This is a genomic window from Asticcacaulis benevestitus DSM 16100 = ATCC BAA-896, assembly GCF_000376105.1.
GTDB classification, from domain to species: Bacteria; Pseudomonadota; Alphaproteobacteria; order Caulobacterales; family Caulobacteraceae; genus Asticcacaulis; species Asticcacaulis benevestitus.
The window spans coordinates 1-44,531 of sequence record NZ_AQWM01000031.1; the positions used below are offsets into that span (position 1 = coordinate 1).

The window sequence follows — 44,531 nt, forward strand, 5'->3', positions numbered from 1 at the left end:
CTCGCTTTTTGCAGCCTTCTTGTCGCCCTCAAATAGGGCAGCCATGCCGTCCTGGGCTGCCTTCTTCCAGGTATTGATCTGGCTCGGGTGGACGCCGTACTTACTGGCCAGTTCAGACACCGTGCCTTCCTCACGAAGGGCAGCCATCGCCACCTTCGCCTTAAACTCAGGACTGTGTTTCTTGCGGATATTCTTCATTTAAACCCCTTGGCCGGTGGCCACTATAGGGGCAAGATTATATCTAAGCCAGCTGTCCAGTTTTCGGGGACCACCTCAATATGCCTATGCGTGTCCGTCATCACCTACCTTACATGTGCTGGGCTATTCATCAGGGCCGTAGGAAATTACCTCACATTATATATAAGATTGTTCAATTTATGCAAATAAAACGCACGTGCGAAAGGCTTGATAAAAGATAAATTTCTAGTTGATGATGATCATCCCAAACGCCATTGTGGCCGGGCGAGTGACGACGCCCGCCCCCTCACAAGTGACCAGCGTCGAGGAACATCGCGGCGAGTATGGCAATTTTGCCGCAGGTTTGACGGAATGGCGAATTTTTATGCCACCGGTGTCATTTTCGCGTGGCTGTGCTCTTGCCAGTCCAAAATTTCTATGTCTAGCTGTATAGTATCGACGTCTGCAGGGTCTTGTCACCCTGAATGACACCGGTGTCACAACAAGCCGAACCGGAGCTTGCTCCATTCATATAAGCGGCCGAACGTACATACGAGCGGACCGCCGGCAAAAACGGGGAGTAGAAACCTATGCTGAAAACGACCGGCGCCCGAGTTGCGTCCAGATTTAACCGAGCCCTCGCCCTGAGTGGCTCTGTGGCGGCGATCGCGCTTGCCTTGGGTGCATTCTACAGCGCGCCTGCCGTCGCCCAGGAAACAACGCCAGACGCAGCCCCCGTGGCGGCACCGGAAGACGACTCGACACTCGTTATCGTGACCGGCTTTCGCGGATCACTGCAGACCGCCATCAGCGAGAAGAAACGTTCCAATGACATGGTCGATGTGATCAAGTCGGAAGATATCGGCCAGTTTCCTGACCTCAACCTGGCGGAAAGCCTGCAACGCGTTCCGGGCGTCTCGATCGATCGCGATGGTGGTGAGGGCAAGCAGATCACCGTGCGTGGCCTTAATTCGGAGTTTTCCCGCACGCGCCTGAACGGTCTCGAAGCGCTCGCCACGACAGGTTCCAAGGATTCCTCCGGCGGCACCAACCGCGGGCGCGGTTTCGACTTCAACGTTTTCGCCGCGGATCTCTTCAACTCCCTGACCGTGCGCAAGTCGCTGTCGGCCGAAATCGAAGAAGGCTCGCTGGGCGCGACCGTCGATCTGCAGACCGCCCGTCCCTTCGATTACAAGGGCTTCACCCTGGCCGGCTCTCTGCAGGCGGGCTATAATGATGCGTCTGAAAAGGCCGAGCCACGCGGCACCTTCATGGTGTCAAACCGCTGGGCCGACGGCCGCCTGGGCGCCCTGCTCTCCGTTGCTTACGGCACCCGCACGGTTATCGAGGATTCAACCAATACGACGCGTTGGGAAAACGCTTATGCAGCGTCTAATGTGGGCCGTTTCCAGAGCTACAGCACCAATGGCGGCACGACTTTCATCCCCATTGCGCCCTGCACACCCGCCGCGGCGGGCGTCTGCAACGTTGATGAAGGCCATGTCAGCGGCGCGGAGCCGCTTAATCCGGCCCTGACGGGCGAAGCGCAAAAAATCAGCCGCGCCGAACATCCGCGCATTCCGCGCTACAATCACTTCGAGACGGAACAGAAGCGTCTGGGCGTCACCGCCGCCTTCCAGATGCGGCCGAACCCCGCCACCCTGTTCACCCTGGAGGGCATGTATGCCACGTTTGGTTCGAACCGCGACGAATGGGAAATCGAGGCTATTTCGTTCAGCCGCTCCGGACAGGGCCTGCCGAAGACAGATGTCTATGATTACACCATCGACGACGAAGGCACGTTGGTAAAAGGTTCCTTCAACGATGTCGATATCCGCTCAGAGCATCGTTACGACGAACTGAAGACCACCTTCCAGCAGCTTAACCTGACCTGGGATCAGAACTGGGGTGATCGTCTGACTTCCAAACTGTTGCTGGGCGCCTCCAATTCGCTGCAGGACAATCCGGAGCAGACCACTTTCACGTTCGAATCGTATGATGTCGATGGCTATAGCTACGACTATACCAACATGACCAGCCCGACCTTTACCTATGGCACGTCATCGACCGGCTGCAACCCTGATCAGGCGTGTTACTGGACCTATTCCAGCAGCACCGGCAAAGGTGACGCCTCCCTCATTCGCCTGCGGCCGCAAAGCGTGGAAAACGGTTTCGCCACCGCCAAGCTTGACCTCAAGTATGAGCTTAACGACCATTTCGACCTCAAAGGCGGCGTGTCCAGCAAGAAGTACGAGTTCACCTCGACCGAATTTGGCCGGTACACGACCCTCCCCCCTGCCCCTGCCCTTGCCCGCAACGAAAACGCCACCGGCGCCATCGTCGCGGCTATCAATGGCGATATTGCCGGCTATTCCGAGACCGTTACCGTCAATGGCAACAGTTACCTGATACCGAATCTCGACAAGATCCGCGGTAAGTTCGATTATAACTGCAACTGCACGAACAGCTACGGCACCTTCACGGTCAACAACACCAACTCTTCGTCGCGAACCGGCAACCGTAACGCCCAGGAAATCGATACAGCCTATTACCTCCAGGCCGACTTCAACGGGCAACTGGGCTCCATGCCTTTCCGCGGCAATATCGGTACGCGTGAGGTGCGCACCCAAGTCTCGGTGAGCGGCTATGTCGGCACCGCTTCGTCCTCGGTCCTGACCACGATCGAACGCAACTACAAAGACTCCCTGCCCGCGTTCAACGTGATGATCGAGCCGCTCGAAAACCTGTATCTGCGCTTTGCCGCCGCCAAGACGATGGCGCGCCCGACCCTGTTGTCCATGACGCCTGGCGGTGGCTCGATCAGCACCACGAACAAGACCATCACCACGGGCAATCCCTACCTCGAACCCACGCGCGCCAACACGATGGACGTCTCCATCGAGTGGTATCCGGACCGTGATACGCTCGTGACGCTTGGCATCTTCCAGAAGGAACTGAAGAGCTATATTCAGTCGCGCGTGCAAAGTTTAAAGCTGAGCGAACTGGGCTACAACTACGCTGATCTGGGTGAAACCAGTGACGTGGCCTATCTCGTCACCACACCTGTCAACACACCGGGCGGTGATCTGAAGGGCTATGAGCTCAACCTGCAGAAGCCGTTTACCTTCCTGCCGGGCTTCCTCGGTCGCACCGGCGGCATCCTGAACTTCACCCACGTTGAATCCAGGATCCAGTACTATACCTCGCCGACCGCCACGACGACGACCGAAGCCGATCTTCTCGGCCTCTCACCCAATGCCTGGAACGCGACGCTCTACTATGAGGGGGAAGCCTTCTCGGGCCGGGTCGCCGCCTCCTATCGGGATGGCTACCTGTCTCTGCTCGCGCCGGGTTCCTCGGCTGATTTCTGGGGTAAGCACGAGACCCTCAATATCGACGCCCAGCTCACCTGGAAGATCAACAGCCATCTGACGGCCGTGCTCGAAGGCATCAACCTGACCAACGAGCCCGACGATCGCTACATCGCTTACAACACGGCTCAGGGCAATACGGCCCAGAACCTTCTGTATGACTACGGCACCTCAGGCCGCCAGTATTACTTCGGCCTGCGCTACAAGTACTAGACGACTGAACGCCCATACATCTGGGGCGCCGGATCCGTCCGGCGCCCCTTTTTATGAGCAAGGCGTTCTGCCATGAGAAGAGGATTGCACATGTCCTATAACCGTCGCTGGCGCTCATATATGAAAACCTGGCTCGCGGCTTTGGCTTTTGCAGTCCTAACGACGGGGGCCTGTGCCCAGACGCCACCCCTGACCGATGTTGACGCCCGCGCACAGACCAGGAAGATCACGGCGGTCAGGATCATTCTGGTCGGCGATTCGACCACGGCGGTGCAAAGCGGCTGGGGCGGCGCCTTTTGCGCCGACCACGTGACGTCTTTTGCCGCCTGCCTCAATCTGGCGCGCGGCGGACGCTCCAGCTATAGCTACCGCGCCGAAGGGTCGTGGGACATCGCGCTGGCCGAAATGCGTTCCGGCAGCTATGCCAAAACCTGGGTGCTGATCCAGTTCGGTCATAACGACCAGCCGGGAAAGGCAGGGCGCTCGACTAACCTGCAAACCGAATTTCCCGCCTTTCTCCGCCAGTATGTCAGCGATGTGCGCTCTGCCGGTGCCATACCGGTCCTCGTCACCCCCCTGACCCGCCGCGGCTTTAAGGACGGTCAGCTCCAGGACGACCTTGCCCCGTGGGCCGCCGCCACGCGCCAGATCGCCGCCGACATGCAGGTGCCGCTGATTGATCTCTACGCCCGCAGCCGGCAGGTGGTGCAGGCGCTCGGTCCGGTTCAGGCCATGACTCTGGCCCAGGCATCGCCACCGCCCGAACGGGTGGCGGCCGCTGAAACGGGCACGACGATATCGGCGCCGGTTTCAACGCCAGCGAAGGCCCCGACGCCGTTCGACCAAATGGCCTTCGCCAAACCATCTTTTGATGACACCCATCTTGGCAAGACCGGCGCTGCGGCCATTTCCGGTCTTGTCAGTGAAGAGCTATCGAAAGCCGTGCCCGAACTACGTCCCTATATCATCCCCTGAAGCATCCCCTGAAGCATCCCCCGAAGCATCCCCTGAGTGTCCGGAGTTTGGACCATGATCTTGCGAGCCTTTGCGCTTTGCAGCCTCACGGCAGCCCTTGTGGCAGCGCCTGCCTTCGCGACCGTCGTCGGCGTCAATCGTCCACCCCAGGCGATTACGCTTCAGCGCATCGCCGACCTTGCGCCGGAACAGCAACCGGCCTGGCGCGCCTATCTCGACCGCTCCGTGGCGCAGATGAAGGCGGACCGTTCCGCACTCGCGGCCGAGGGACCGCCTTCGCACATTCCGGCCATGATGCTGCGGGGTGACAGCGAAAAGACCATGCCGCTTGATGAGGCGCCAGCTTGGTACTTTACGCCGCAAGCCCGGCATATCGCTGATGTCATCGTCAGTTTTCAGACCCCTGCCGGCGGATGGAGCAAGAACCAGCCGCGTGATGGCGCCCTACGTGTGCCCGGCCAGCCCTACGCCGGCGCTGAAGGCACGCATGACGTGGCGTCGAAAGGAGCCGAAGCGGCGCAGGACACAAGCTGGCATTATGTCGGCACGCTGGATAATGACGCCACCATCACCGAGCTGCGGTTTCTCGCCCGCATCATAACCGCCCTCCCCGCCGATGACCGGACCGCTTACCGTGTGGCCTTTGAAAAAGGCGTGGGCTATCTGTTGAACGCCCAATTCCCCAATGGCGGATGGCCACAGATCTGGCCGCTCGAAGGCGGCTACCATGACGCCATCACCTATAATGATGATGCTATGGTCCATGCCAGCGAACTGATGTCGGCGATTGCCAGCGGCGCCGGTGATTACGCTTTTGTCCCCGAAGGATTGCGCCGAAGGGCGGCAGATGCCCGCGATCAGGCCATTGCCTGCATCCTGGCCACGCAGGTGAGCGTGGCGGGCCGTCGCACCGTTTGGGGCCAGCAACACGACGCGCTCACCGAACGGCCGGTAGCTGCCCGCAATTTCGAGCCCGACGCACTCTCTAGTTCTGAAAGCGCCAGCCTGCTCCTCTATATGATGACCCTGCCCGAACCCTCGCCCGCAATGACGGCGGCGGTGCATGAGGGGGTGGCGTGGCTGCACGAAGTCGCCCTTCACGACGTGGCGTGGACCGATGGCGGCGACAAGACGGCCGGCCGCCGGTTGATCGTCAGCCCCGGCGCGCCGGATCTGTGGGCGCGCTATTATGTGGCCGCCTCCGGAAAGCCTATATTCGGCGACCGCGACAAAAGCCTGCACGACGATGTCAACGAGATCAGTCTGGAACGCCGCAACGGGTATAGCTGGTTTAACACCGCGCCCCTGAAGGTCTTCAAGGCCTACGCCAGATGGCGCCTCGCCCATCCGGATACCAGACCATGACACCCAACCGCGCCCGGTCATGGTCTATGTTCGAAAAGGTGCCCTTCATCCAAGAGGGCACCTGAAGCGGCCTCAGTGCTTGGGCGCGGAGTGCGCGAACAAGGAGGCCCAGCCAGCTTTCGGACTCATATCGTCGAGATTCCAGTCGGCTTGAACGAAGGCTTGCTGCGTCGGTTTGTATTGGGGATAGCCGTAGTAGTTCTGTGCTTCGGAATCGATGATTTCGCCACGTCCTTCGGCCACATCCGACAACAGCTTGAAATCGACATCGTCGCGATCCCACGGGCGGGCGCCCGCCGCACCATAGATTTCGTCTTCCAGGCGCGCCGCGGGCATGATGCGGATATCGCCCGGCAGATAGGGCGTCTGTGCTTTGATAATTTTCGCCGAGCCGGTCGTATACCGCCCCGTCTGGGGCACCGCCTGACCGTTCGGATCGACGGCGATATTGTCGCGCATATACAGCGAGACGTCGCCCTCCCCCCCCAGCGAGAACAGAGGCGTCCCCGCCACGGTATCCGGTCCCTGACGATAGACGTTGCCGATCAGCGTGATCACCCCGGTTTCGAACGGATAGGTTTCCCATTCATGGCCGATGAGGTTGTAATGGATGGCCTTGCGCTTGGGATTGTAGATCATCGAATTGACCTCGGCGGCATGGACGCCGCCTTTGAACAAGGCGTTGCGCTCCTCGTTGGAGGCGTAAAGATTGGCGTAAAGCAAGATGCCGGTAGCGTTGTCGTGGATCAGCCCACCCTTGGAGTGTTCGCCCTTGTTATGCGTGGATTTCGCCAGGCCTTCATAGACCAGATTGTTGCTGTAGGTGATGTCGTGCGAGGTATTTTGCCGCCACTCGGTGATGTTGGCGCCTTTGAATCGCGGACCGGAAGCCGACAGGTTCTCGTCGGTCGCCCAGGAAAAGCTGCAGTGGTCGACGATGACATTGTAGGCGCCGTTGGTCGACAGGCCATCGGCGTTCCAGCCGCTTTTCTTCGCATGTCCCGCCTCGCCGGTGCGGATCATGACGTGCTGCATGATGACGTCATGCGTAGCGATATTGAACTCGCCGCGTATAAAGGTAATACCCGGCGAAGGCGCGGTTTGGCCAGCAATGGTGAGGTAGGGATTTTTGACGCGAACCGAGTCGTTGCCGAGATCTACGACCCCGCCGACCTCAAAAACGACGATGCGTGGTCCCTCGGCTTCCACCGCCGCGCGGAACGACCCAGGCCCTTCGGCGTTCAGCGTGGTGACGCGAAGAATCCGCCCGCCCTTGCCGCCTTTGGTCGCCTTGGCCCACCCCAGAACGTCATAGGTGGCACGGTTGAGATGAACCTCTGGCGCCTTGGCTGAATCCCGGGCCTTGGATGGGGTTGCGGCCATAGGTATGGCCGGCAAGGCCAGAGCCACAAAACTGCACAGCAAAAGCATTTTTCGGAACGACATGCGCTTCCCTTTCATTGACCCTGTAATGACTTTATCGTCTTTTTCGGAGCGCCGTTGCAATCGAGGCGTGACGTCCGCAGATTATTATGGTAACCGGTGTCATAAGCGTAAAACAAGGCTTTTGCAAGAAGCAGAATTCGGGAGCGCTCTTTAAACCGAGCCCAATGGATAAGATGACGGACACGATCGAAGCCTTTCTAAGCCTGCGCAGGAAAGCCACCATCAATGATGTGGCGCGGCTGGCCGGTGTGTCGAAAAAAACGGTTTCGCGTGTCATCAACAATTCACCGAGCGTGCACGCTCGAACGCGTGATGCGATCAGCGAGGTGATCGCCCGCATCAGCTTTCAGCCCGATCCGCAGGCGCGTGGCCTGGCTTTTCGCCGGTCATTTCTGATCGGCCTGATCTACGATAATCCCAACGCGCAATATATCGTCAACATGCAGATGGGTGTCCTGGACCGCTTGCGCGGCACAGGCAACGAACTGGTGGTTCACCCCTGCGACTGGCGCAGCGACGACTTCATACCCGAATTGCGTCAGTTTCTGGAACACCAGCGGCTGGCGGGCGTCATCATCCTGCCGCCGATTGCCGAAGACCGCCGCCTGCTCGATCTGCTCGATGAGATGGAGGTGCCGCGCGTCAGGGTCACGGCGCGCGCTGGCGCCAGCAACCAGCCCACCATTTCTGGCCAGGAAATTGTTTCGCATGACCACATCGGCTGCGCCGAAGCCAGCGCCCATATAGCCCTTCTCGGTCATCGCCGCATCGGCTATATCGGCGGCAATCTCGACTACCCTTCGGCGCACGAACGCCGACGTGGCTTTGACGCAGGCCTGGCCCAACACGGCTGCGCCATCGCGCCCGATCTCGACGAAGGCGGCAATTACAGCTTCGCTTCCGGTTATGAAGCGGGCCAGCGTCTGCTGACGCGGCCCGATCGCCCGACCGCCATTATCTGCGCCAATGATGAAATGGCTGCTGGCGCCTACAAGGCGGCCTATGAAAGCGGCTTGCGTATACCGCAAGACCTGACGGTGGTCGGTTTTGACGATGCGCCGATTGCCGATCGCCTGTCGCCGCCCCTGACCACGGTGCGCCTGCCGACGCGCGACATGGCCCGCATGGCCGCCAACCTCCTGATTTCACCAGAACCATCCACCATTTCGCACCTGCAAGTCGATTCCAAACTTGTGGTGCGTGGCTCCTCGGCTAAAGCGCCCAATCCTTAGGGCGCTTTGCATAAAATCTTGTTGTCAAAAGAAATGACACCGGTTACCAAAACTGATAAACACATCGCATCGGGCGTAAGAAACGACCCCAAAACGCTTTTTAGACAGGGACAGGCCTATGTGCACCAAGCACTTCACCAAGACACTTTACGCCACACATCCAGACATGATGAAGGGCGCTGATAACGCCGATCTGCGTGACAAATACCTGATGACAGGTCTGTTCGCGCCCGAAGCGATCTCCCTGCACTATACCCATTTTGAACGGTTCATTATTGGCGGGGCCGCCCCCGTCAACAGCGCCGTCAAGCTGCCGGACCAGACCGAGCCCGCTTCGGCCGCCGGCCATCCTTTCCTGGAGCGTCGTGAACTGGGCGTTATCAATGTCGGCAGCGGCTCTGGTAAGGTCAAGGTGGATGGTGTTGACTTTGACTTAAGCCCCAAGGATGGCCTCTACATCCCCATGGGCACAGCCGAGGTGTTGTTCTCATCGGATGAAGCGGCCAATCCGGCCCTCTTCTATCTGACATCGACCCCGGCCCATGCGCGCTATGAAACCGTCAAGATCTCAATCGACAAGGCCGTACCGCTCGAGCGCGGTTCGCTGGAGCAATCCAACCAGCGTGTGATCTACCAGTATATCGTGCCGACGACGGCCAGGTCCTGCCAGCTCCTGCTTGGCCTGACCATTCTGGCGCCTGGATCGGTCTGGAACACCATGCCTCCGCACCTTCATGATCGTCGTTCCGAGGTCTATTTCTATTTCGGCCTGGGTGACAATGACCGTGTCTTCCACTTCATGGGAGAGCCGGATAATGCCCGCCATATCGTCATGGCCAATAACGAGGCGGTTGTGTCGCCGCCCTGGTCCATCCATATGGGCGCCGGCACGTCCAACTACAGCTTCATCTGGGCCATGGGCGGGGAGAACCTCGACTACACCGACATGAAGGTGCTCGATATTTGTCAACTTGCTTAAAATTATAAAAAATTCAACGGGAAACCAGATACATGTCAACAGCACTGTTTGACCTGACCGGCAAGGTCGCGCTTGTCACCGGCGCCAATACCGGACTGGGGCAAGGCGTCGCCCTGGCACTTGCCGAAGCGGGCGCCGATATTGCCGCCGCCGGCATCGTGCCCGCCACCGAAACCGGCGAAAAAGTCGAGGCCCTCGGCCGCCGGTTTTTCAATATCGAGGCCAATCTGATGTCGATTGAGCCTGTCGAACGTATCGTGGCCGACACCCTGTCCCATCTTGGCGGGCTCGACATTCTCGTCAACAATGCCGGCCTGATCCGCCGTCAGGACGCCGTCGATTTTTCGGAAAAAGACTGGGACGACGTCATGAACGTCAATATCAAGGGGGCCTTCTTTATGGCGCAGGCCGCCGGCCGCCACATGATCGCGCAAGGCTCGGGGAAAATCATCAACATTGCCTCCATGCTGTCCTTCCAGGGCGGCATCCGGGTGCCGTCCTACACGGCCTCCAAGTCCGGGATCGCCGGCATTACGCGCCTGCTCGCAAACGAGTGGGCGTCGAAGGGGCTCAATATCAACGCAATAGCCCCTGGCTATATGGCCACGGACAATACCGCTCAGATTCGCGCTGACCCCACGCGAGAACAGGCGATCCTTGATCGCATCCCCGCTAATCGCTGGGGTTTGCCATCCGATCTGGGGGGGGCGGTCATCTTCCTCGCGTCCTCAGCGTCTGACTATGTCAACGGCGCCATCATCCCGGTAGATGGTGGTTGGCTGGCGCGCTGACGGGGCATCTCTCGGAGTAGAATATATCCGTCGTCAAACTTTTTGCGACAATCACAATCGCTAAATAGCGGTGTGCCTGCCCCAGTTTGGGTTGCAGGTGTGCCGCTGTTTTCGTGTGTTGCGTGCGGTGGCGCTCCAGAGGGTTCATTGATCTTTTGCGCCAGCCATCACCCGCGGGCCGCATAGCCTATGTGGAGCAAGCTTGATGCAACATCGAACCGCGCCGCCCCCCACAGGCCTATTTAATCGCTTTTCTGGGGATTTTTACGGCGAAATTACACTTTGGCCTTGCTTTTGACGTTTTGGTCAATAACAATCGAGCTCTAGTTTGTATCGGAGTAAGACGATGTCGGCAACCACATATAGCGAAAGCGATTTTAACGCACGCGTCAATAACGGGGCGGCTGTAGCAGATCAAGAAGCAGCCATCCTCCCTGTACCGGTGTCTTCCATCAAGGATAGACCGCGATCAAACGCTTCCTACCCTATTGCGTTCGGACTTATTGGCATGAGCGTCTTTTCTGTCGCTGTCTGGGTTGGCGCCGTCTGGGTCGTTCTGCATTAGCCGCAACGCCTCGAGTACCACAACCGTGGTATGGGCGACCCGAGCATCACGCGTTGACGTCTTCGATGACCAGCCCCTTGGATTGCGGTGACCTGGAGAGCCGTCAGTTGAGCCTTGAGCATCTCGACGAAGGACGGGCCATTTTCGTGCAATAGGAGCGCTTGGCGAGATGGGGACGTCATATACGCAGATGTTGGAACAATGGCCGTGTCGACAGCGGAGGAATAGTCGGCCAGATGCGCCTGCGTAGCAGCGCTTTTTTTGGTCGTTCAAACGGTCAGTCCAGTAGGTCGTGCATCACTTTTGCGCCAGCCGACGGCCGTCGCGGTTCATGTCCCGCATGCTGACCTGGTGGGTTATCCCATCCAGCAAGACAACAATGCGCCTCTCCAATCCGAAGCTTTCGGTCCATGCGTCGAAGGGCAAATCCTCGTTGTCAGGGGGACGGGCGCGCGTCGCGCTGGCAGACCAACTCGAACAGTTATTCCGCCCCGACAATCAGCCATCCAAAAACCACGCGACGACTTTGCGACCAGAACCCCGGACCTAAGGCTTCCAAACGAAGCTGGCCGCGGCACCCGCCGGCAAGGTGTAAGAAAATGTCTTGCCGCCCGCGCTGACGGAAAAGAGGCCTGGCTGTGCGTGCGTGTTGAGCACGATCAACACCAACGATCCATCCCGATTGCGAAAAGCCACATTGGAAAGGCCGTCCACGTCGTCAGAAGCGATACGCATCGCCCCGACCTTTACGAACTTCGAGGCATGACCGAAGGCGTAATATTCGATGTTTTTCTTAACCTCGCCTGTCTTTGAGTTGATCGTCACAATACCCCGGCAATCGCTGCACCCGCCCTTGTGCGGGCCGAAGTTTTCATCGAGCGCCAGGTTCCACATGAGCACGCCCTTGGACCAGTGACGTGTCGAGCCGATGATCAGGTTCTTGACCGTCCAAGCGAAGTTCTTGTCGAACTCCGGCGCCCATTCGCCACCAGAGCATTCGGTGAAATAAGTATCCTTGTCCGGATAGGCGTCGTGAACGGCGCCTTGCGCCGCCACATCACCTGCGTAGCAATGCCAGGCCACACCGGCGATAAACGGATTAGCCCGGGCGTCGGCCAGAACCGTCAACGGCGAAGAGGGCGTATCCCAATTGTGGTCATAGTCGAGAATTTGGGTCCTAAGCCCCTCGGCCTTGAATTTTGGGCCCAGATATCCGCCGATAAAGGCGGCGCGCGACGAAGGCTCCACGCGCATGCCCGGATAGGTATCCGGCTCAAAACCAGGTTCATTTTGCAGGGTCAGTAAGGAAATGGGGATGCCTTCCGCCCGCATGGCCTTGATATAGCGCGACAGATAATCGGCAAAATAAGGATAGGCTTCGGGCTTGAGCGAGCCCAGGATCAGGCTGTCGGTTGTCTTCATCCAGCCCGGTGCCGACCATGGCGAGGCCATGACAGTCAGTTTCGGATTGATCGCCAGGGCCTGCTTCACGGCCGGTATGACGTCGCGCCTGGCGGCGTCTATCGAGAAACGCGTCATGTTCGGATCGGTTTGCGCCGCCGGCATATCGTCATAGGAATAATGGTTGCCCGAAAAATCCGAGGCCCCGATGGTCAGACGTGTAAAGCTGAAATCCAGCCCCTTCTTTCCGAACAGATCATCCATAAGCCCGTCGCGCTGGCTGGCCGTCATATGGTTGCGGATCAGTTCGGCCGAGGCGTCGGTCATGGCGGCACCAAAGCCCACCATCGTCTGAAACCTTTGTTTTGGGTCGACAGTGATCACCGTGCCTGCGGCCTTTTTGCTAAAAGCAATGTCCGGCTGCTGCGCCAGCAATTGCGACTGGTCCGCATTGGTTTGCCACACCTTGACCGGCCCGGCCTGAGCCATCATCGGCAGGGCCAGAATAGCCATTGTAGCCAGCAACCTTATCGAAACGCACATGGTTTTCTCCCTGGATGTCAGGCCTTGCAGCCGGCCTCTATATAGTCGGCGTGGCTCGGCATGGCGGCCACGCATTTGTCAATCACCCGACTGATATCGTTGAGATATTTGATGATCTCATCCTCCGATCGCAGATTCACAAACGGATCATAGCTTTCCGGTATCAACCCCTGTCCAATGAGCACCTGTATCCAGCTCTCGTCGGCAAAAAGCTCCTCGCCCTTCTTGAAGAACCGCCCGGCGGCCTGCCACAGCGCCAGACGTTCGCGTAACGGCTCAGGAATATCCATATCACGGCACTGGCGCCACATCGGCGTGTCGTCGCGCTGGGTGATTTTATAGTGCGTGATCAGGAAGTCGCGGATATCGCGGTATTCCTCATCGACCAGAGCGTTGAAACTGTCGCGCTGCGCGGGCGCAAACCCGGCATCCGGAAAGAAAGCGATCAGCCGCATAACCACGCTCTGCACCAACTGGATTGACGTGGATTCCAGCGGCTCCATAAAGCCCGACGATAGTCCCACGGCCACGACGTTCTTGTCCCACACCTTGCGGCGCTTACCCGTGCGAAAGCGGATGATGCGCGGATCGGCCAGGGCCTCACCGTCGAGATGATCCATCAGGATCGCCGTCGCCTCGTCATCACTCATGAACCGTGAGGCAAAGACGTGACCGTTACCAATGCGGTGCTGCAAGGGGATGCGCCATTGCCATCCGGCCTGCCGTGCGATCGAGCGCGTATAGGGCGTCAAAAGCGCCGATTTTCCGGTGAACGGCTCGCCGGCCTCGGGCGTGCGTAAAGCAGGCCCCAGCCGCGGCGAGGTCGCCTGCGCGGCGTCCGAGCGCTCAAAAGAACAAGGCACCGCCACCGCGCGATCACACGGCAACCAGTGCGACCAGTCCTCAAAGCCGGCACCCAGTGTCTGCTCGATCAACAGGGCGCGCATACCGGAGCAGTCGATAAACAAGTCGCCGTCAACAACCGCGCCGCTTTCCAGCACCACGCCTTCGATAAAGCCATCCGTGGCACGTTGATTGACCCTGACGATCCGGCCTTCGGTGCGTTTGACACCAAGCTTTTCAGCATAGCGGCGCAGATATTGCGCATAGAGGCCGGCGTCGAAATGGTAGGCGTAGGCGATATCGTTGAGGGGAGACGCCTTCATGTCAGGCCGCGCGCGCAGGAACCTGTTGGCGTAGGCAGCCGCGGTATTGATCGAATAGTCGGCGAAGACGTCGGACACCTTGCCGGTGCCGCGCAGCTTCAGCCAATACTGGTGCAGTCTCAGCCAGCCGAGATTCTGACCGATCTTGCCAAAGCCATGCACATAGCTGCTGCCGACACGCCCCCAGTCGGTGAACTCGATGCCGAGCTTGAAGGTCGCCTGCGTGTTTCGGATGAAGTCGGTCTCATCCAGTTCGAGCAAATGGTTGAATTTTTTGATCGCCGGGATGGTGGCCTCACCCACCCCGATCGTTCCGATCTCCTCGGATTCCACCAGTTCGATGGCGAGGCTGGTCTTCGACAGCTTGGCAAGCATTGCGGCGGACATCCAGCCCGCCGTTCCGCCGCCCACAATGACGATTTTTTTTATGGCGCTCATTGGCACTCAACCGGGACAGATACAGGCAGTTCACCCACGCTTCCCGATTTAGCATAGCTCAGGCCATAGCCCAAGGCGAAGAGCGGCTGTGCCTTGGATGGGCATGCCGCCGATGGCCAGTCGAACGACAGCCGGCCCTTGAAGTCCTTATGCCCAAAGAGCACGTCCGACACGCCCTTGCCTTCTGTCCCCGGCAGCCAGGCCGCCACGAAGGCGTCCGAAAGATTGATCAGGTCGTTGGCATAGGCTGTGCGGCCGGATTCAAACACGGTGATGACCGGCCTATCCTTGCCAGCGACCGCCTGCAGAACCTTCACATCTTCCGGATAGCGCGTCGTATGCGACAGATTGCTGATATCGCCCGCCGTTTCGGCATAGGGCGTCTCGCCGATCACAGCGATCACCACATCGAATTGCGAAACGTCCACGCCCTCGCCCGTCGCCGCATAGGTGACATTGGCCGCGCCGGCTTCCGCCTTGATGCCACTAAGGAGGCTGTCGGCATGGGGGAAATCGGCATTGGCGTTGTCGGTGCCTTGCCAGGTGATCGTCCAGCCTCCGGTCTGGTTGCCGAGATTGTCGGCGCTCTTGCCGACCACGAGGATCTTCGCGCCTTTCTTCAGAGGCAAAACGCCCTTGTTTTTCAGCAAGACCAGCGATTCCGATACCGCCCGGCGCGCCAGATCACGCGCCTGAATGGCCGACATCTTGCCGGCATAAGGATTGGCGGAAGGCCGCTGACCCCAGATGCCTGCGCGCATTTTCACGCGCAGGATGCGTGTCACCGCATCATCGATCCGGCTTTGCGGGATCGCGCCGCTCTCGACATCGCCCACGGTCGCTTCGATGAACTTGTCCCATTCCAGCGGGACCATCATCATGTCGATGCCGGCATTGATCGCCTGCGGGCAATGGTAGTTGAGGCAACCCGGTAACTGGCTGACCGCGTTCCAATCCGAAATCACGAAGCCATCGAAGCCCATCTTGTTTTTCAGCACGTCGGTCAGCAGGTATTCATTGCCGTGCATCTTGCCATAAGCCTTGCCGGTGGCGCCGTCCGTCCAGGAACTGTAAGACGCCATGACGGTCTGCACACCGGCGCCCAGGGCGCCGTAGTACCCCTGCGCATGAATGTTCATCAGATCGGCTTCGGACGACCTGTTGAGGCCCTGATCCTTGCCGTTGTCCGTGCCGCCGTCGCCGATATAGTGCTTGGCGGTGGCCACCACATTGCCCGCCTTCGAGAAATCGCCCTGCATGCCTTCGACATAGGCTTTGGCGTAATCCCTGACCAGCAAAGGATCTGACGAGAAGCCTTCATAGGTCCGGCCCCAGCGCTGATCCTCGACCACAGCGAGCGTTGGCGCGAAGACCCAGTTGATGCCAGTGGCACGCACCGCCTTGCCGGTGGCAGCGCCAATCTCCTTGATGAGTGCCGGATCATTTGCTGCGCCCAGACCGATATTGTGCGGGAAAAGCGTGGCGCCGATCACATTGCCGTGGCCGTGCACAGCGTCGGTGCCCCACAGGAGCGGCACCTTGGTCTTCATGTCTGTTTTCAGACTGGCATCGTAGAAACCATCGGACATCGCCACCCAGTCCTTGAGCGTGGCGTGCTTCATCATATAGGGCCAAGAGCCGCCGCCATTCAGCACCGAACCGATGTAGTTCTTGCGGATATCATCGGGCGTCACCGCCTTGATCTCAGCCTGGGTCATCTGGCCTATCTTCTGGCGCAGGGTCATCTGGCTGACCATTCTGGCGATCTTCGCTTCCATCGCCGCGTCAGGTTTGATGGCCGAGTCTATGTGCGGCCACTGGGTCAGGTTCTGCGCCAGACCTTGGGCATGACTGAGTGGCGCCAGCAGAAGACACAGCGATATCGATCCGAGCAGCGCCCGACGAAAAGATGACTTGATCATGGAAAACTCTCTTGAACCTCCCCGCTTGTGGGGGAGCCGGCCGGTGTCGGGGACTGCCCCTCATCTGCGGCGTGATAGTGGGGTCTTTTACGAACTGACGAAAAAACTATCCGGGGAGAGACCGGGAGCGTCCCTCCCCGGATGGCTTAGGCGCCACCCCACGCACGCAATACGGCGCGGGGTGGCCTCGGGGGACGCTACCGGAAGCGGTAGCTGACGCCGAACAGGATGGTCTGGCCGTATTCCTCGTAGATTTCGGGGAAGGACGAACCGTCTGCCGCTTTATTTTCAGACACCTTCAACTGGGTCTGGTAGTTCGAATTGGCCAGATTGTAGCCTTGGAGCAGGAAGGTGACGCCCTTCAGTGGGCCGTCCTGCATCTGATAGCTAATCTGGGCGTCAACCTGGTTGTCCGCCAGGATGCGGGTCGCGGCACGGTTGGCGTAAAGCGCATAGGTTTCACCCAGGAAAGCGGAACGGTAGCGATAGCTGATGCGTGTCGAGAAACCGCCCTTTTCATAATAGCCTGTCACGTTCGCGACGTCGCCGGAGAAACCCGGAAGCTTGTCCGGATCGATCTCACTGCCCGAGCGGATATTGGTCCAGCCGCGTGAGAAGCTGCCGATCAGACCGAAGCCGCTGAGCGGCGACCACAGTAGCGAACCATCGATGGCGCCACTGAACTCGATGCCGGAGACATTCTTGCCGCCGCCGAGGTTGCCAATCGTGCCGTCATCGTTGATCGGCATGGTGAAAGAGCCGATATTGCTGTTCGGCACAACGCCGCTGGTATTGGTCCAGCCGGTAAAGTCAAAGTCATCAACCGTCAGGTTGCGGACGTAGGTCCGCATGACCTTCTGGAACCCGGCAACTCCAAAATAGCTCGTCTTGTTGAAGTAGTGCTCATAGGCCAGATCAACGCCATCGGCGATCCACGGCTTGAGGTTTGGATTGCCGCCGGAACCGCTCCAGGCCTTCGTCGTGAGGCTGACGCTAGCATTGCGACTGGCGCGCATGTCGTCCATGCGCGGGCGGGCCATCGAACGGGCCAACGAGAAACGGAACATCGAATTGTCGCTGACATCGTAGATCAGGTTCAGGCTCGGCAGGAAATCGCCATAGTTCGAGTTGGTCGAAACCCACTTGCCGATCGCGGGCGAACCGCGGGCGAGAATTTCGTTGCCGGCCGAGGTCTGGTCGGCCGAGACGTATTGCACCCCCAGATTTCCGCGCAGGCCGTGGCCGCCCAGTTCGGTGTCGATGCTTGCCTTAGCGAACAGCGTCACCAGTTCTTCATCGACCTGCCAGAATTTGTTGAGGTTGTCCTCGTTCTGGATGATGCGGCGATCGTAATACTTGTTAATGACGTCGTCCAGGTCATACGACAGCACGCCACCGAAACCAGCGAAGTCGAGGTTGGTGGCTTCTTGTAGGTCGCTGTCGGCCACGCGGACCCGCGTGCCGTGGCAGTCATTGGTCGTCTGGTTCCAGCCCTTGAGGCAGAGATCCCATTCGTTGACGCCCTTGTTTTTGGTACGGTGCGAATAATCGATGCCCAGTTCGACGCTCTTGAATCCACCCCAGTCGACATCGTGCACGCCGCTAAAGCGCGCCGTCAGCAGTTCGTCGGTGACTTTCGGCGTGCGAATGGCGCCGTCATGGCCCCAGCCGCCCCAGGGCGCCACATCGCCGAGATACACGTTATCGGCGTTGGCATAGTCGAAACCCGGATGAAGTTGCGGGAAATCCCCATAGGCGATGTCCTCGTCTATAGTGTCAAAGGTGCGGGTTACCGGCGTCGGGTTTGTGCCATAACCGGCATAGGTTTCGGCGATCTGCTCCTTACGCACGGTACGCGAGTAACCAAAGTCGACGACCGAACGCCATGACCCGATGTTGAAGCGGTTGTTCGAACCGAAGCTGAACATCTCATCTCGGCGCAGGTTGTTGTCGTTACGGATAATCGGAGCAATGCCGCTGATCGTCGCCTTCTGTACCACCGGCGTACCGCCACGGTCCGTCAGGACGACGTTCGAGAAGTGGATGTCATCGGTCCATTGCGTTTGGTACCACTGGGCGCCGTGCGTCACTTCGTCCTGCTCGAAGACCGAGTAGTAGAAATCGTTGACGGAGCGGAAATTGTCGTTCGGCTTGAAATCAAGAACGGCCATGTAACCGTCTCGGGTCTGCTTGCGGCCGGTCGCCCAGATTTCGACACCATGCAGGCCAAGCGCATCGGCATTACCGAGGCGCGGCAGGCCGGTCACGGAATCGTTGCCCTGCTTGTCCCACCACCAACTCTTGGAATGTTGCAATTCCGACGGATCATCGAGGTGCGCGTAAGAAAGTGCGACGCCTAGCTTACCATCAAGAAATTGATCGATATAGGCCAGGCTGAGGCGGTTGCCGTTGGCACTGTAACCGGGAACGACCTCGCCATTGGTATTAACCGAGCCGCGCACATTCACCGAGATAACGCGCTTATTGTAGTCAAGCGGACGCACGGTATTGAGCACAACGGTGCCCGAAAGGCCCTGACCGGTCAGGCTGGCGTCCGGCGTCTTGTAAACCACTGCCGACGAGATCATTTCCGACGGATACTGGTCGAATTCGGCGGCGCGATTGTCACCGGAAGATACCTGCAGACGGTTGTTCAAAAGAGTGGACGCGAAATCGCCGGACAGGCCGCGGATCGAGATCGTCTGCGAACGGCCGCCAACACGCTGCGCCGCCAGGCCCGGCAGGCGCGCCAACGATTCAGCAATCGAGGCGTCGGGCAGCTTGCCGATATCTTCGGCCGAAACCGCCTCGACGATTGACGTGCTTCTTTTCTTGATGGCGAGGGAGTCCTGCAAGCCCTTGCGGATGCCAGTGACGACGACGGTCGTGCTCTCCTCGGCGGGCGCGGCGGCGGTGTCCTGAGCGCAGGCGGCCGTTGCAAAGCCGCTGAGCGCAAGAGCGCAGGCTGCGGTTGTCATTAAAGCGGTGCGAAGGGCCGCAGCCCTCGTGGACACAGACGGGCTGCGTCGGGTGACAGAATTCATAGGTCCCTCCCAGGTCGGGGTTTCATCTTGCTCGTGCGGCGGGTTGATCCCGCCATTGGAAGCGCTCTCAATTTCTGCGCCCAGGGTTGCTGCCCTGTCAAGTCACTTGCCCAAAAGAGGTCGCAATTGCCGGCAAATTGTCTCCAATTGGTAGCAAAGGTGATCAATATGCCACAAGTTTAGGCAGGTCTGGCGCTTTAAGCGTCATAACTCCGACAATTGGTAGCGCTTTCAATATTGCCGAAATGTGAGCGCCGCACAGGCAAGCTTTTCCAGGCTTGCCGAGGGTTCAGCCCTGGGGCGGGCTGGCCGATTCGCGCATCACGACCTTGTGGGGGACCACATCAAAACGCAACGGAAGAGGCCCCGACGCCGTCTTGCCCGCCTTGATGCGCTCGACAATCATTTCCACGGCGCGATAGCCAATGGCTTTCAGGGGCTGATTCACCGTGGTCAAAGGCGGCCAGATGATTTCTGATACCGGCGTGTCATCAAAACCAACAATGGAAAGGTCCTGTGGGATCTGCAGGCCTATCTTATGCGCCGAGAACAGAGCGCCGACAGCCATATCGTCGTTGGCGCAGATCAGAGCGCTCGGACGCTTCGCATGGCTCAGCATGGCGGCCGTGGTCTCGACGCCGGAGCGGAAGGTGAAGTTGCCGCGCGCCACGATGACGTCGGATTCAGCGATGCCAGCTTCGGCCAGGGCGCGCAGAAAGCCTGAAAAGCGCTCCTCGGCCGATAGGTGGCCTTCCAACCCCTTGATAAAGCCAAAGTCTTTATGGCCAAGCTGCAACATGTAACGGGCCATCTCATAGCCGGCCACCTCGTCGTCTATACCGACGCCAGACGCCATCTTCTGCGCCGCCAACCCGGGCGATATGCACACGACCGGACAGTTGCGCGCTTCGAGCTCTTGCAACAGATCGCAATCATCGGAAAATGGCGGCGTCAGGATCAGGCCGTCGCAGCGACGTGCATCGACCAGTTCCAAAATCTTGCTGGTCTTGCTGAGGGAGTGCTGGTTGACCGTATGCATCAGAAGCTGAAAGCCAACCAAGGCGCAGGCGCGCAGTGCCCCCAATTCCAGGCCGGAATGATAAAAAGAATTCGGCTCCGAATCGAGGTCGGAGGCATAGATCAGTCCCAGCACCTGGGTCTTGCCGCCGGCCAGAAAGCGCGCCTGCATGTTGACCTTGTATTGAAGTTTGTCGACCGCCTTGAGCACGCGCTGGCGCACTTCTTCGCGCACATTGGGGCCGCCATTGAGAACGCGCGATACGGTGGCGCGCGCCACGCCCGATAAGGCGGCCACATCATCAATCGTTGGTTTACCTGCGCTCAAGCCACTCTCACCCATCGCAACATATGTCTTTCGGCTTTATGCGGTCTGAACGCGCAGGTTACAAGGCCGAAGTGCATTGTTATTGAGAGCGCTCTCAATGAGTTGATCTCGGAGCTGGCCCAAGTCTTCAAATCAGGACGTCAGCGCAGAAGCCCAGCGGCAGAACCATAAGCGCGCTCGGCAGGTCAGATGAGAACTGTCAGGCCTTGGCGCCTCTTGCCGCCCGCAGAAGGAGGTAGCCGGCAACACCGGAAAGCGTCGACCCCAGCAACACGCCGATCTTTACCTCGTCCTGAAGCACAGGCGCTGTGGCAAAGGCGAGTCCCCCTATAAACAGGCTCATGGTGAAGCCGATCCCCGTAAGGACCGCCAGGCCATAAAGCTGGAACCAGCTCGTGTCCTTGGGCATTTTGGCCAACCCTGACCTGATCGCCAGCGTGGCAGCGGCGAAAACCCCCACCTGTTTACCGACGAAGAGACCCAGCGCCACGCCAAGCGGCACAGGATCGAGCAAAGCCTCCAGCTTGAAACCACCCAGCGCGACACCGGCATTGGCAAAGCCAAACAGAGGCACGATAAAGAAGGCGACGGGTTTGTGCAGGGCATGCTCAAGCCGAACCAGAGGCGAATGGTGATCATCACCATCAGCCTTATGGGTGTTCAGCGGAATGAAGAGCGCAACGCCGACACCGGCCAGTGTGGCGTGGATGCCCGACTTGAGCGTGAAAAACCAGATCACCGCACCGATCAAGAGGTAGATCCAGATCGCCTTGACCTTGAGGCGATTGAGGACAAAAAGAACAACCAGGCCGGCCACGGCTGCGCCCAGCATCCCCAAATTCAGTTCGGCCGTATAGAACAAGGCGATGATGATAACGGCTGCCAGGTCATCGATAATGGCCAGCGCCGTCAGAAAAATTTTGAGCGACGTCGGTACGCGGGAACCGAGCAACGCCAGGACACCCAGCGCGAACGCAATGTCGGTTGCCGCTGGAATGGCCCAGCCCTTCAGGCTTTCGGGATGCGACAGGTTGAACATCAGATAGACGCCAGCCGGCACCACCACGCCGCCAAATGCCGCAATGCCGGGCAAGGCGCGTTGTGACCAGGTGGCCAACTCGCCTGTGAGCACTTCGCGCTTGATCTCAAGCCCGACCAGAAGGAAAAACACGGCCATCAGGGCGTCGTTAATCCAGTGCAGAACACTCAAGCCCCCGACATAAAGGTGGAGCGTGTGAAAATAGGTTTCGGCCAAGGGCGAATTGGCGACAACCAACGCTATGACCGCCACAGCCATCAGGACAATTCCGCCCGCCGCCTCACTTTTCAAAAAGTCTGCGGTCATCGACATCGTCTTTTTCAACATAACGCCTGCACCTTATCTTTTTTGGCCTGAGGCGACCCTAAGGGTGTCCGCCATAAGGCGGCAAGCCTTTTCGGCCGCCGGGCAGTCGCGTCACTACAGGCCGGCAAAGGCTTTGAGCGATTGCAAAACTGATACACCCAGAGCCTGAACGCCCGCCGCGCCAAGACCAAGCCACGTCAAATAAACAGCGTACAGAAGAAGACAAATCAGGCCGCTCAGGCGCCCTATCCGTTTAAAGGCAAAGACCATGACACAAAGCCAAAGCGTTGCCCCGAGCATCAGAGGTAAATCCAGCGACAGGAACTGAGCCGAGACGGGGAGCGAATAGACACCGGCCGTGATGCCCAGAATGGCCAAAATGTTGAAAATATTGCTGCCAATGATATTGCCCAGACTGACCTCGTTTTGCCCCTTGATGGCGCTCATGGCGCTGACGGTGAATTCTGGCAAGGATGTGCCCACAGCCACCAGGGTCAGGCCTATCACGGCTTCAGAAACCCCCATTGAGCTGGCGATCGCGGTAGAGCCCTTCACAAGGTAATCCGCTCCGAAGATTAAAAGCGCCAGCCCGCCGGCCACGAAGGTCACGGCCCAGGGCAGCGACAGGTGCTTTGCGCCAATATCTTCCATCTCGACCGGGATCGTCTTTTTTCTTTCCAGCACAAGGACGAGCAACAGATAGACAAGAATGAGGCCCGCCATGACAAGCCCCTGCTGTTGGGTGATCACGCCCTTGAAAGCGAACCATAGCAACGCGACGCCCGCCATAAGCATGACGATTACATCCCGGCGTAATCCTTTCGCTTGTGTGCTCATCGGCATGATCAAGGCGCCAACGCCACCAATGAGCAGAATGTTCGCCGTGTTTGAGCCTATGATATTGCCAAGCGCCACATCAGGTGCTCCTCGGTTGACGGCTTGAAGGCAGACCAGCAACTCGGGCATGGACGTGCCAAAACCGACAATGGTCAGGCCGACGATGAGTTTGGGAATATTGAGGCGTTCGGCTATCGATACGGCGCCACGAATGAGCCCTTCGCCACCCAGGAAAAGACCTACCAGGCCGCACACCACATAGATTTGATTGATATAAGTCTGAACAAAATGCATCTCAACCGCCCCCACGATCTGTACCATGGGCTCAAGATGCCACAACAGGTGAAGCAAAGTCACGCAAAAGCGGATCAAACGACACCCTTGCCGTCGGCGTCGATCATCACCAGACCATCTTCCTTGTAGAACGGGCCAGGCGGATAGGTGTCAATGCGGTCAAATACCGCCTCGGGCGGACGGAAAAATTGGATGCCTGTTGGTGTCACAACGAGCGGGCGATTGACCAGAACGGGCGCCTCCAGCATAGCCGACAGGATCGTCTCATCGCTGACGCCAGGCTCCAAGAGACCGAGTTCCCTTGCGGGGGATTGGGGCTCACGCAGCGCCGTATGCGGCGTCAGGCCCGCTCGGCTCAGAATGGCAAGATTTGCCGACATGGTGTTTTGCTTGATGGCGAAGTGATCGCCGATCTCACCCGCCAGCATCCCCTCCTGCCCGACTTTGATAAGCAGGCGAAAGACATCCAGACGGGTTCCTGACTGAGCGCGGCGCTTGCTTCGATAGATTTTTGGTTATCCATATAGCATGAGTGCGCGATATCTTGGTGTGTGTCGATCGCGTCACCATGATCAATTTCTCAGATTCGATGGAAACCGCTTGCCTCTTGTGTGGGCAGGCTCATAATAGAGCCGGGACAGGTCTTTGTAATCGTCCGGCGCTGATGCGTCGGACGATTGCGTTTTCTTTTGCAGAAGGCCAACCATGGACCCCAAAACCTACGTGTATGATATCTTGGTCGAGATCGTGGCCAAGGAACTCAACCTCTCCGAAAGCGTCGTTCGGGAGGCCAAAACCCTGACAGAACTTGGTATCGATTCCCTTGAGATGATCGAGGTGATTATGGCGGTCGAGGATCGACTGGGCATCGTCATACCTGACCGTGAACTGCGTGAGGTCGCATCGATCAACGAACTGGTCGCACTGATCTTAAGGGAAGGCGGCGCCACCATAGCCGTGGCCATGTCGTGAGCCCTGAAGACGTCGTTATAACCGGTATAGGATTTAGAGTTCCGGGCGCTTCAAATCTCGACGCCCTTATCGACCTATACCGAAATGGTAAGCCCGCAACACGGCCGTTGACCGGACGGCTGTCGGCTTGGGCGGGCGGCCTCGTCACCGCAGAGGATGTTGACAGCGCCGACACCAAACAGATGGATCGGTGTTCCCTCCTCGCCCTGGTTGCAGCGCGCGAGGCCGTTGCAATGGCAAACCTTTCCGAACACGGCCAGCTTGATCAGGCCGGCGTGTTCGTCGGGTGCGGGGGTGGCGGCTTGATAACCTCGGAGCAGGCGACACTCGATCTTTACGAGAAGGACGAAATCAAGTCCCCGACCCTGTTCAAGACCATGGCCAATGGACCCACCGCCCAGATATCCATGGCCTTTGGATGCCATGGCCCGACCCTCACCTATGCCATGGCCTGTTCGTCCGCCGCCCACGCCATCGGCGAGGCCATGCTGGCCATCCGCGCGGGCCGGTGCGATCAGGCCATCGCCGGGGGGACCGAGGCCCCCATGACCTTCAGTATGCACCGGACCTGGGTGGCTTTGCGCCTTTTATCACCCGGCCAGGACGGTCTATGCCGACCCTTTTGCTATGAACGTGGCGGACTCCTGCTGGGTGAGGGCAGTGTCTTTTTCGTCCTGGAAAGACGCAAGTCCGCAGCAGAGCGTGGTGCGCCGCCCCTGGCCACGATCGCAGGCTACGGCGCCCGCTCGGATGCCACCCACGTGACGGCGCCCAATGCGGATGGCCAGGCCGCGACCATAGGTCAGGCGGTGCGCATGTCGGGGCTCGCGGCCGCCGATATTGGACACGTTAGCGCGCACGGAACCGCCACCTTCGCCGGCGACATCTCGGAGACGAAGGCCCTGAAAATGGTTCTGGGCGACTCAGCCCAACGCCTGGCCGTGTCCGCTACGAAAAGCTTTCACGGGCATCTGCTTGGCGCCGCGGGTGGGGTTACGGTGTTGGCGAGCCTTTTGGCGGTCAGCCGGGGCTTCATCGTCCCCACGGCCAATTTCGGTACGCCCGATAAGGATCTGGATCTTGACTATGTGCCCAATGTCGCGCGCGAACATGTGACCGTAAAAGCGTCGCTAAGCAATGCCTTCGGCTTTGGCGGCAGCAATGCCAGCCTCATTCTCACACCAAGCTGATCGGGTGCCATAGACATGAAGGTTTTGCTTATCGAAGACGATATGACCCTGGGACCCGGACTGAAGACAGGGCTGGAAAAGGCTGGCTTTTTCACCGAATGGACGACCAGTCTCGAGGCGGCTGAAGTCATGCTCGATCACGCAAGCTTTGACGCGCTACTGCTCGATCTGAGCCTGCCGGATGGCGATGGCATGAGTCTGCTCAAACGCCTGCGCCGGGCACGGCAGGCGATTCCCATCATGGTGGTCACCGCCAGAAGCCATCGCGAGGCCCGGATCGAGGGACTTGACGAAGGCGCTGATGACTATGTGACGAAACCCTATGACCTCGATGAACTGGTGGCGCGTTTAAGGGCGGTCGTACGCCGCTCCTTTGGGCAGTCCAGTGATAGGCTGCGGTTCGGCGCGTTCGAGCTTGATATCAAGGGGCGGGTCGTCACCCGCGAGTCGATACGCATTCCGCTGAAAGGGCGAGAGATCAGGGTGCTGTCGATCCTGGCCCAGCGTGCCGGCCGATGGGTGTCAAAGGCGGATATCGAGAACACGATCTACGAAGATGGAAAAGGTATCGAAAGCAATACGGTTGAAACGGCTGTCTATGCCCTGCGCAAGAAACTGGGATTGGGCGCCATCATTACCGCGCGCGGTCTTGGCTACATGGTGAGCCGTTGATGTCCAAGGTCGAATGGCTACATATTCCCCGCCTGGCACTGACCCCGCGATCCTTGACCCGCACCCTGTTTATACGCATGACCGCAGTCATGGTGTTTGGCGCTCTCGTCATCGCCCTTGTGGCCGAAACAACCGTCTCGTCCAAAATCGACCAGGTCTTCGATCAGCAACTGGTGCTCGGGGCCAATCTGCTGGTCAACCTCATGCGCGACGAATTGCAGGATATGCGCAAAACCGCCGGAAACGACGTGATGGAGGTCGACGACATGCCTCTGTTGTCCGCCGAAGATCGCGAGGCGTTCGACGTCTATGCGAACTGGCGCATGTTCCGCATCTGGTATCATGGGAAACTCAGGCTGAAGTCCGACACCGGCCCTGACCTGGCCGTGCCGCTGGCGGCATCAAGCTCGACCTTTCAGATCGTCCATTTTCATGGCGAACCCTGGCGCATCTATACCCTCAGCGCCCTCGACGGTGATCCGATCGTTCAGGTGGGCGAACGCTTGCAGGTGCGTCATGACCTGGTAAGCAAGATAGCCTTGCAACTGGCCGCACCGTTCATCCTCATCGCGCTCCTGCTGCTGCTGGTCATATGGGTGAGCCTGCGCACAGGTCTGAAGGACCTGGACAATTTCAGCGCCTTCCTGTCGCATACCCGCACTCAGCCGCCCTTCACCGCCCTCAAGACGGAGAGCTGGCCCTCGGAACTCTCGGACCTCGTAGGTGTGATCAATGGCCTGTTCCAGCGTATCGAGGACGGGATGCGGCACGAACGTAAATTTGTGGACATGGCGGCCCATCAATTACGCACACCCCTGGCCGGACTGAGCCTGGAGGCGCAACTGTGCGCCAGAACCAGAGAACCGGCGGAGTTGACAGAGCGCCTCGCCAAGCTGACGGCTGCTACTCAGCGTATCGCCAAACTGGTCGATCAACTGCTGAGTTTGTCCCGCCTGAGCGGCCTTCCAGCCGAGCCGGAGCGAGAAGCCTCGTGCAAGACGGCCATCAGTTTCATTCTCACTGATCTGGCGCCCATCATGGCTAAAAACGGCATAGATATCGCCATCGAAGGGACCGACTTCGCCTACAGGGGGGCCGATACGGCTTTTAGCCTTGTCCTGTCAAACCTGCTGGAAAACGCCATGGGCCACACCCCCCATGAAGGCGAGGTCACCATTACGCTTCACCCGCCGACGCCGACCAAGGACGCAATCATCGAGATCAGCGATGAAGGACCCGGCATGAATGCGCATGACAAGGCCTTGGCCTTCGATCGCTTCTGGCGCGGCAATAGGTCCCACCTTCAGGGCTCGGGACTGGGTCTGGCCATCGCGCGTGAAGCGGCCGAAAACCTTGGTGCCCGGCTGACCCTTCTGGATCGCCCCGATGGCAAATCCGGACTGGTCGCGCGCCTGGATTTGACAGCCGCCGTCGCCCTACCCTAGCCAGGACACAAAAAGACCTTCTTCGGATCAGTTCCAGATCAGCTTCGCCTGATAGCCATCGTGACTGTAAGCACGGGGACAGGTCTATGCGCATCTACTGCGATTTCGACGGCACCATCACCAAGACGGATACGACCGATCATATCCTGGAACGACTGGCCGGGCCAAGCTGGCTTGACCTTGAAGACGACTGGTTGTCGGGACGGCTTACAGCAGCGCAGTGTATGCGCGGCCAGATTGCGCTGATCGACGCCGACCAGGCCACGCTCGATGCCGTGCTCGACAGCCTTGAGATTCGAGAGGGGTTCGCGGATTTCGTCGCCTGGGCGGCCGAACACCATAGGCCGCTTTCGATCATAAGCGACGGCGTGGACTATTTCATCAAGCGCATCCTGCGACGTCATGGCCTTGGCCATATTCCCATCTTCAGCAACCATCTCGTCATAAATGCCGCCCGCTATCATCTTGAACAACCCTTGGCGCGCGCAGGCTGCGCCTCAGGATCGGGCGTCTGCAAGTGCAGCATCGTGGCGGCGCAACCGACGGCCCCGACGACGGTTTTTATTGGTGATGGCCGCTCCGACTTCTGCGTCAGCCATCGCGCGAACCTCGTGTTCGCGCGTGACAAGCTGGCCACCTACGCAACCGAACGCGGACAGGCGTTCATACCTTTCAATGATTTCCGCGACGTTCAGCGTGCCTTGTCCACGCATCTGATGAACGCCGCCGTCAGCGCTAACGGATAATAATCATGTACGACGAAGTCACGACGCCCACCTCCCCGCTCCCAACCGAGACCGAACTGCGCGCGCTCGAAGCCGCCTATTGCTCCTACGGTGATACGGTCCACTACATGGATGATCCGCGCTTTTTCACAGGCTGCGAGGGTTCCTACATGTTCGACGCGGCGGGCATTCCCTACCTTGATCTTCAGATGTGGTATTCTGCGGTCAATTTTGGCTATCGCAATCCGCGCCTGAATGCCGTGGCCCATCGTCAACTGGACACCCTCCCCCAGGTCGCCTCGCAATACCTGCATCGCGAAAAGGTCGAGCTCGCGGCGCTGATCGCGCGCGACATGGAGCGCAAGTTCGGGGAAAAGGGTCGCGTCCATTTCAATGTCGGCGGGGCGCAGGCCGTCGAAGATTCCCTGAAGCTGGTGCGCAATGCGTCCGGCGGCAAGAGCCTGATGTTTGCCTTCGAAGGCGGATACCACGGCCGCACGCTCGGCGCCTCAGCCATCACTTCGTCCTATCGCTACCGCCGCCGCTTCGGTCACTTCGGCGACCGCGCCCAATTCGTCGAATTCCCGTATCATTTCCGCGGCCCTAAGGGCATGTCCAAGGAGGAATACGGCCACGTCTGCGTGCAGAAGTTCAAGCGCCTGTTTGAAACCGAATATAATGGCGTGCTCGATATCAAGACGGGGCAGTGCGAGTATGCCGCCTTTTACGTGGAACCAATCCAGGGGACCGGTGGCTATGTCGTACCACCCCTCAACTTCTTTAAAGAGCTCAAGGACGTTCTCGATCAGCACGGCATTTTGCTCGTCGTCGATGAAATTCAGATGGGTGTGTACCGTACGGGCAAGTTGTGGGCGATCGAACATTTTGGCGTCACGCCTGACGTTCTGGTCTTCGGAAAGGCCATCACCAACGGGCTCAATCCATTGTCTGGGGTCTGGGCGAAAGAAGGCCTGATCAATCCTGGCATCTTCCCGCCGGGCTCAACACACTCCACCTTCAACGCCAATCCGATGGGAACCGCCGTCGCACTCGAAACGCTTCGCATGGTGTCCGAAGGCGATTTCGGTGCCCGGGTGATGAAAAAGGGTGCCTATTTCCTTGAGGCCCTGAAGGATCTGCAAAAACGCTGGCCACAGATTGGTGACGTCGATGGACTGGGCCTCGCCCTGCGCTGCGAAATCTGCGAGGCCGACGGTTTCACACCGAACAAAGCGCTGCTCGATGACATGGAAGCCGCCGGCCTGAAGGGCGATATCGATATCGACGGCAAAAAGTACGGCCTTATCCTGGACGTGGGCGGATACTACAAGAACGTCATCACCCTGGCACCGTCCCTCGAAATTACCGAAGACGAAATCGATCTGGCCATCAGGCTGATCGACGCGCTGCTGCGCCGTTGCGTGAAGGGCTGATCCAGGATGTCGGTTGCCTTGCTCGATCTGGACGACGCGTTTGAGGATCAGGCGCCTTTCGTAGAGGCGGCGTCAAATGACGGACTGACACGTCTCGATCTGCGCGATATCGGGCCTGGCCTGCGACTGTGGGCGCGACCCACCGCACTTGAAGGTCTGCGCTCACGGCTAGCTGCCGGGTTAGGATCGGGCCCAAGGCTCGTTTTCATGGGCTCCGGCGACTTCCATCACGTCTCCACCCTGCTGATCGAACGCGCCGTTTGCCTGGCGCCGGAACGCCCGATGAGCGTCATACATTTTGACAATCATCCGGACTGGGTGCGCTTTTCGCCGGGCCTGCATTGCGGGTCCTGGGCGGCAAAAGTCGCCCGGCTGAGTGGCGTAAGGCAGGTTCTAACGATCGGTCTCTGTAGTCAGGACGTCGACGACGACGGCCGCAAGGGGGCTGATCTCACCGTTGTGCGCGAGGGGTTGCTTATACCTTTCCCCTTGCGTGCAGGTAACAAGGAAGAGCGGGTCATTGCGGGGCGTCCTGTCCCCTCAATCGAGGCCCTCGGTGATCCGCTTTTCCTTGACCGTATCCAAACCCTCACCGGGAACGACGATCTTTACATCACGATCGACAAGGATGTGCTTTCGCCATTCGATGCGAACACCAACTGGGATCAGGGCGAGCTGCGCCTGGACCGCCTGCTGGGCTGGATCGAGAGGATGACGCAGGGCAAGCGACTGCGCGGGGCCGACGTGACCGGTGATGCGTCGAAACCTGTGTACGGGCCGGGCGCGTTCGCGGCCTTGCGTAAATGGGGCGAGGCCAGCCTGGATCAGCCGATGTGGAAGCCTCTGTCTGTAGACGCCCATTACCGCAACAGCCTTACCAACCGAGCCTTGAGCGCCCTTATCCACCCGCGCGTCATGCGTTACGCGGCATGAGCGCCTGGCCTTTGATTTTGCTCTGTGTGGTCATCGAGATCGCCCTGGAACTTTGCTATAAGGTCGCCGCCAACCGGGCCGCGGGGATCGACGATCATTTCCTGACCGCGCTCAAACAGCCCCTGGCCTGGCTCGGCATGGCGCTCTGGCTTGCCGAGACCCTGATCTGGGTGCGCGTTCTGGAGACGACCGCGCTCAGCGTGGCCTATCCGATCATGAGCCTGGTCTATCTCGGAATCCCGATGGCGAGCGCATGGGTCCTGAAAGAGCGCCTGTCGTTGCAACATGCGCTGGCGTCCGGCCTGATCGCGTCAGGCGTCGCGCTCATTGCCTTGGCGGGGACTACGGCATGAGCCCGCTGGACATCACCCTTCGCAAACAACATCGCAAGGCCGTCATATTGGTGCACGGCCTGACCGGCGCTCCGGACGAGATGCGGTATCTGGCCAAGAAGCTGTCCGACCACGGCTACGATGTCTACGTCCCCCTGTTGTCAGGTCACGGCGGCGCCTATGCCAATGTTATCAGGACGGGCTGGCGCGACTGGCTCCAGACACTCACACTTTGCTACGACCGGATCGCGCCTGACTATGACCATATACATGTCGCAGGCATTTGTGTCGGCGGGATGTTGGGCTTGATGCTCGCCAGCCAGCGAACTTTGAGTTCCTGCACCGTCTATTCGGCGGTCTTCGAGTTCGACGGCTGGTCCATGCCACGCCACTATGCGATCCTGCGCGCGGCCTGGCCGCTGATCTATCTCCTCCCCCCCGTCGGCTCTATCATCATCCCTGAAACCTATCCCTTTGGCCTGAAGGATGAGCGCCTGCGCACGCTGGCGGCCACATCCCAAGACAGCCTGATCAAGGGCGCACTGGACGGTATGCCGCTGAAATCCATCGCCGATATGTACCGTCTGGGGCGGGCCGTTCTCGATATCGCTCCCACCCTGAACACCCCAACCCTCATCATTCATGCCGAGGAAGACGAAATCGGCAGCGTGAAAAATGCCCACAGACTTAAATCCGCACTCGGCCCGCAGGCCCGGCTGGCGATTCTGAACGACAGCTATCACATGATCCATGTCGATCGTGAGCGCTCGAAAGTCGTGGCGCTTACGCTTGAAGCCCTGGGCTACGCATCAGAAGCGTTGGACTGCGCGCACCCCGGATACCGGGTCTATGCTTGAGGGTCGCATCCTCGACAGTCTTGCCGCGATTCCGCCGGCCGATTGGGATGCCTGTTTTGGCGACCCTCTGGAAGGTCACGCCTATCATCTGGCGATCGAAACAGCCGCTCTGAAGGGGTTCACCTTCTTCTACGTGGCTGTCTATGATCACGCTCGACTGGTCGGCGCGGCGCCGGCCTTCTTGACGCAGTACGACCTCGCGACCACGATCGACAACCTGCACCTGGGCAGGGCGATTAAGCAGGTTCAAAACCTTATTCCGGGCTTTCTTCGTGTCCGTCTGGCGGCCCTGGGTTCGCCGTGCACCGAACACGTCATGCTGGGCGTATCCGAACCCGGCCGAACCTATGCCATCGTCGATTGCCTGCTGCGTACATTTGAGGCCGGCGCCAAGGCCCGCGGGGGCCGTCTTCTGGCTATCAAGGACCTGAGCGACGAGGCGCCCAAAGAATGGGCCGCCTGTATCGAGGATCTGGGGTATGGCTTTGTTACCGGCCTTCCGTCAAGCGAACTCAGGATCGACTTTGAGAGCACGGATGCTTACCTGTCGCGCCTGACGCCGGGCACACGAAGAGATATGCGCCGCAAGCTGAGGTCGCGCGAGCACCTGCGTTGTGAAGATGTAACCTCTCTGCGTGCTTACGCGCCGCGCGTCATGGCGCTCTATGAAGACACCCTGGCACGCGCTGACATGACGCTCGAGGAACTCTCATTCGACTATTTCGAGTCTGTGCTGTCCCTTATGCCGAATCAGGCGATCTGCCGACTCTATTTCCATGGCGAGACCCTGCTGGCCGTCAACCTCCTGCTCCATGACCAGAATACGCTTCTCGACAAGTATTTCCTGATGGCGCCGGAAGGTCGCGCTTACAATCTCTATTTCGTGTCCTGGTTCGACAATGTGGCCTTGTGTCTCGAGAGGGGTTTGAGACGTTTCCAGACCGGCCAGGCGGCCTATGCCAACAAGCTTCGCCTGGGCGTGGACCTGATAGGCACCCGTATGGCTTTCAAGCATAAAAATGGCCTCCTATCGTTTGGACTGCGCCTCATCGCCCCGCTGGTTTCCGCCGATCTGAGTCCGGAGGCCCTGCGAAATGAGTGACAAACCTCTTCATTCCGGTAGCAAGGCCAGCTATGTCCTGGTTGCGCTCATAGCCGCGCAGACGGCCTGCACGGTGGCATATCACAGCCTGGCCAAGGGGCTCGCGATCAACCTCGGCACTGACTTGCTGCCATTTGCCAGTATTGTCGTTGATGTGCGGTTCTGGTGCCTCGTCGGGGTTGAGGGCGGAAGCCTTGTCCTGTGGATGCTCATTCTGGCGAGAATCGATCTGGCGCGGGCCTTCCCCCTCACGGCGCTGAGCTACATCCTGATCATCGCGGTCGGGCATTTCGTTTACAACGAAAGGGTATCACCTATCGAATGTGTGGGATCGCTGCTCATACTTGCCGGTATATTGCTTCTGGCTCAGGCCGATAAGAAGAAGCCATCATGATCGTGGCCATGCCGGACTATTCGACGGCGCCGGCCGGCATAACAATATCCAGTGCGGTGGACCATGGGCCGGGGACCACCTCTGGACTGCCTATCCCGCAAGACATGGCGATCGACATCGGTGTTGTCTTGCGTGATCGTCCGGCCCATATCGGTGCCAAGACCTCGCTTCACGAACTATACCCCGTCGTCGAGATCACCAGGAACCGTTGGCAGATCAGCCTGGATGACGGCGGCAAATATTCAGCCGCTACTCTGGGGCCGGTGACGGTCGGTCCGGTTCTTGAATATCGGCAGTCCTTCAATGATCACCTGCCCAGCGGCGCCCATCATATGCCCGACGCGTTTGAGACCGGCGGCTTCGCCGTCTATAAGACGCCTCTGGGCGATGTCGAAGCCCGCCTGCGCAAGGCGATCAACAGCTATCAGGGATGGTCGGGCGACCTGTCCTTTGACACGGGCGGCCACATCACGCCCACGACGGGTGTCGGGCTCGAAATACGCGCTGGTTGGGCCGACAACAGCTTTTCCAACCAGTTTTTTGGCCTGAGGCCACGGGCGGCGTATCATGTCAGCCTGCCCCGGTTCCTTCCCAACAACTACTATACATTGGGGGCCGAACTCACGGCAGGCCACAAGATCACGCCCACGACGACCGCGTTCATTCAGTCCAGCCTGGACCGCGTCTACGGCGAGGCATGGCGCAGCCCGATCCTGAAAACCAGAGACGTCTTCGTGCTGAGTCTCGGCCTGACCTGGCATCTTGGCCGTCATTCGCCCGACAGCATTTAGGATGGTTATCAGGACAAACACCCGCCCCTGTCCTCTGCGTCCCTAAATGACAATCGCAACATTCAGCTTGAACGTGACGTCCTGCATGTTGACTAGCCTGCGCGAGGTATGCGGTATTTTGCCAGATATGCCTCATGCGTCGGCATCTGCCGTACCGCGTCGATCATGGCCTCGCGCATGGATTCGACGCTTGCCATGACGTCTGCGGGTGGCAAATTGGCCACCACTGGATCGTAGGCCCTTGGATTGATATTCTGCCCAAGGAAAACCGCAACCCAGCTCGGCCGCGAGAAAAGCTCATCCTCATGTCTAAAGGCGCGACCGCCTTCGCGGAACAGGGCGATCTTGTGCTTCAGAGTATCGGGAATGGACATGTTGCGGCAGTAGTTCCAGAAGGGGCTGTCTGCTCTTTCCGTCGCCGCGTAGTGCAGGATGATGAAATCCCGGACCTGCTCAAATTCCGTGCGCATATGGCGGTTATATTCATCGCGGAAAACATTGGGCAAAGACGCATTGGGAAATAACGAAATGAAGCGGCTAACGCCTTCCTGAATCAGATAGATCGAGGTCGATTCCAGAGGTTCGAGGAACCCGGCGGAAAGCCCGATGGCGATACAGTTCTTATCCCAGAAGGCCTGACGATGGCCTGTGGTAAACCGGATAACCCGTGGCGATGCCAAAGCTTCGCCATCGAGGCCGGACAGCAGGACCGAGGCCGCCTCGTCGTCGGACATAAAGTCGCGGCAATAGATGTGCCCGTTGCCCGTCCGGGTCTGGGTGGGTATGCGCCATTGCCAGCCGGAGGTCTTCGCCGTTGCGCGGGTATAGGGTATCAAGGGACCCGTGTGGCTGGACGGTACGGCCTGAGCGGTATTGCACGGCAGCCAGTGACTCCAGTCGACATAGCCAATCCCCAGAGTCTGGCCCAGCAACAGAGATCTGAAACCGGAGCAGTCGAAGAAAAACTCCCCTGCTACCGATTGGCCATCTTCCAGCTTGAGCTCGGTGATATGCCCGGTTTCCGGCGCCTGAACGACCGCCTTGATCTTCCCCTCTATCCGGCGGACGCCACGCTTTTCAGCATAGGTGCGCAAATATCGCGCGTAGAGGCTGGCGTCGAAATGATAGGCGTAGCGGATGTGCGAACGTATCGAACGCGGGTTCGGATCCGGATGAACGAACTTGCCATGGCGGGCGGCCACGGCACACAGGCTGTAATCATCGATCGGGTGCGAATTCCCGGCGGTCTGGCTGTGCAGCCAGAACTGGTGAAAGTCGAAGCCGTTCATGTCGACGCCGTGACCGCTGAACGGATGGATATACCGGTCGCCCTGGCGCCCCCAGTCGATAAACTCAATGCCGAGTTTGAAGGTGGCGTTGGTGGCTCGGATAAAGTCAGCCTCATCGATGCCGAGCATCTGGTTGAAGTTGAGTATGTCAGGGATCGTCGCTTCGCCGACCCCAACGATCCCGATTTCATCGGACTCGATAAGGGTAATCGTGACATCCTTGGGCGCCAGAAGACTGGAAAGCGCAGCCGCGGTCATCCATCCCGCTGATCCGCCACCGACAATAACGATCTCTTTCAAGGGGGGGATCATGGATCAGGAACTTTTCTGTCTTAGGAATGGCTTCAGTCTGGCCATGTAGGCGTGATGGCTGGGAAGGGCCGCAACGGTCGTTTCGATTTGCCGCTTCAGGTCCGAAAGGTACGCCTCCACCTGGGCTGCAGGCGTCTGGTCCGCCAGGCGATCACCGCGAAGGGGACGGCGGCCCATACCATAATGCAGGACAACCCAATCCTCAGGTGTAAACGGCTCCAGATCGTAGGACACCAGAACCCCTCGGCTCAAAAACTGGGTGAGTTTACGATCAAGCCTGGGATCCGCCGGCTGCGGAGAGGCTGCCTGCCAGTAGGCCGATCCGGCAACCGGTGTCGTGGCGAAAAAGGCCTGCCGGAATAGCTCGGCGTGCTGGTAATCGTTGTCGAACTGCCGGTTAAATTCGCGGCGTTCCATCGCCATGTCACAAGACAGAGGGATCAGCGATATCAGGCGCTCGATATCGCGCTGAAGACAGACCATCGGCGAAGGCGTCAGGGGCTCGATCGTCGCCGCCGCCTGCCCTATGGCAACGCAGTTGCCGACCCATGCCTGGGATCTGCGTCCAAAAGCTGCCTTTGCGCTTACCTCGGGTGCATCCCTGTGTGCTCTGAGAGCCGGGGCCTCGTCGCTTTCCGCGAAGAGGGTCAGCTTTGTGGAGGCGCCCTGCAGCGGCGTGATCGACTGCCATCCGAATGCCTGCCCGGTCACCGTCCGCACCGCGGGGCCAAGCGTGCTTTCAGGCGTTCGGGTCATGACCGCGCCCAGTTGCCGCTCTCCGGTCAGCGTGGCACCAAGACGGCTTAGCAACGCGGCTTCGGGGCCGGTGCAATCCACAAACATGTCCGCTAAGAGGGTGCGGCCGTCAGACAGGTGCAAGGCCGCCACACCTTCCGAATCCGTGTCTATGTCAGTGATCTCGGCCTGGATGACAACGAGACGCGATGTGTCCGTGGCGCAAGCCAACAGGTCACGATAGGACCGCACATCCAGTTGATAGCCGTATTCGGCCCTGCTGAGAGGATGAGCCGCCTGTTCGGGTGGGTGCGCAAACGCGCCCCGCTTCGCCGCGGCCGCCGACACCAGATAAGGTTCAAGGCCCTCATGGCCCATGCGCGCCAGATACTGATGGAACGGCACGCCGCCCAGAACAGGCAAGGGTTGTTGAAAGCCTTGAACCCACGCCTGGGCGTCCCCGCCCCAGCCCTGATAGTGTGTCCCGAAGGAAAACGCGGCGTCGCTTTCGAGAAGCAGCCGGGGTTCACTAACCTCTAGGGAGAGGTTGAAATTATAGGCGATCGGGGTGGTCACGCTCCCATAGAAGATGTCCTGCGCCGGCGCTTCACGGGTGACGACGTGGGTCAGTTTGCAGGTTTCCGGCAAGTGCCGTGATAGTGCCGCGGCTGTCATGTAACCGGCAAGTCCGCCCCCGCAGACAACGATATGAAGAAAGGGCATTTCGTGGAGGGATGTCGACATCGCGCTAACCCACGCCTGCGGTGAGCGGCGCCTGGTGTGAGGCGCCTCCGACCTGGCGTAGGAATGCCGCGTGATCTGGCGTTCGTTGTGCCGCCGCCAGCACGGCCTCACGCAGCCGCCGGCTTTCCGCCCTAAGCCTGTCTTCTGGTATCTTCAACGTCCGTGGATCATAACCGCGCGGAATCAGGTTTTGCCCCAGCAGAACCGCCAGCCAACTTGGGGGCAGGAAGGTGCCGAACTCATATTTAATGATATGGCCGCGCGTCATCCAGGCACTGATCTTTTCTTCGAGGCTGGCGGGCAAGGCCAGATTCTGGAAATGCAGCCACAACTCCCCGTCGTCACGCTGATTAGCGACGTAGTGCAGCAGCAGGAAGTCCCGCACCCGCTCGAAGGCCAGGCCCATCCGCTCATTATACTCATCGGCGTCGGCGCTGTGGAAGCCTGTATCGGGGAAGAGTTGCAGGAGCTCGGTAATCCCCTCCTGTATCAGGTGGATGGAGGTCGATTCAAGCGGCTCCAGGAAACCCGCAGCCAGGCCGATGGCGACGACATTGCGGTTCCAGAATTTACGGCGACGGCCCGTGGTGAAAAAGAGCTGGCGCGGTGAGGCCAGGGCCGGCCCTTCGAGATGTCCAAGCAACTGGGTGGTGGCTTCGTCATCCGAGATAAAGCTGCTGCAATAGACATGGCCATTGCCGACACGATGCTGCAGCGGGATACGCCACTGCCAGCCTGCTTCGCGCGCCGTAGCCCGGGTAAACGGCATCAAAGGACCGCGAGATTCGCAAGGGACGGCGATCGCCCGATTGCACGGCAACCAGTTGCTCCAGTCGTCGTACCCGGTTTTCAGCGTCTGTTCGATCAGCACACCGCGAAAACCTGAGCAGTCGACAAACAGCTCCGCCATGGCGGTCTTGCCGTTATCAAGAACCAGGGAACGCACGAATCCGGTCTCAGGGTCGCAAACCGTCGTGGCGACCTTGCCTTCCGTCCGGATGACGCCGCTGGCTTCGGCATAGCGCCGAAGGAACTGCGCATAACGCGACGAGTCGAACTGATAGGCATAGCCGAAGCCCGCCTGGATCGCATCAGGATCGCCTCCGGGTCGCTGGAAACGTCCCATTTCGGCGGCAATAATGGGGTAAGAGTAGTCATCGAGCCGCGCGGTTTCGCCCAGTTGCCGCAGCCGTAACCACGCCTGATAGAAGGGAATATTATCGACCGGCCGGCCGTAATCGCCGAACGGATGGATATAGCGGTCGCCTGGCCTGCCCCAGTCACAGAATTCAATCCCGAGCTTAAAGGTCGCCTCGGTCTCCTTCATGAAGGTCGCTTCGTCGATGTTCAAGGCTTCATTGAATTTCCGGATCAGCGGCAGCGTGGCTTCGCCAACACCGACCGTGCCGATTTCCTCGGACTCGACCAGCTCGATCCGGACCGGCAGCCCCCGCAGCTTATGGGCAAGCGCTGCCGCCGTCATCCACCCTGCAGTGCCACCGCCTAAAATGCAGATATTTTTTATAGCCTCCGAACGCTGCGGCATTCCAAATCCCGATCTAACTGCCAAAACTCTATCTAACTGCCAGAACTCTATCTAACTGAAAGCCCCGTCTCGCCGATTTTGCCCAATGCCCTCAGCGCAGGCACCCAATTTTCATCAGCGCATCAGCCGCTGCCTTTGGACAATTGGATAAAAACGTTTGCCGTCAGTCGTCCCGTCCGAGGATCGTCACTGTAAGTGAAGTCCGGCGAAAAGTAGGCTGAGTGAAGCAGACATCCCGGGTAGATGACAAGGCGATTAAAACACCCTTCAACCTGGAACAGCTCTTCGTAGTGCATATGCGAGCCCCCCTCTGAACTTACGCGGGAGGGCGGATAGGCAGCAAGTTCTGCTTGCACCAAGCGGCGAAGCTCAGGGACAGACTCATGGCCTACCTGTTCAAGATCACTTGCGACATGGCGGTAGAATGCCGTGCCGGTGCGAGGGACGTGATGCAAATGAAGCATGATGGCCAGGTAATTCGGGTCATCCCAGTCGTAATGGGGAATGCGTTGCTTTGGACTCATGTCTTCCGGCCGTGTCGTGACCAGGGAAAAACTAGCTTCGAAAACCCTGAAATTGTCCGCACCATAGTGGCTTTGGATGAGAGGCCCCGCCCCTTTCAAAATATCCATGACGTAGGACGAGGCCTTGTCCCCCGGCCCTATCTGGTGACGCTTGCCCGGATAGGCCGTCCTGCCTTCCGGAGGAAAGGCGGGCAGAGCGGCCGCCGCATCCACAGCGTCCTGGGCATGGGTCAAAAAGTCGTCAATGACGATGACCTTTGATTTCGAACGCCCGACTTCATGTACCTCGACTTCCATTGGACCTACCCTAATATTCAATGTGCACTGCAGGCAGGCTTTTTTCGAGGCTATATTATTTTGACGGTCCAACAGGCGCTGGAGACGTCGCCGGGAAAATTTCCGGCTGATGATCCAGCCCTGGAAACGAGGCCTTATCGCCTGATCCCAGCTCGACCACCAGGATCGTCTGGCGCACCCGACGCGGCTGCCAGCGCTCCAGCACATTGTTCGGCACGGCTTCTCCACCGAAGGTGCCGGTGTTATTTTGAGAATTGGTGCTCGGCGCGCCCGAGACCGGCGCCGACGTGCCCGCGCCCGCGCCCGAGCCCATAAAATTGCCCGCGCGCATTTGCAGATCGTCGGCGACGCCAGCCTGAACCATGCGATTGGTGGTCGTCAGCACGGCGAACCATTCCTGATGCTGCTCAGCAGCAAGATCGGCGGCGCGCTTCATGGCATATTCGGCGATCTCGCGGTTGGACTGACCAGCCTCCCCGGTATAACCGACGGTCCAGAAGCCGCCGTCCTCAAGCACATTGAAATAGCCAGACGCCCCCGGCTTTTCAGCGGCCTTATAGTCCTTCGCCTCGGCGCCTGAAACGGCGACCACCGCGACACATGCGGCGACGACAAGTGAAAACCTCTTCATGGTAACCTCACGGATCAAACAAAAACGCGCGGACAAAAAAGGGTGGGATAACCTCTATCCCACCCTTCTCTCTCAGACTGGATCAGTAGATGTAGCGCAAGCCAACCACGATCCGACGATCATTCTTGATGGCGAAGCGCGGAAGCGTATGCCCAGCCGCATCGACCTGCATGACCGCTTTCGTGGTCGTATCGAGCAGGTTCTCAGCCGAAGTGTGCAGTTGCAGATGCTCGTTGACATTCCACTTCAACGATCCATCCAGGAAACCCGTCGGCTCGTTATATGTCGGGTTACCCGTCATGTAGTCGCCTTTAACAATCAGGTACCGGCTGCGCCAGGAATAGGCCAGACGGGCTTCGAACTTGTCATCCTGATAGATGCCGACGAGGTTCGCGAGGTATTTGGACTGACCGAACAGGTCGGTGATGTTGAAACGGCAGGGTTCGCCGTTATTTGTACAGGACTTATCCGGACTCGTGCTGGCGTCGATGTAGGTGAAGTTCGCCTGCGCGCCCAGGTGAGAGAAAATACCCGGCAGGAAATCATAGAACTGCTGATAGGCGAGTTCCACACCACTCACATCCACCTTCTGGGTGTTCATCTGACCACTATAGGTGATCGGTACGGTCTTTCCATCCAGCGTGACGCTGCCAAGGCTTTCAGAGCCGCCCTGAATGACGTCCTGCAGCTTCTTCGTGAACACTGCCGTTGTGATATTTCCGCTTGGAAAATACCACTCGTAGGAGAGATCGAAGTTGTCCGACGTCGTCGGTCTCAGGCGCGGGTTGCCACCGCCAACATTAATCGCTGTGAGGGTCACATTCTGGAACCCATCATTACATGTCTCCGGCTGGCCGATGGCCACGCAATGCCCGGCCGGCCACTGCACGGTCGTCGTGCCGGCGCTGTAGTTATTGAAAGCGCGCAGATCCGCAATATTGGGTCGCGTCAGGTTTTGGCTCGCGCCAAAACGGATCAGCATGTCCTCATTCAGATTCCATTTGATGTTGAATGACGGCAAGACGTGTGTATCGCCCTTGCTATAGTTGATCGGCTGTGCAGCGCCCTGAAGGTAGGCAGCCGTTCCCGGCAGGAATTCCTGCGGGCTGTTGTGCGAACAGGCATAGGGTGTCGTGACCACATCGTTGTCATCCTTGCCGGGTGTGCATGTCGCATCCGCAGCGAAGGGAACAAAGACAAGATTACCCGACGATTGCAGATCGGTCTTCGCATAACGAACGCCGAAATTGCCCTCCAACGACTGGCCGTTGCCGAGATCATGATCGAAGTCCAACTGAACATAGAAGTTGGTCGTCTTTTCGGTAATCTCCGAATGGTTATCCGACGGGAACATCGGCACGCGCGGCGCCCAGCCCGCGTCGCGAACGATACCCGTCCCCGGAGCCGAATTGTCTTTGAAGAACTGCGCCATCTTGTCATAATTCAGCAAATAATCCCGGCTGATATAGACAAACTTGGTGTTGTTGCCCTGAACGAGACCGCCGCGGAAGAAGTCCTTGTAGTCGTCAACTTCGGTCATACCCGCCGGCAGAGCGCTGAATGGTGTTGCTCCATCGCCGGACCAGGGGGGCGCCACGCCGGCCCAGTTCTGATTGGCGGTATCGTTGGTTTGGTTACGCTCGGAATAGCGGGCTCCGAACTTGATGTCCTTGAACCACGAATGGTCCGCGAAGTCATAGGACATGTCGGCGCGCAGCGCGAAGAGATCGCCATCGCCTTTTTGCTCGTTATCGGCGTTGAACAGCCACCAATAGACGCCCGGATCACCCGTATTGTCAGACGCGAGCGTCTGAGCCAAGCCCGACTTCACATTGACAATCTGGTTGCCACGCGGATCCATATGGAACTTGAGAGATCCATTGTCGAGGTCGGCCACCTCATCAACCATAAAGTGAGTTTGGCCACCCGCCCACACTTCAGTCTGAGCCGCGGTCGCCTTGGTGTATTGCGCGTCAAGGGTGAGGTGCAACTGGCTGCTGAAATTGTGCTTCAGATTGATGCTGAAGTCCTCGGTCTTGGAGTTATCGACCACGCCACGGCCCAGCGTATTGATGCCGTATCCATACGCGCCACCGTCGATTCCGGCACCGTTGATGGTACCGGCCGTCATCAACTGGCCGATGCCGATCGGCTGGCTACAGCCGCCTTGAGTAATGTCGAAGCCGATATTACAGAGCGCTACGGTGCCGCTGTAGGGCCGGGTAACGATATTTGTGAGTATCGTGTTGTTGGGTGTGTTCGCATCTGGCAAATGCTCAACGGTATGCTCGACGGTTTCTGTTCCGTTTTCAACATTGATATACTTGATCAGAATGCTCGTCGTGTCGTTCCGCCATTGCCCCGCGAGATAATAGCTGGTGCGCTCGCGGTCCTGCTCATTGTGACGCATCTGGAAGACCGTCTGCGTGCCGATAACATCACTGACAGGCACACCCGTAAACTTGCCCGGCCCTATCGCCTCAACCGCGCCGACATCAACCTTCGGAACGGGCGCGCCAATCTGCCAATCATTGATATTCGATTTAAGCTTGGAATGGGAATAAGACCCCATCAAGCCAAATTCGCCAGCGCCCGTTTGCCAGCGATTGCTCGCGATGACGCTATAAGAGGGCGACCATTCTTTGCGCAGGTCGGCGTAGGTGCCGTCTACGCTGACGGAAAACAAGGAACCCTTACGGTCGAACGGGGCGAGCGTGCGCAAATTTATCGTACCGCCGGCGCCGCCTTCGATCAGTTCAGCCGATGCGTTCTTGTAAACATCCACGCCGCCGACGAGTTCGGGAGGGATGGACGACCAGTCGAGAGCGCGGCCGCCGTTGGCGGTGAACTGGTCGCGGCCGTTGAATTCAGAACGAACGAACGACAGGCCGCGAATCAGATTGCCGGAGCCTTCGGCCGAGGGGAAGTCACCGCTCGCGCCGCCGGCGCCGCCGGTGTTGTACTGCGGCAAGATGGAATAGCGCGATACAGATACGCCTGGAATACGGCCCAGCGCTTCCGCCACATTGGTATCTGGCAGTGCTCCGACATCAGACGCGGTGATGGAGTCGACGAAGGTGTCCGACTTGCGCTTGATCTGCGCCGCCGTTTCGAGCGACCTGCGAATGCCGGTAACGACGACGACCGTACCATCGGTGGTCGCGGCGGCATCATCCGCAGGGGCTTCCTTGGTGGCGGGCGCCGTCTGAGCCATCGCTGACGAACACAGCAGAGCGGCCGCCAGTGCGGTCGATCCTAGCAGCGCCCGACCGCGGCCTGACCGACGTCCGAAACCGTCGGAATTTTGGGCATAGTTGTCCCTTGTAGATTTCATTGTGTTTAGCTCCCTGTCTCGTGTGGCGTGTGGCCCCGAGTTAATTTTATATTCTCTCGCCGCAAAGCAAGAGCCGTCCGTTAGACAGTATTATGGTATCGCTAACAATTGGAGATCCGCGCCTTGCCGGTCCCCGCCAGTTAGACATGACGACGTTATGATAGCGGTCACTTTATTTCAAGCATAAAGTCGGACATATTTTTGATAAAATGTCCGGCGTTGCCCGATTGCGACATTTTTGCGTTCATATAAAAAATTCAATTTTATAAAATGCTACCGCAAGATAATACGCGGCGCGGTCTACAGAAATTCCATTTCTGCACGTTTTATTCAATAAATGTATATGCTTATCCGAATATCTAAAGAAAAATATCCTGCGAAAAGAGGGCGGCTGTGCAATTCCCAAGTGATTTTGAAAATAACTTTTTCTAATGGAATATTTTTTGTCCTCATATATGTCTGAGTATTGCAGCGCTGAAATTGCATAAATCTTCGAGGTCAATCAGAGGTGGACCTTGATTCAGAGCGGGTTTGCACCGGTGGTGCAAGTAGGCGGTGTGCCACCTGTAAGTCGATCGTGTCCCGGTACGTGGTGTAACTGAGCGCCTGGCTTCAGTGTTTTCCGAACAGGTCCGGGTTTGTCGTCAGTTGGCCACTGCTGGCATGCTGAGTAGTGGATCATCGCTCACTTGGGCGATGGTTTCAAGGGTGATATAGCGTCCGCGTTGAACCGCCCATTCATCGTTTTGTTCGAGCAGGATTGCGCCGACCAGTCTGATGATGGCGTCATCGTTGGGGAAGATGCCCACGACGTCGCATCGGCG

35 protein-coding genes are annotated in these 44,531 nt (G+C 58.8%); 18 read left to right on the forward strand and 17 right to left on the reverse strand.

The window, feature by feature from the left end; all coding sequences use genetic code 11:
* On the reverse strand, window positions 1-198 hold a 198-nt coding region (locus B060_RS0118985), incomplete at its 3' end, for an IS3 family transposase (RefSeq protein ID WP_018083390.1).
* Between the two features lie 569 nt (window positions 199-767).
* On the opposite strand from B060_RS0118985, the gene B060_RS0118990 reads away from it, so the two are divergent.
* The 3 genes from B060_RS0118990 to pelA all read left to right on the forward strand — a co-directional run bounded on the left by B060_RS0118990 (window position 768) and on the right by pelA (window position 6,101).
* Complete coding sequence (locus B060_RS0118990) at window positions 768-3,761, forward strand: TonB-dependent receptor (RefSeq protein ID WP_026172981.1); 2,994 nt, start codon at window positions 768-770, stop codon at window positions 3,759-3,761.
* Window positions 3,762-3,881: 120 nt separating this feature from the next.
* Window positions 3,882-4,736, forward strand: coding sequence for a rhamnogalacturonan acetylesterase (locus B060_RS0118995; protein WP_026172982.1), 855 nt, complete (start codon window positions 3,882-3,884; stop codon window positions 4,734-4,736).
* Between the two features lie 54 nt (window positions 4,737-4,790).
* Complete coding sequence (pelA, locus tag B060_RS0119000) at window positions 4,791-6,101, forward strand: pectate lyase (RefSeq protein ID WP_018083393.1); 1,311 nt, start codon at window positions 4,791-4,793, stop codon at window positions 6,099-6,101.
* A 72-nt stretch (window positions 6,102-6,173) separates the two neighbouring features.
* Here the strand turns inward: pelA and B060_RS0119005 are convergent, their stop codons facing one another.
* Window positions 6,174-7,547, reverse strand: a complete 1,374-nt coding sequence (locus B060_RS0119005; RefSeq protein WP_155847863.1) for a pectate lyase family protein — start codon at window positions 7,545-7,547, stop codon at window positions 6,174-6,176.
* 164 nt (window positions 7,548-7,711) lie between these two features.
* Between B060_RS0119005 and B060_RS0119010 the strand changes: the two genes are divergently transcribed.
* From B060_RS0119010 to kduD, 3 genes are all read left to right on the forward strand, one after another.
* Complete coding sequence (locus B060_RS0119010) at window positions 7,712-8,779, forward strand: LacI family DNA-binding transcriptional regulator (RefSeq protein ID WP_018083395.1); 1,068 nt, start codon at window positions 7,712-7,714, stop codon at window positions 8,777-8,779.
* 118 nt (window positions 8,780-8,897) lie between these two features.
* Complete coding sequence (kduI, locus tag B060_RS0119015) at window positions 8,898-9,758, forward strand: 5-dehydro-4-deoxy-D-glucuronate isomerase (protein ID WP_018083396.1); 861 nt, start codon at window positions 8,898-8,900, stop codon at window positions 9,756-9,758.
* 32 nt (window positions 9,759-9,790) lie between these two features.
* The gene (gene kduD, locus B060_RS0119020; protein ID WP_018083397.1) at window positions 9,791-10,549 is read left to right on the forward strand and encodes a 2-dehydro-3-deoxy-D-gluconate 5-dehydrogenase KduD; all 759 of its coding nucleotides are present in this window, start codon (window positions 9,791-9,793) and stop codon (window positions 10,547-10,549) included.
* A gap of 1,111 nt (window positions 10,550-11,660) precedes the next feature.
* Here the strand turns inward: kduD and B060_RS0119025 are convergent.
* The 8 genes from B060_RS0119025 to B060_RS25240 form a co-directional block, all read right to left on the reverse strand.
* Window positions 11,661-13,058 (reverse strand): glycoside hydrolase family 30 protein, encoded by a 1,398-nt coding sequence (locus B060_RS0119025; protein ID WP_031221047.1) that lies wholly within the window; start codon window positions 13,056-13,058, stop codon window positions 11,661-11,663.
* 17 nt (window positions 13,059-13,075) lie between these two features.
* Complete coding sequence (locus tag B060_RS0119030; RefSeq protein ID WP_018083399.1) at window positions 13,076-14,662, reverse strand: tryptophan halogenase family protein; 1,587 nt, start codon at window positions 14,660-14,662, stop codon at window positions 13,076-13,078.
* Window positions 14,659-16,584 carry a glycoside hydrolase family 3 protein gene (locus B060_RS0119035; RefSeq protein WP_018083400.1) on the reverse strand — a complete coding sequence of 642 codons (1,926 nt, stop codon included), beginning with the start codon at window positions 16,582-16,584 and terminating at the stop codon, window positions 14,659-14,661. The genes B060_RS0119030 and B060_RS0119035 overlap by 4 nt, the downstream gene beginning before the upstream one ends.
* 197 nt (window positions 16,585-16,781) lie before the next feature.
* A complete protein-coding gene (locus B060_RS0119040; protein ID WP_018083401.1) occupies window positions 16,782-19,562 on the reverse strand; it encodes a TonB-dependent receptor in 2,781 nt (926 codons plus the stop codon).
* A 355-nt stretch (window positions 19,563-19,917) separates the two neighbouring features.
* Complete coding sequence (locus tag B060_RS0119045) at window positions 19,918-20,973, reverse strand: LacI family DNA-binding transcriptional regulator (protein WP_026172984.1); 1,056 nt, start codon at window positions 20,971-20,973, stop codon at window positions 19,918-19,920.
* A 199-nt stretch (window positions 20,974-21,172) separates the two neighbouring features.
* Window positions 21,173-22,339: a Na+/H+ antiporter NhaA gene (nhaA, locus tag B060_RS0119050; protein WP_018083403.1), complete on the reverse strand. Its 1,167-nt coding sequence runs from the start codon at window positions 22,337-22,339 to the stop codon at window positions 21,173-21,175.
* Window positions 22,340-22,432: 93 nt separating this feature from the next.
* Complete coding sequence (locus B060_RS0119055) at window positions 22,433-23,476, reverse strand: sodium:calcium antiporter (protein WP_236621658.1); 1,044 nt, start codon at window positions 23,474-23,476, stop codon at window positions 22,433-22,435.
* A 47-nt stretch (window positions 23,477-23,523) separates the two neighbouring features.
* On the reverse strand, window positions 23,524-23,877 hold the full coding sequence (locus B060_RS25240) for an ArsC/Spx/MgsR family protein (RefSeq protein ID WP_018083405.1): 354 nt from the start codon (window positions 23,875-23,877) through the stop codon (window positions 23,524-23,526).
* A gap of 277 nt (window positions 23,878-24,154) precedes the next feature.
* Between B060_RS25240 and B060_RS0119065 the strand changes: the two genes are divergently transcribed.
* The 12 genes from B060_RS0119065 to B060_RS0119120 all read left to right on the forward strand — a co-directional run bounded on the left by B060_RS0119065 (window position 24,155) and on the right by B060_RS0119120 (window position 34,295).
* Window positions 24,155-24,421: an acyl carrier protein gene (locus tag B060_RS0119065; protein ID WP_018083406.1), complete on the forward strand. Its 267-nt coding sequence runs from the start codon at window positions 24,155-24,157 to the stop codon at window positions 24,419-24,421.
* Window positions 24,418-25,611, forward strand: a complete 1,194-nt coding sequence (locus B060_RS0119070) for a beta-ketoacyl-[acyl-carrier-protein] synthase family protein (protein ID WP_026172985.1) — start codon at window positions 24,418-24,420, stop codon at window positions 25,609-25,611. The genes B060_RS0119065 and B060_RS0119070 overlap by 4 nt, the downstream gene beginning before the upstream one ends.
* Window positions 25,612-25,626: 15 nt before the next feature.
* Window positions 25,627-26,283: a response regulator transcription factor gene (locus B060_RS0119075; protein ID WP_018083408.1), complete on the forward strand. Its 657-nt coding sequence runs from the start codon at window positions 25,627-25,629 to the stop codon at window positions 26,281-26,283.
* Complete coding sequence (locus tag B060_RS0119080) at window positions 26,283-27,728, forward strand: sensor histidine kinase (protein WP_018083409.1); 1,446 nt, start codon at window positions 26,283-26,285, stop codon at window positions 27,726-27,728. Before B060_RS0119075 ends, B060_RS0119080 begins: the two co-directional genes overlap by 1 nt.
* Window positions 27,729-27,814: 86 nt before the next feature.
* Window positions 27,815-28,474, forward strand: coding sequence for an MtnX-like HAD-IB family phosphatase (locus B060_RS0119085; protein ID WP_018083410.1), 660 nt, complete (start codon window positions 27,815-27,817; stop codon window positions 28,472-28,474).
* A gap of 5 nt (window positions 28,475-28,479) precedes the next feature.
* Entirely contained in the window at window positions 28,480-29,886 is a 1,407-nt protein-coding gene (locus tag B060_RS0119090; protein WP_018083411.1) for an aspartate aminotransferase family protein, read from the forward strand.
* A gap of 6 nt (window positions 29,887-29,892) precedes the next feature.
* Entirely contained in the window at window positions 29,893-30,819 is a 927-nt protein-coding gene (locus B060_RS0119095; RefSeq protein WP_018083412.1) for an arginase family protein, read from the forward strand.
* Window positions 30,816-31,172 carry a DMT family transporter gene (locus B060_RS0119100; RefSeq protein ID WP_018083413.1) on the forward strand — a complete coding sequence of 119 codons (357 nt, stop codon included), beginning with the start codon at window positions 30,816-30,818 and terminating at the stop codon, window positions 31,170-31,172. Before B060_RS0119095 ends, B060_RS0119100 begins: the two co-directional genes overlap by 4 nt.
* Window positions 31,169-32,008, forward strand: a complete 840-nt coding sequence (locus tag B060_RS25245) for an alpha/beta hydrolase (RefSeq protein ID WP_018083414.1) — start codon at window positions 31,169-31,171, stop codon at window positions 32,006-32,008. Before B060_RS0119100 ends, B060_RS25245 begins: the two co-directional genes overlap by 4 nt.
* Window positions 32,001-33,110, forward strand: a complete 1,110-nt coding sequence (locus B060_RS0119110; RefSeq protein WP_018083415.1) for a GNAT family N-acetyltransferase — start codon at window positions 32,001-32,003, stop codon at window positions 33,108-33,110. The genes B060_RS25245 and B060_RS0119110 overlap by 8 nt, the downstream gene beginning before the upstream one ends.
* Complete coding sequence (locus tag B060_RS26285; RefSeq protein ID WP_018083416.1) at window positions 33,103-33,504, forward strand: EamA family transporter; 402 nt, start codon at window positions 33,103-33,105, stop codon at window positions 33,502-33,504. Before B060_RS0119110 ends, B060_RS26285 begins: the two co-directional genes overlap by 8 nt.
* The gene (locus B060_RS0119120; protein ID WP_018083417.1) at window positions 33,501-34,295 is read left to right on the forward strand and encodes a MipA/OmpV family protein; all 795 of its coding nucleotides are present in this window, start codon (window positions 33,501-33,503) and stop codon (window positions 34,293-34,295) included. Before B060_RS26285 ends, B060_RS0119120 begins: the two co-directional genes overlap by 4 nt.
* A 92-nt stretch (window positions 34,296-34,387) precedes the next feature.
* Here B060_RS0119120 and B060_RS0119125 read toward each other — a convergent pair whose 3' ends face one another.
* The 7 genes from B060_RS0119125 to B060_RS0119155 form a co-directional block, all read right to left on the reverse strand.
* Window positions 34,388-35,896, reverse strand: coding sequence for a tryptophan halogenase family protein (locus B060_RS0119125; RefSeq protein WP_031221059.1), 1,509 nt, complete (start codon window positions 35,894-35,896; stop codon window positions 34,388-34,390).
* A 3-nt stretch (window positions 35,897-35,899) separates the two neighbouring features.
* Window positions 35,900-37,375 carry a tryptophan 7-halogenase gene (locus B060_RS0119130; protein ID WP_236621659.1) on the reverse strand — a complete coding sequence of 492 codons (1,476 nt, stop codon included), beginning with the start codon at window positions 37,373-37,375 and terminating at the stop codon, window positions 35,900-35,902.
* A 4-nt stretch (window positions 37,376-37,379) separates the two neighbouring features.
* Window positions 37,380-38,921, reverse strand: a complete 1,542-nt coding sequence (locus B060_RS0119135; RefSeq protein ID WP_035423505.1) for a tryptophan halogenase family protein — start codon at window positions 38,919-38,921, stop codon at window positions 37,380-37,382.
* 122 nt (window positions 38,922-39,043) lie between these two features.
* The gene (locus B060_RS0119140) at window positions 39,044-39,742 is read right to left on the reverse strand and encodes a DUF6445 family protein (RefSeq protein ID WP_018083421.1); all 699 of its coding nucleotides are present in this window, start codon (window positions 39,740-39,742) and stop codon (window positions 39,044-39,046) included.
* Window positions 39,743-39,797: 55 nt separating this feature from the next.
* The gene (locus B060_RS0119145; protein ID WP_026172987.1) at window positions 39,798-40,373 is read right to left on the reverse strand and encodes a CC0125/CC1285 family lipoprotein; all 576 of its coding nucleotides are present in this window, start codon (window positions 40,371-40,373) and stop codon (window positions 39,798-39,800) included.
* Window positions 40,374-40,455: 82 nt separating this feature from the next.
* Window positions 40,456-43,707 (reverse strand): TonB-dependent receptor, encoded by a 3,252-nt coding sequence (locus B060_RS0119150; RefSeq protein ID WP_026172988.1) that lies wholly within the window; start codon window positions 43,705-43,707, stop codon window positions 40,456-40,458.
* Window positions 43,708-44,351: 644 nt separating this feature from the next.
* A partial coding sequence (locus B060_RS0119155) for a transposase (RefSeq protein WP_018083424.1) occupies window positions 44,352-44,531 on the reverse strand: 180 nt, incomplete at its 5' end.

Excerpts from the sequence above, each read along its gene's own strand:
- B060_RS0118990 (WP_026172981.1), top strand. The coding sequence starts at position 768 with ATGCTGAAAACGACCGGCGCCCGAGTTGCGTCCAGATTTAACCGAGCC.
- B060_RS0118995 (WP_026172982.1), top strand. The coding sequence starts at position 3,882 with ATGAAAACCTGGCTCGCGGCTTTGGCTTTTGCAGTCCTAACGACGGGG.
- pelA (WP_018083393.1), top strand. The coding sequence starts at position 4,791 with ATGATCTTGCGAGCCTTTGCGCTTTGCAGCCTCACGGCAGCCCTTGTG.
- B060_RS0119005 (WP_155847863.1), bottom strand. The coding sequence starts at position 7,547 with ATGTCGTTCCGAAAAATGCTTTTGCTGTGCAGTTTTGTGGCTCTGGCC.
- B060_RS0119010 (WP_018083395.1), top strand. The coding sequence starts at position 7,712 with ATGGATAAGATGACGGACACGATCGAAGCCTTTCTAAGCCTGCGCAGG.
- kduI (WP_018083396.1), top strand. The coding sequence starts at position 8,898 with ATGTGCACCAAGCACTTCACCAAGACACTTTACGCCACACATCCAGAC.
- kduD (WP_018083397.1), top strand. The coding sequence starts at position 9,791 with ATGTCAACAGCACTGTTTGACCTGACCGGCAAGGTCGCGCTTGTCACC.
- B060_RS0119025 (WP_031221047.1), bottom strand. The coding sequence starts at position 13,058 with ATGTGCGTTTCGATAAGGTTGCTGGCTACAATGGCTATTCTGGCCCTG.
- B060_RS0119030 (WP_018083399.1), bottom strand. The coding sequence starts at position 14,662 with ATGAGCGCCATAAAAAAAATCGTCATTGTGGGCGGCGGAACGGCGGGC.
- B060_RS0119035 (WP_018083400.1), bottom strand. The coding sequence starts at position 16,584 with ATGATCAAGTCATCTTTTCGTCGGGCGCTGCTCGGATCGATATCGCTG.
- B060_RS0119040 (WP_018083401.1), bottom strand. The coding sequence starts at position 19,562 with ATGACAACCGCAGCCTGCGCTCTTGCGCTCAGCGGCTTTGCAACGGCC.
- nhaA (WP_018083403.1), bottom strand. The coding sequence starts at position 22,339 with ATGTTGAAAAAGACGATGTCGATGACCGCAGACTTTTTGAAAAGTGAG.
- B060_RS0119055 (WP_236621658.1), bottom strand. The coding sequence starts at position 23,476 with ATGGTACAGATCGTGGGGGCGGTTGAGATGCATTTTGTTCAGACTTAT.
- B060_RS25240 (WP_018083405.1), bottom strand. The coding sequence starts at position 23,877 with ATGCTGGCGGGTGAGATCGGCGATCACTTCGCCATCAAGCAAAACACC.
- B060_RS0119065 (WP_018083406.1), top strand. The coding sequence starts at position 24,155 with ATGGACCCCAAAACCTACGTGTATGATATCTTGGTCGAGATCGTGGCC.
- B060_RS0119075 (WP_018083408.1), top strand. The coding sequence starts at position 25,627 with ATGAAGGTTTTGCTTATCGAAGACGATATGACCCTGGGACCCGGACTG.
- B060_RS0119080 (WP_018083409.1), top strand. The coding sequence starts at position 26,283 with ATGTCCAAGGTCGAATGGCTACATATTCCCCGCCTGGCACTGACCCCG.
- B060_RS0119085 (WP_018083410.1), top strand. The coding sequence starts at position 27,815 with ATGCGCATCTACTGCGATTTCGACGGCACCATCACCAAGACGGATACG.
- B060_RS0119090 (WP_018083411.1), top strand. The coding sequence starts at position 28,480 with ATGTACGACGAAGTCACGACGCCCACCTCCCCGCTCCCAACCGAGACC.
- B060_RS0119095 (WP_018083412.1), top strand. The coding sequence starts at position 29,893 with ATGTCGGTTGCCTTGCTCGATCTGGACGACGCGTTTGAGGATCAGGCG.
- B060_RS0119100 (WP_018083413.1), top strand. The coding sequence starts at position 30,816 with ATGAGCGCCTGGCCTTTGATTTTGCTCTGTGTGGTCATCGAGATCGCC.
- B060_RS25245 (WP_018083414.1), top strand. The coding sequence starts at position 31,169 with ATGAGCCCGCTGGACATCACCCTTCGCAAACAACATCGCAAGGCCGTC.
- B060_RS0119110 (WP_018083415.1), top strand. The coding sequence starts at position 32,001 with ATGCTTGAGGGTCGCATCCTCGACAGTCTTGCCGCGATTCCGCCGGCC.
- B060_RS26285 (WP_018083416.1), top strand. The coding sequence starts at position 33,103 with ATGAGTGACAAACCTCTTCATTCCGGTAGCAAGGCCAGCTATGTCCTG.
- B060_RS0119120 (WP_018083417.1), top strand. The coding sequence starts at position 33,501 with ATGATCGTGGCCATGCCGGACTATTCGACGGCGCCGGCCGGCATAACA.
- B060_RS0119125 (WP_031221059.1), bottom strand. The coding sequence starts at position 35,896 with ATGATCCCCCCCTTGAAAGAGATCGTTATTGTCGGTGGCGGATCAGCG.
- B060_RS0119130 (WP_236621659.1), bottom strand. The coding sequence starts at position 37,375 with ATGTCGACATCCCTCCACGAAATGCCCTTTCTTCATATCGTTGTCTGC.
- B060_RS0119135 (WP_035423505.1), bottom strand. The coding sequence starts at position 38,921 with ATGCCGCAGCGTTCGGAGGCTATAAAAAATATCTGCATTTTAGGCGGT.
- B060_RS0119140 (WP_018083421.1), bottom strand. The coding sequence starts at position 39,742 with ATGGAAGTCGAGGTACATGAAGTCGGGCGTTCGAAATCAAAGGTCATC.
- B060_RS0119145 (WP_026172987.1), bottom strand. The coding sequence starts at position 40,373 with ATGAAGAGGTTTTCACTTGTCGTCGCCGCATGTGTCGCGGTGGTCGCC.
- B060_RS0119150 (WP_026172988.1), bottom strand. The coding sequence starts at position 43,707 with ATGAAATCTACAAGGGACAACTATGCCCAAAATTCCGACGGTTTCGGA.